Origin of the sequence: Martinezella lusitana, from assembly GCF_016901135.1 — a bacterium.
In the GTDB taxonomy this organism is placed as follows: Bacteria; Pseudomonadota; Alphaproteobacteria; order Rhizobiales; family Rhizobiaceae; genus Rhizobium; species Rhizobium lusitanum_D.
Genome location: NZ_JAFEVL010000048.1, coordinates 281,732 through 336,245 on the forward strand (window position 1 = coordinate 281,732; position 54,514 = coordinate 336,245).

The following is a 54,514-nucleotide window of genomic DNA, read 5'->3' on the forward strand; positions in this document are numbered from 1 at the left end:
CTTTATTTCTCTATCTAGTAAAGAAAAAGCGGCGCTAGCGGCCGATCATCTCGGCCAAGCCGCGCACTGTGTTCCAGTTTCGCATCGTTCCTATCCCAAGGCGCTTCGTCGTCAGGGCGGGCAATAGCTTCGTCTCGCTGGCCTTCAGGCCGAAATCAATCCAGAGATCGCCATTGACGATTGCCATGCGTTCCTGGCCTCTCCTATATTTGGCAAGCATATCAAGGATTTTAGGCTCCAGCGGTTGACGCATGACGCGAATGGCGACCTCGCTGCCAATACCGTCACCGAAGGGATTGCCCTCGGCAAGCGTCAGCCATGTCTCGGCGTCGCGCACGATGACGTCGACATGCTTCCCGAACGCTTTGATGAAACCAGCTTCGAGTTGCGCCTCGATGGAAGCAATCGACTGCGTTTCGCTCTCGAAAATCAGATTGCCGGTTGCGACGAGCGTTCTAGCATTGCGAAAGCCAAGCTCCTCCGCCATCGCTTTCAGATCTGCCATGACCACTCTGCGGCCGGCGCCCAGCACGATGCTATGCAGCAGCGCGACGTAAACCGCCATGCGGTCAGGCAGCCTTTTGCCCGAGGCGGAAATAACGCCAGGGCGCCCACCAATGGTAACGGCGTTCCAACTGGCCGGGCACCGGATCGAGCCCGCTCGTGCCTCCGGGGCCGCAGCGCGCCACGCGAAACAGCGTCATCCAGCCGCCGGGCCACAGGCCGTGGCGGGCAATCGCCTCATAGCCATATTCCGAGCAGGTCGGTATGTGGCGGCAGGAATTGCCGACAAAGCCGGAAAGGGTGAGTTGATACAGGCGAACGAAGCCCATGCCGAAGAGCCGGTCGGGTGTCTTGCGGAAAGGCCCGGAATAGTTGCGTGACTGTGCCTTTCGACCGGATGGCTCGGTCTCGCGTCGCGCGCTCCTCGGAGCTGCAGCACCGCCCTCGTCTTCATCATCGTCCTGCATGAGACAGAATTGACACATTGCTCGGCGCCTCGATCAGACGGCTTCGGCCGTTTTAGCATTTCCGCCCTGGCGCGCCGCCTCGATCTGCCCGATCGCATCCACGACGGCATCAAATGTCAGCATCGTCGATGCGTGGCGAGCCTTGTAATCCTTCACTGGCCTTAGATAGCGCATGTCCTCGAAGCGCCCGCTTGGCCCCTCGCCGTCAGCCTTGAGCATGGCTAGCATATCCTCGCGAGCCTGGCGCAGTTCTTCCGCCGAAGCTCCGACGACGTGGCGAGCCATGATCGAGGATGATGCCTGACCGAGCGCGCAGGCCTTGACGTCGTGGGCAAAATCGGTCACGACGTCGCCGTCCATTTTCAGCCAGATTTTTACGCGAGAACCGCACAGTCTGGAATGGGCCTGGGTAGTCGCGTCGGCGTCAGGAAGACTGCCGATACGGCCGATATTGCCGGCAAACTCCAGAATTTTGCTGTTGTAGATGTCGTCCATCACAGATTCTGCTCCGATGCACCTGTGTTGCGTTTCGTAATAAAAAACACAGCGTGTCCGTTTAGGACACTTTCACAGGGACAATGCCATACTATATGTATGTCGTTCGAAGACCATAGAAATGCAATGGTCTTCTGTAAGTTTGATGGGAAACCGTGCAGGACGGCAGGCTTATCCGCCAGCCAGAACGCCCCGGAGCCCGCCAAAGGTACACAATCTCCGGCCTCGGGGAATGCCAGTGGCGAGTCCGACAAGATGATATCCGCGTAGCGGGTCAGGAGATCCACAGGTAATGGACGCCATTGTAAAGAACTTTCCGCAAGTCGTTGAATCCGAACGTCCGTCGCAGAAGGAAGCCGAAGACGCAGTCCGCGTCCTGCTTCGCTGGGCCGGCGATGATCCGCGGCGCGAGGGTCTCCTCGATACGCCGGAGCGCGTCGCCAAGGCCTATCGCGAGCTTTTCGCCGGCTACGACATGAACCCCGAGGATGTGCTCGGCCGCACCTTTGAAGAGGTTGCCGGCTATGACGACATCGTTCTCGTGCGCGACATTCCGTTCTTCTCGCATTGCGAACACCATATGGTGCCGATCATCGGCAAGGCGCATGTCGCCTATCTGCCGAACGGCCGCGTGCTCGGCCTGTCGAAAATCGCCCGTGTCGTCGAGATCTTCGGTCGCAGGCTGCAGACGCAGGAAGCCATGACCGCGCAGATCGCCAATGCCATCGATGAGACGCTGCGCCCACGCGGTGTTGCCGTCATGATCGATGCCGAACACATGTGCATGGCGATGCGCGGCGTGCAGAAACAGGGTTCGTCGACGCTGACCACGACCTTTACCGGCGCCTTCAAGGCTGATCCGGCCGAACAGGTCCGTTTCATGTCGATGGTCCGGGGACGCTAACCGCGCTTCAACGAAAGAGCCGGAGATGAATCTGATTTTCAATGCGCCTTCCGAAGACAAATCCGAGCTCGAAGACGCTGGTGACTTCACTCCCCGTTTCGACGATCGCGGCCTGATCACCGCGATCGTGACCGACGCGCATGACGGCGAACTCCTGATGGTCGCGCATATGAATGCCGAGGCACTCGCTCTGACGATCAAGACGGGAACGGCGCATTATTTCAGCCGCTCCCGCGGCAAAATCTGGGAAAAGGGCGAAACCTCCGGGAATCTGCAGGCTGTGAAGGAAATCCGTACCGATTGTGATCAGGATGCCATCTGGCTGAAAGTGGAGGTCGCCGGTCATGACGCAACGTGTCATACTGGGCGCCGTTCCTGCTTCTATCGGACGGTCGAACTCGAGGACGGGAAGCCGATGCTGAACGTGGTCGATGATCACCTGCATTTCGATCCGAGCGAAGTCTACAAACAGTAAGCCCAATCGATGGCACGTTGTTCCAATAAGCAACGGCCAGATACACGATTTGGAAACGAAAAAGGGACAGTATTTTAGCAAGAGGCATATAAGCCTCGGAGGAGGCTTTAAATGCTGAATTGGGGGTTGAATCGTCAGAACGGCGGACAGAACTGGATCGGTTCAGGCACTTCCCACGATACGTCCAATCCGCTTGTCGCTCCCGCTCCTCCCAAGAAGGTCAAGATTGCGCTCGCACTTGGTGGCGGCGCCGCGCGCGGCTGGGCGCATATCGGCGTGTTGCGCGCCCTGGACGAAGCGGGAATCGCAGTCGGCATGATCGCCGGCACGTCGATCGGCGCGCTGGTCGGCGGCTGTTATCTTGCCGGCAAGCTTGACGAACTGGAGGCTTTTGCCCGTTCGCTGACCATGCGTCGTATCGCAAGCCTTCTCGACCTGACCATTGGTGGTAGTGGCCTGTTCGGCGGCATGCGGCTGACCAAGCGCATGCAGGAACATCTCGAAGGCCTCTCGATCGAGGATTTGGATCGTCCTTTCGTCGCCGTCGCTTCGGAGCTCAACACCGGCCACGAAGTTTGGATTGCCAATGGCTCCCTCATTACTGCGCTGCGGGCGTCATACGCCCTGCCCGGCATTTTCGAGCCGGTGCGCTCCAACGGCCGTACCCTGGTCGACGGCGCGCTGGTCAATCCCGTGCCGGTTTCCGTATGCCGCACATATGAACAGCCGCTCGTGGTTGGGGTAAACCTGCACTACGATCTTTTTGGCCGCTCCGCCGTGGTCAAGCACAGTGTCGGTCCGCCGAATGGTGATCTGTTGCGACGCGAAGACACTCCTGCCATGAGACTCGGCATGACCGGCGTCATGGTGCAGGCTTTCAACATCATACAGGATAGAATTGCGCGTGCACGTCTTGCCGGCGATCCGCCCGATCTTGCGCTGCACCCCCGGCTTAGCGATATCGGCCTCTCCGAATTTCATCGTGCCGGCGAGGCGATAGAACGCGGCTACGAAGAAACATTGGCGAGATTGACGGAAATCCGGCGCATGCAGGAAGCCTATGCGCGGTAGGGCGTAAATTGGAAAAGGCGGACGTCTGGTTCGGAGCCTCTCTCGGCTAAGGGCGGAAGAGGGTTTTGTCGATGTCGCACGATCCGGCGCTTCGCTTTAGGCTCAGCGCGTTCGTCGCTGCAATCGACCCACTGGGTCGATTGCTTCGGCTGCGCCGAACCGCTCCTCACCCTCACCCAGCGATATAGGCCTTGATCTGCTCGGCCTCGAGCTCGATCTCGCGGATGCGCCATTTTACGACATCACCAATGGAGATGATGCCGGAAAGCTTACCCTTTTCTTCGACGGGGACATGGCGGAAACGACGCTGCGTCATCAGCTCCATCAGCTCGTCGGTCGTGGTGTCTTCCTTGCAGCGATGCACTTTCGCGGTCATCAGCGATGCGATCGGTTTGTCGAGGCATTCTGAGCCATGCTTGGCAACTGCATTGACGACATCACGCTCGGTAAAGATACCGGAAATCTTGCCGCCCATGCCGATGACGACGATTGCACCGATGCGATTCTCATTGAGAATCTTGGCGGCCTCGGCAAGCGTCGTATTACCCCCGGTGGTAACGACATCGCGGCCTTTGGCGTCAAGTATGGCCTTTACGGAAACAGACATTCGATCCTCCCATCTCGAAAGCATAGTGAACACTCAAGCGTCCGATATGTTCCGAAATCACCCCCGGATTTCAAAGCGGCGCTCTGCTCACCGGTAGAGAAGGTCTCCTCTACCTCTCCACCGATGAATAGGAATGGTGCGCCTGCGGAAGCAAGAAAGCAACAGCTTCATTCATCGAAGGGCGCGGGTTCCTGCACTTCAACAGATGGCTGCCGATCGAACAGTGAAAAGAGCAGAAACCCGAAGAGAAAGCCGCCGATATGGGCGTCCCAGGCCACCGGCTGCGAGCTGTCGCCGGCAAGCGTGATGCCGAAGGCGACGAGTGCGTTACCGGCGACCCACATGACGATATAGGCAACGACAGTGCGGCTGCGCAGCGAGCCGAGAATGGTGAGGCGCGGGTTCAGATGCGCCTCCCGCATGGGGAGGCGACGGCCATCCATGGCGGGAAATGCGAAGCGGCAAGCCGCTCCCATGAGTGCGGAGACGACCCCGGATGCCCCGATCAGCAGCGTCTGGTCGCCCCAGTAGAGAGCGGCATGCATGAAGGCGGAGGCGGCGGACGAGAGGATCCAGAAAATCACGTAGCGCGTGCCGCCGATGCGCCGCGCCACCGGCGCCGCGAACACCATCAGCCAAAGGCTGTTGAAGACGATGTGCTCTATGCCGCCGTGCAGCAGCGAATAGGTCACGGGCGTCCAGAGCCATTCCAGGCCCTGCTGCGACAGCGGAAACGCATAGCGGGCGGGAATGAAGCTGAACGTGAAGTAGAGCCAGTTCAGCGTGTCGTCGGACCACCATGGCAGGTTCATGACTGCAAAGACGATGATCAGGACGGCCAGACTTGCCAGAATGACCGGAGGCAGGTTGAAGGCCGGGACGCGCTGTTGCGGCCGCGGATCTTCAGGTTCTTGGCGCGGCGGCTGTTCATCGTCCATGTCTTGCTCTGCTTTTCTGTAGAGGAAGCCGACACATAGCACAGCGAAAATCAAAAAAAAGCCGTCCAGCGATGCTGGACGGCGTATCGGGCGTTTCTCTTCAGGATCGGCCCTGAAAGGGCCTGTCCCGCACCCAAGAAATTCGTGCTGAAGGTCACCTCGTGAAGTGATGAACAATTTCTTTCATTTGCCTCCATGAAAGGCAAATGAAACCAGTTGTTAACCCTAACGACCCGGATCTGGCATGAAATTCGCAACGCATGAGGTGAAGGCCATGAACGCCCGTGCATTCGAACCGAAATGGGACACCGACGCATTATGCGCCAGAAGACGAGCATCGAAATATTTACCTACTGGGAGCAGCTTCGCGGCGACGCGGATGCCCCCTTGCGCAATTTGATACAGCCACCGGCGGTTAGCCGTATCCTGCCCGAACTGTTCATCCTGGAGAACACTTCGGATGACAATCCGCGCTTCCGCCTGGCCGGCACTACAATTTGCAGCCTCATGGGGCGCGAGATCCGCGGCGAGAACTTTGCTGCTTTATGGGCAGGAAGCCAGCAAGATGATCCCGTCCGTATTGCCGCCGGCGTGATGACCCATGTCGTCCCCGCCTTGATCAACGCCACGGGCTACAGCGTCAGCGGCCGCAGCATGACGTTCGAGATGGTATTGATGCCGCTGCGCACATCCGGCGATATCTGCGACAGGTTGCTGGGATGCTTGACGCCGACCGCTCGTTCGACATGGCTCGGCAACGAGCATCTGGAGTTCCTGGCACTCGACCGCAGTCGCCTGCTTTACGAGCGCCCTGCCCGCCTCGTGGATGCGCCGTCCCATCCGGATCCGGTCGATCTTCTGCCGGTACAGGAAAGCAGCGGTCTCGGCGAATGGATACGTCGGAAGTTGAATCTCGCAATGAATGACGGCGAACAAGGCAAGATTGATCCACCACGAGACAGATTCGGTCGTGGTCTCTAAGCTACGCCTTAGGAAAGACAACCTTACCTTAAGAAGTTTCGGCTAGTAATTGCAGAAGGCGCAATCGGTTCGAGAAGCTTTTCCATGCATTCGTTCCAGCCGGTCCATGCGACACGGTCAAATCAGATGGCAGGCAATGCCCTTCGCAACGATCAGCGAACCTTCCAGCGGGTTCCGATCAATATGCAGGGTCGTCTGATGCTGGCCAATTACGAGGAATACGAATGCCTGGTGACGGAGATGTCACCCGGCGACATGTATGTCACCTGCCTCGGCCGCCCGCGCGCCACTGAGCGCGTCATCGCTTACATCGATCATCTCGGCCGTGTCGAGGGCAATGTTGTTGCGATCGACGGCCGCGGCTTCAGCATGTCGATCAATGCGACCGAGCGCAAGCGCGAGAAACTGGCGGCGCAGTTGACCTGGCTTGCCAACAAGCACGAGCTCGGCCTGCCGGAAGATCGTCGTCACGATCGACTGATGCCGCGCAATACGACCAGCGAACTGACACTGGATGATGGCACCGTCCATATCTGCCGCATCATGGATCTTTCGCTGTCGGGAGCTGCCGTGGACCTCGAAATCCGCCCGACCATCGGCATGCCGGTGCGCCTTGGCAATATGCGCGGCCGTGTCATCCGTCACTTCATGGAGGGCGTCGCGATCGAGTTCCTCTCCCTGCAATCGCGCGAGACCTTGCGCGAATTCCTCTGATACTGTCATTCTCCTGTCACGCAGCGCCCGGAAATAGCGGCGTCTATGTTTCACGCGCGACGGCACGAGATGCTCTATCCGGAAATAATCCCATATGATCAGGGCCTGCTTGATGTCGGCGACGGCCAGCGGATCTTCTGGATGCAATCCGGCAATCCGCAGGGCATGCCTGTCGTCATCCTGCATGGAGGACCCGGATCCGGTAGCTCCGCGGGAACGCGACGCTATTTCGATCCGCAATATTACAGGATCATTCAGTTCGACCAACGCGGCTGCGGCAATAGTCTCCCACATGCGTCCGAACCGGAGATCGATCTATCGGCCAATACGACATGGCATTCGGTTGCCGATATCGAGCGGTTGAGACTGCTGCTTGGCATAGAGCGCTGGATCGTATTCGGCAATTCCTGGGGGTGCACGCTCGCCCTCGTCTACGCCGAGACCCATCCGGATCGCGTAGAGTCCATGCTTGTGGTCGGCATCACCATGACGCGGCAATCCGAAATCGACTGGCTCTATCGTGGGCTCGGTCGCTTCTTTCCCGAGGAGTGGTCGCGCTTTCGTGCGGCGGTGCCGGAGGAAGCGCGCGACGGCGATCTGGTCGCTGCTTATTATCGCCTGCTGCTCGATCCGGATCCGGCCATTCACGCGAAAGCGGCGAGCGATTGGCACGAATGGGAGGCGGCCTCGATCCTGGTCGACCCCCGCGCGACCCTGTCCGCGCGCTGGTCCGACCCGCGCTATCTGACGGCGCGGGCGCGCATCATCACGCACTCCTTCCATCATCGGGCCTGGCTGGAGGATCGGCAGATCCTGCGTGACATCCATCGGCTTGCCGGCATCCCGTGCACGATGATCCAGGGACGACTGGATCTCGAGGCGCCTGTTACTACCGCGTGGGAATTGTCACAGGCTTGGCCCGCAGCAAAGCTGGTCATCGTTCCCAACTCCGCCCACTCACCCGCGACAGCAGAAATGGCGGCTGCCATTGTCGACGCGACCGCTAGGCTTCGTGCCCTCAGCTCAAAATAAAAGCTCAAAATTTTTTCGTGCCTGTTTTCCCAAAATGAGACAGTCCAAGGCGATTTCCCCTGTCATGGGCATTCCGTTGACGCCCCAGTGGAAGCTTTTCGTCTCGTCACGGCGCTATTTTTGACCGAACTGACGTCTGGCTGTTAAGAATCCAGCCGACCGGAAATCATTTCAAAACAGTTCGATACTGCGATTTTCCGAGCGCGAACCAATACCGAAAACACTCAAATTTTAATCGAATTCGCCGAAAACTTGATTCAAGTTTTCCGCTCGTTTTATGAAAATTTTCTCCAGATTTGAATAAACTAAGTCCTTAATTTGACTATGCAATTTTGCGTCGGATAAAAGCATGCGTGTCATTCTGGCCCCAATAAGAACAGGGACAGGGACATGAACTTTCAATTCGTACTTCGCGGCTGCGCCGCATTGGCACTCGCCACTCTCGGCTTCTTCGGCCTCGCTCAGGCCGCACCTGCCAATATGACGATCACCGGTGACGCTGCGCCCCCGATCGGTCACTACGAGTTCTGCAAGGAGAATCCGAAGGAGTGCGTCTATGCCGGCGGCGACGCTGGTCCGATCCTTCTCTCCCAGGACAGCTGGAAGACGATCCTGAAGGTCAACTACACCGTCAACACGACGATCAAGCCGATGACCGATATGGAACTCTACGGCGTCGAGGAAAAATGGGCGATCCCGACCACCGCCGGCGACTGCGAGGATTTCGCATTGCTGAAGCGCAAGCAGCTGATCGATGCGGGCTTTTCCCCTTCCGATCTGCTGATGACCGTCGTGCTGCAGCCCAACGGCGAAGGCCATGCCGTTCTGACCGTTCGCACCGACCGCGGCGATTTCATTCTCGACAATATGCGCAACAAGGTGAAGCTCTGGTCGGAGACCGAATACACCTTCCTGAAGCGCCAGTCGGCTGACGACCCGGCCCGCTGGGTCAAGATCCAGGACGGCCGCGCCGTCGCAGTCGGCAGCTTGAAGTAGGTCGTCATTTGACGCATCCCGATCGTCGGCGACCTAGCGCCGGTGATCACGATCAGAGGCCCGGTCTTGTCCCCTGATTTCTGTCCAGGCCGGTGCCTCTGAGCCGTTCCCACTGTCCCGGGAACGGCTCTTTTCGTCATTGACGCATCCCTTGCAAGGCGAAAGCGAATAATTTCAGCGAGCCGGCACGACAATAGATTGGTTGCCGATGTGTTTTTAATCCTTCATTAACCACTGTGGCGCCAAACATTTTTCTGACAAGACTCATCAAAGGTCAGGCGCCGCGCCGGTTTTGCCATCGACGATGGCTTCCGAGCGGAAGCAAATGAAGGCAAGAGCATGGCTTCTCCCCTGTCACACGCCTCCGCGGTTGACGAACAGCCGCTGATCTCGAGCGGTCTCGTCTATAGGCTTACATCAGGCGTTGCCCTCCTGGCCGCCCTCACCGTGGCCATATCCGTCGGCGGTCATTGGCTTGGCGAGAAAATCTCGCTGGCCGGCCATACGACCGAGACTAGGCCCATTGCCGTAACGATCGGCGAGGACACGCTGCACCTCGCAGCCAACACCATCCGTTTCCCGAGTGAGCGGGCGGACGGAGCAGCCGAGCGCGTCGATCTTTACCTCACATGGCCGCAGATGCAGGGATATAGCGAAGCCGATCGATTGCGCTTTGACGACATTTCCCAGTCGTCTTCACTGATTTTCCTGCAGCTCAGCCAGAGCACGATGTCGCGCGACATGTCGGGCCGGTTGGAGCCGATCTACTCGCATATTGTGGATGGTGCCGCTTACGCCGGTCCCTATGGGCTGGCGGCGCATCGACTGCGTGCCGACGCCGGCTACAACGGCGAAGTGCTTCTGACAGCGCCACGCGCGGGCGAGCCTGATTATGTCGTGCGCTGCATCCTGCCCTCTTCGCCTGCCCTGGCAACCAGTGGCGATTGTCAGAGGGACGTGAAGGTCGGCAAGGATCTGAGTGTTCTCTACCGTTTTTCCAGTAACCAGCTTGGGGACTGGTACAGCATGGATGCTGCCGTCCAAAGCTTCGTGAAGGCGCGTCTTGAGGATGTTGCGGGCGCCGGAACTCTATCCGTGGGCGGTCGCTAGAATGGCGCGAAAACCTGAAACCAACTGTTCATCATAAACCGATTGGTAACGCTAAGCCCCTAGTCTAAAACGCAACGGGCGTTTCTGGAGGCGGCGGCCGGATAATCGAGAATGTAAATGCAAGCAGAGAGTGATTTAGTGTCCAGATCAAACCTTCCCGCATCGTCGTCTCAGTCCGGTAAGATTCTGGCGAGAATGTTCCTTGGATTTGCGATCGCGACAGCAACGGTCACCGTGACCGTGGATGCCAACGCAGCCGGTGGCTCGAAATATGCGGGCATCGTCATCGATGCGAATACGGGCAATGTTCTTTACAGCGAAAATGCAGACACGCTTCACTACCCTGCCTCGCTGACCAAGATGATGACGGTCTATCTGACCTTTGAGGCGCTCGAGGCCGGACGGATCACGCTGGACACGCCGGTCGTCTTTTCGAGGAACGCCGCCGCTCAGGCTCCGACGAAGCTCGGCGTCGGCGCCGGCCGGTCGGTGACTGTCCGCGATGCGATCCTCGGCATCGTCACCAAATCAGCCAATGACGCCGCAATGGCGCTCGGCGAGATGCTTGGCGGCTCGGAGGAAGATTTTGCTCGCATGATGAATGACAAGGCGCGCGCGCTCGGCATGACGCGCACGACCTATCGCAATCCCAACGGCCTGCCGAACACGGCGCAGATGACGACGGCGCGCGATCAGGCGCGTCTTGGCATCGCCCTGCGTGAGCATTTTCCGCAATATTACGGTTTCTTTTCCGAGACGAGCTTTCGGCTCGGCAATCGCGTCATACCCGGCCATAACCATCTGATCGGCTCCGTTCGGGGTGTCGATGGCATCAAGACGGGCTATACGCGCGCCGCAGGCTACAACCTCGCGACATCGGTGAAGGTGGACGGACGCTCCATCGTCGGCGTCGTCCTGGGCGGCGCCTCGACGCCTGCCCGCGACAACCAGATGCGCAAGCTGATCGCCGAATATCTGCCGGAGGCATCGACAAGGCACATTGCTTCGAATGTCATCGCGCAGACGCCGGCTACGACACCGAATGTTCAGGCCGCAAGCGCCCGCATGGCGGACATCAATCGCGCAAAGATCAAGAACGATGAGACCGCGGAAGTCATCGATACTCAACAGTCATCCAGCGCGGCAGCTTTTGCGGCGATAGCGCCCAAATCCACCAATCCATTGCTCGCGGCCAAACCGGCCCAACGCCCCGCCTCCGACGAGGTTGCGTCCGTTACGCCTTCCGATGACGGCGACGAGGATGAGGTCGATACCGTCACGACGGCGTCGACCTCCAAGGACGATACGAGGATCGTCAAGCTGCAGCGAGCGGAAAAGGCCGAGAAGGTCGCAAAGGCCAGCAAGTTGGAACGCGAGCCGACCGGCTGGGTCGTCCAGATCGGCATTTCCTCCAGCAAGGATGGTGCCAGCGATCTCCTCGATACAGCCAGAGGCAAGGGCGGCAAGGCATTGCGCTCGGCGAAGCCCTATACGGTCGCCTTTGATGGCGGCTATCGTGCGCGCTTCGGTGGTTTCGATGATCAGAGCTCGGCAATCAACGCCTGCAAGGCTCTCAAGCGAGCTGGCGTAAAGTGCTGGGCGAGTATGGAATAGGAATGCGGCTTCAAGTTTTTGTGCCGCATTGTTTGAAGATCGGTCGGGTTTCTCTTGATGATGCCTGACCTTCTGGCCCCGGATGTGCATGGGGCCGGCCCTGAGTTTGTAACGTGTACGGGGACTTGAAATGGCAGTGAACGAGAACTTTCCCGGTTTCTCGCTCGATGGCGCGGGCAAGATGAAACCGAAGAGCTTTGCTCTTCATCCGTTGCATGAGGCGGCGATGCGTTTGGCGGACCTGGGTCTCAGCCGCTCGCGCAACAAGACGAAAGACCTGATCGGCATCCTGCTTTGCCATGGCGCGCGCGCCTGGCGCTATTCGCAGCCGGAAGCACATATCCACATACACATCACCGCGCCGAGCGGTCGATCACCGGTCATGATGCGGCTGCGTTAAGCAGCCGCCATACCTACAACAAACCGAGCTCGGAAAGTTCCCGTCGCAAGTCGGCAGGCAGCTCAGCGACGCCGCCGAGACTGTCCAGATCACGCGGCACATCCTCCTGCGGCAGGTAGCGCCAGCCCTGGAAGGGACGACGCGGCTGGCCAGTCGTTTCGATAACGCTCGGATCGAGGATAAGCCGGCAACGCTGTATGCCTTCGGCATCGGTGAAGGTCTCGATGCCGAGCAGCTTCTGTCGAGCCTGCACCTGCCCCTTGATCACCCAGTAAAGCGAGCCTCCATCCAGCAGGTCGTCCATGCGTTTCGGAACCATGCGCGTGGTATGCGTGGTGTGCGGCTCCAACCCGGCGGCAATGGCGTTCATCGCCCGCTCGGAAACCCATTCGCGCAGATCCTCGAGCGAATCCGCGCCCACGCATAATTTGATGAGATGCAAAGCCATAACGCCGTTGAAATCCTTTTGACCGGCAGCGTCAAGCCTCTAGATCAAGCATCCACACTCAGCACTCGACGACATTCACGGCAAGGCCGCCCATCGAGGTCTCCTTGTACTTCTCGCTCATGTCATAGCCGGTCTGACGCATGGTTTCGATACAGGCGTCCAGCGGCACGAAATGCTGGCCGTCGCCCTTCATGGCAAGCGAAGCTGCGGTGACTGCCTTGACGGCGCCGAGTGCGTTTCGCTCGATACATGGCACTTGGACGAGGCCGGCGATCGGATCGCAGGTCATGCCAAGATGATGCTCCAGCGCGATTTCCGCGGCATTTTCGATCTGCTCCGGCGTGGCACCCATGACGGCGGCAAGTCCCGCAGCCGCCATCGCGGCCGCCGAACCCACCTCGCCCTGACAGCCGACTTCGGCGCCGGAGATCGAGGCGTTGTGCTTGATGATGCCGCCGACAGCGGCAGCCGTCAGGAGGTAGTTATGGATACCGTCCCGGTCCCAATCCTCGTGGAAGTGCTGGTAGTAGCGGATCGTCGCCGGAATGACGCCGGCGGCGCCGTTGGTCGGCGCGGTGACGACGCGGCCGCCGGCTGCATTCTCCTCGTTGACGGCCATGGCATAGACGCTCAGCCAGTCGTTGGCGAGCAGCGGATTGATGCGGTTGCTGCGCCATTCCTCCTGCAGCTTGTCATGAATGGCGCGGGCCCGGCGGCGCACCTTCAGGCCACCCGGCATGATGCCGTCGACCTTCAAGCCGCGATCGATGCAGCTGCTCATCGCCGCCCAGATGCGGTCGAGCCCCGCATCCAGATCGTCGCTGCTCATGCGCGTTTCTTCATTGGCGCGCTTCATCTGCGCGATCGAAAGACCGGAGCGCTCAGCCATCTCGAGCATCTGCTTGGCGCTGGCGAAAGGAAACGGAATGCGCTCTCCGGCCGCGGCCGGCTTCTTCTTGTCGGCGCGCAACTGCTCCAGCTCCGTGTCGGTGACGACGAAGCCGCCGCCGACGGAATAGTAGATGCGTTTGACGAGCAGGCGATCGTCCTTGTCCAAAGCGGAAAAGCTCATGCCGTTGGCATGGCCCGGCAGCGGCACCTTCTTGTCGAAGATGAGATCGGTCTTTGGCTGGAATTGATAGGCCGGATGGCCAGGCGGCGTGATGCGCCCGCTGCGCTCGACCTCATCGATGATGGCATCCATATGGTCGGGATCGACATTATCAGGCCGCTGTCCCATCAGGCCGAGAATGACGGCCCTGCCCGTGCCGTGGCCGATGCCGGTATGGGCGAGCGAGCCATGCAGGCTGACCTTGATCGAGGCGACATGCACGTTCGACGACGGGCGCGGCCACTCGTTCGACAGCAGCAGGTCCAGGAAGCGATTCGCGGCGGACATTGGCCCCATCGTGTGCGAGCTGGACGGTCCCACACCGATCTTGAAGACGTCGAAAACGGAAAGAAACATGGACCCTTGGTGCCTCCTCGGCAAATCGATTACGGTCAAGGCTACGCTATCGGGGCAACCTTGCACGGCGATCGACCGACATCGGATTTCATGGCAGCGACATTACATATAGGCATCGAGCGAGGCAAACAGAAGGCCATTGCGCCCGGCCAGAGCTGAGCTACAGTCCAAATCGGATTGATCTGGAGAATCTACCTTTATGACGACTGCCGACTATGTCGCCCTCGCCCTCTTCGTCTTTCTCTGGATTGCGCTGAACTGGATCACCAGCAGCGCCAGCTTCTTCAATCGCATCAGCCTGACGCGGGCGATGAACGAGCGCCGGCGTGAGTGGATCTACAATTCGCTCCGCCGCGACCTGAAGATGATCGATACGCAAATCCTGTCCGGCCTGCAGAACGGCACCGGCTTTTTCGCCTCGACCTCGATCTTCGCCATCGGCAGCTGTTTCGCCCTGCTCGGCGCCACCGACAAGGTCAACGCGTTTTTCTCCGACCTGCCTTTCATCCTCAATGGCGGCCGCGCGGCCTTCGAGATCAAGGTGGCGGGGCTGGCCTGCCTGTTCGGCTATGCCTTCTTCAAATTCGGCTGGGCCTATCGGCTGTTCAATTACTGCACCATTCTCTTCGGTTCCCTGCCGATGAGAGAGGACGCCATTCTCGATCCCGTGCGCGCCGAACGCGCCGCCGAGCGTGTCGTCCGCATGAACATCATTGCCGCGCGCAGTTTCAATGCGGGGCTACGAGCCATCTTCCTGTCGATCGGATATCTCGGCTGGTTCCTCAGCCCCTATGTCTTCATGGCAACGACCGTCTTCATCATCGTCGTCCTCATTCGTCGGCAGTTTTTTTCCGACGCCCGTCTGGCCATCATGGATATCGATGTGCCATGACAAGGCCGCGTCCGCTCGAACCGGCGCACACGATTTTGAGTTCATGCCTGGAAGGACCCGCCAATGGTCGCTATCGCCGAGAGCGCCGATGCACCCGTAAAAACGCCCCGCATCGGCATCCTGGATACGGCGCGTGGCGTCGCCCTTCTGGCGATGGCTAGCTATCATTGCACCTGGGATTTCGAGTTTTTCGGCTATCTCGACGCCGGCACGGCGGAAACGGGCTGGCTGAAATTTTACGCCCGCGCCATCGCCAGCACCTTCCTGTTCCTGGCCGGGTTCAGCCTCGTGCTCGCCAATACGCCGGCGATTCGCTGCCGCTCCTACTGGCGGCGTCTCGGCATGATCGTGGCTGCTGCCGCGGCGATCTCCATTGTAACCTATTGGTTTATCGGCGCGGGATGGATCTATTTTGGAATCCTTCATTCGATTGCCGCTGCCAGCATCATCGGCTTGCTGTTCCTGCGCCTGCCGGCTTTCGCAACTCTGCTGATCGCCGCTTTGCTGGCGGCTGGCATTGTCGTCGACAACGTCATTGCGCCCTTTTCGCTGCATTCGGCCGCCTTCGATGCGCCGTGGCTCTGGTGGGTCGGCCTGTCGGAGACCCCTCAGCGATCGAACGACTATGTGCCGCTCTTCCCCTGGCTGACACCATTTCTGTTCGGTCTCGGCGTCGCGCAACTGGCAATGTCCTTCGGCTGGCTCGAGCGGCTGGCGACCTTCGGCCCGGGCCGCAATCTGATCGCTCGCGCCGGCCGTCACAGCCTGATCTTCTATCTCGTTCACCAGCCGCTGCTGTTCGGTCTTGTCTATCTTCTGTCGCAGGTCGCTCCGGCTCCACAGCAGGATCCGGCGGTCGGCTATATCAGGCAATGCGTGGCGTCCTGCACGCGCTCGGGCAGCGAAGCCATGTGCCGCAGCTTCTGCCAATGCACGCTCGACAAGTTGCAGGCGCAAAATCTCTTCACGCCCCTGAATTCCGGGGCGATCAAGGCAGATAGCGATGAACGCGTAAGCCGAATCGCGATACAATGCACGGAAGAAGCGCAATGACAGGGTTATTCGATGAATGCCTATCGTTCGAAGTCGCTGAGTTTTCCGTGGCCGCCGCTGCTCTATAGCCTTGCTGTCATCGCGGCGCTGTACCTCTATCGGGATTATCCCTTGCCCCTGCCATTCTTCTGGGCACTTGTCGCCTGGTGCATTGGCGCCATTCTGATCGCCATTGCGGTGACGCTGAACGTCTGGGCCGTCAAGACGCTGGTGGAGAGGCGGACGACCGTCTTGACGCAGCGCTGCAGCAGGCATCTGGTGACGACGGGGCCATTTCGCTTCACCCGCAATCCGACCTATCTCGGCTATACGCTGCTGACCGCCGGGCTCGGCCTGCTGATCGGCAATGTCTGGTTTCTAGCAATGTCCGCCGCAGCAGCCGCTTTGACCACGCTGCTCGTCATCCGCTGCGAGGAGATGCATCTTCTTTCGCGCTTCGGCTGCGAATTCGAGTTCTATTGCAAGCACACGCGTCGTTGGCTTTGATCTGAGAATTGCTAGTTCCGGCGTAATCAGGTGCCCACACCGATATCGGCCAGGCGTCCAAGACAGGCTTCCTCGACATTGTCGAGCTCGCTCAGCGTGTCATCGATATCCTTGCGCTTCTGGCGCAGTTCGTCGCGCTTCTCGTCGACGCGCTTCATCAGCAGCTTCAGCTGACCGATCTCGCCCGGCGGTTCCTTGTAGACCTGGATGATTTCCCGGATTTCGGCGATGGTGAAGCCTATGCGGCGGCCGCGCAGAATCTCCATGATAAGACGACGGTCGGCTGCGCGGAACAGCCGCGTGCGGCCCCTGCGCTCGGGGTGAATAAGGCCCTCGTCCTCATAGAACCGCAACGTCCGGGTCGAAACCCCGAATTCCCGAGTGAGCTCCGTTATGCTATAATATCCGTCGACCAAGAATCCGCCCCTATCTGCCAGGCGCCATAATATTGACTTTTACGTAATAGTCAATTTTTGCCGCGGGGCAGCGATTTTCGTATTTTTGCCTAGTGAAGCGCAAACCACCACGTCGCAAGGCCTAGAAAAGCGAGATATCCGGTACAATCCGTCACGGTGGTCACGAAGGCCGACGATGCGATCGCCGGATCGGCCCCGAATCGATGCAGCAGGAGAGGCAACAAAATACCACCGAGCGCGGCCGCCACAAGATTGATGACCATTGCCGCGCCGACGACGATACCGAGCTGGAAATCATGAAACCATAGCACCGCGATCGCCCCCATGATGATGGCGAACAGGATGCCGTTGAAAAGGCCGACGCTCGCCTCCCTGCGCACGACGCGGAAGGCATTGTAGATATCGAGGTCGCTGGTAGCGAGCGCCCTCACCGTGACGGTCATGGTCTGGGTGCCGGCATTGCCGCCCATCGAGGCAACGATCGGCATCAATACGGCAAGCGCCACCATCTTCTCGATCGCTCCGTCGAAAACATCGATGATGCTGGAAGCCAATATGGCCGTCATCAGATTGACGGCCAGCCAGACGAAGCGCGACCGTACCGTGGAGATGACATTGTCAGACAGCTCTTCGTCGCCGACGCCGCCGAGGTGCTTGATGTCCTCATCAGCTTCTTCCTGAATGACGTCGACCACGTCGTCGATCGTCAAGACGCCGACAAGGCGCTGGTTCTCGTCGACGACGGCGGCCGACAGCAGGTCATATTGCTCAAAGATCTGAGCCGCCTCCTCCTGGTCCATCTCGGCCGGGATCGGATACGATGTCTCGCGCATGATGCTCTCGACCTTGGCCTCAAGCTGCGCCCGCAGAATCCGATCGAGATCGACGCCGCCGAGCAGTTTGAAGCTCGGATCGATGATGAAGACCTGCGTGAAGGTTTCCGGCAGCTGCTCGCCTTCCCGCATGTAGTCGATCGTCTGGCCGACCGTCCAGAACGGCGGCACGGCGATGAACTCCGTCTGCATGCGACGGCCCGCGGATTGTTCCGGATATTCGAGAGCGCGGCGCAGGCGAACGCGTTCCGTAAAAGGCAGCTGCGACAGGATCTCGTCGCGGTCTTCCTGATCGAGGTCTTCCAGAATATAGACGGCGTCGTCCGAATCCAGCTCGCCGATGCCAGCGGCGATCTGGTCATTCGGCATCTGATCGACGATCTCCATGCGGATCGCCTCATCCACCTGCGTCAGCGCCGTCATGTCGAATTCGTTGCCGAGCAATCGCACGAGCGTCAGGCGCTTGGGCGGGGGCAACGCTTCCAGGAGGTCGCCGAGTTCGGATTCATGCAGTCCGACGACATGCCGCTCGATGAAGGAACGATCGCTGCGATCGAGCGCATCGCTGATTTCGGTCAGAAAATACGAGCGTACCGCGCCATGTTCGTCGTAAATATCGGCATCGCTGATGCGCTCGTCTTCATCGGTCGTCATCAGCCGCCCCCCATACCTTGCAATTCGTGATCGCTCCGCATCCGCCCTTCAGATTGAAGGGAAAAAACGCAATGTCAACAATAAGATAGGCGGAATTGCTGATATCTCGTCTTTGGAACGTCAAAGACGGTGGCATCGTCTCAGCCTTGCCCTTATTCTCACCCGGTCAACATCTCGTCCAGTCAACAGAGAGCGCCTTGCCGGTTCGTCCCATCATCCGCTTCCCCGATCCACTGCTGCGAACCGCCTGCCCGCCGGTCACCGTCTTTAACGACGACTTGCGTATGCTGGCGGCCGATCTTTTGGACACGATGCGCGCGGCGCCCGGCGTCGGCATCACCGGTCCGCATATCGGCATGCTCACGCGCGTGGTCGTGATCGAGCTCAGCCGCGAGGACGGCGTCCGCACCTATATCAATCCGGAAATCCTCTGGTCGTCGGAAGAAGCCATGCGGCATATGGAAGGCAGCGTTTCCATGCCCGGCATGACCGAAGAGATCGCCAGGCCGAAGGCCATTCGCTTACGTTATCAGGACATCGACGGCGCGGCCCACGAAGCAGCGGCCGAAGGTTTTCTGGCCATCTGCATCCAGCATGAGATCGACCAGCTCGACGGCATATTCTGGCTACAGCGGCTTTCAAAACTCAAGCGTGATCGCCTGGTAAAGAAATGGGAGAAGATACGGAGCTGAACGCGCCTCAAAATGAAACGGGCGCCATGAAGGCGCCCGCTCGATCGTCTGGCTAGTTCGGAAATCAGCCCTTGAGCTTGGAATTGCAGAGGCTGTAGTAGCCGCCGCCCTTCTCGATCCACTTCAGCCCGCCGAGCGCATTCTTGGCCTTGTTGGCATTGTAGGCGTCAACGCAGGTGTGGAAACGGCCCTTGCCGGGGGTTTCGCTTGCATACTTCGGATCAACGCTTGCCGGGAAGGCTACACCGGCCGGGGCAGCCACCGTCGGCTTTGCCGGCTCTTTAGCCGGCGGCTTGGTGGCGTCAGGCTCATTGGCGTCGACCTTGGCCGCAGCGGTCGTCGTCTTCGTGGTCTTCGGCGGCGTCGTCGCAGCAGGTGCGGTCGTTGCCGGCGCGGTCGTCGTGGTGGCGCTGGCGTCCGCACTGCACTGAGTAGCACGGAAGTCGTTCCACTTCTGGCCGTTCAAGGTACCAGCGGTCTTGGCTGCCTGATACTTGGCGCTGCACTCCTTCATCGTTAGCGCAGAAGCTGACGAAGCGAGGCCGATCGAGCCTACGACTGTGAGAGATGCAAGAGACATCAACAGGATGGCACGACTAGTCATTGGCATTTCCTCCGCTCTATGACGAATGTCGAAACTATTAATCGTATCGTCCCCATCGATTGTCAATCGACACGCGACTAGGAGGCGACGGATGACACCATATGCGGACGAAGATGAACGCAAACTGTACGAAAACAGCCATCGGGGAGAGCGGCTTGATCTCGCTCTCAACCGTTGATGGGAATTCATGTCGTCGTCTGATTCGCGGTGAAACATACCCGCGCACGGGTTCGACGGCTCGGCTATCTTCACTCACAGGTGAGCGACGCACTTGGATTGCAATAGCACTCATAGCGGGCGGCCGGGCATGTCGCCACCGCAAGGCTGAAGTCTCGGCAATTGCATTCAACGTGAAATCTTTGATCAGCGGTGGCCGAGGTGGCGCTGTATGTTGAGAAGCCGTTGCCGATATCAGCCGGACGAGATCCTACGCTGAAGGAATAGTTCGAACTGGTGCTCGAGGACGAGGAGCTGTCCTGTGCCATGGCCACAAACGGCAAGTGGATCGCAGCGCAAGCGACGATCAGGAACCTTACCGATGATTGAATCATTTACGCTTCCAACCTGTCTACTGGCACGTCAAATACGCATGCGGTACGCAGGTGCAAGCATAGGCCTGAGTGGGGCACGTCATATCTTGCAACGTGCGGTCGTCGCAGTTGCATGTAATGAAGTGGGGCGACCTATCCGGCAGCTTCAGGACGCTGGAGGTCGAATAACCGCTGCCAAGATCGGCCCGCCGGTAGCTGAAACTCGATGCCGCGTTGCCGGCAGTATCGGGTTTCACGTTTGCCGCCTGTGCCTGCGCTAGTACAGGCAGCGCGGCAATAGCCAACATCAACGATATCACACGCCATTTCCCTCGAAATCGGGGGGCACCGACAGCGACTCTCATTTTTTCCACTCCATCCAACAACTTTGGCCAAACCGGAATGAATCTTAGCTTCAGAATGTTTCTTCTGTTTCTCTGCTTTTTGCGAAACGTTTCCGCCTCCCCGATAGGGCCTCTTTTTGAATGGGCCGGAGTCCTATGGGTGTTTAGCCTTCGCCCAATATAGTCGTACGGACGGTCTGGAACCACTCAATAGCGAGAGTGATCGGTGGCACATATTGTCGCTGGACAATACCGCCTCCCGCCCGCCGCGGCGGTAACCGGCTCAGTCGAATTTCTATCGCAGGCGACTGATGATTATCGTCGCGATGAGGGCGAGGACTTTCACGCCGGCAGTTGTTTTCGTGGCAGCTTCCACGGAATTCCGGCAATTCGACCATTCACGAGACCGCGCCGAGGCCTCTGGACTTGAAGTGTGGACGCGCCGCCCTAACCTCTCTAGTGCAGTTCCCCTCTCTTGCCCTGGATGCTCTCCCTTCCAGGGCATTTTCTTTTGAGCTCGGTGCTTGTCAGCTCAGGCGCTAAGTGTGCCTTATCAATGATAACCATTCATTAATCACTATTGGCGTAACCGTTGGTGGCATTCAAAATTTTGGAGCTACAACATGCATAAATTTACCCTCGCTGCCATTTTTGCCGCTTCCACGATCATTGTATCGGGACAAGCCTATGCGGCTCCTCGCCATCATCACAAGCCGCTTTGCCATACCGAGCACCATAAGGTGAAGGTGCACGGAAAGTGGATCGTCAAGAACGTCAAGATTTGCAGGTAAAACCAAGGTGGCGGCCTAACCTGGGCCGCCACTTCTTGTTCAGGCACAGCCGTCCGGCCGAAAGGCAAAAGGCGCCGTGCAAAATGGCAACAATTCCGAAATGACTAGCCATAAGCCCTAAGGATGCGTAGGTATGGTCATCGCTGGTGACCGAACCCGCGGGCACCAGCTGCTGAGAGCGACGACGCACTCTCGCCTGCAGAGGTCAAGGAGCTACCGCATGACCTCGCATGACAATCGAGATAATATTCTCACCGACCAGAAGTTACACGATCTTCTTAAAGTGGAAGATGAAATGGATCGCCTGGCAGGATTGAAGCGCGACCTTCCGGTTAAACCCGGACTGCTTCGGGATGAAGACCCGCAAACGCCATTCTCGTAAAGACGATTGCCTGTCGTATCGACAGGCTCCGGAATCAAGCCGGATCTTTCATAATCATCGTCAGTCACGCTTCCCGCCGCTTTCCTAACCCGCGTTACTTTGGTGCCCGAAGCCAAAGCTGCAGGCTGGACGGTCGCGCGCACGAATCATTCAAAAGCCATTAGAGCCGAGAAGACAAACACGCTCTGTCGGCGCATTCTCGCCATGTCACGCCCCTTGTCACGCGACACTCTGGCTTTGCTCCTGTAAGCAGCCCTTCACCTTCTGGTTTGAGGCAAAGATCTTCGAGGAGCGAGATGATGTCGACTTCGATTTTGACCGCTTTAACGCTGTGCGCGGGCGCGATCACTGTAGCGCTTATGGTGGTGCAGTTCCTTCACTGATCTCAAGGGGGGCGGCTAGCTCGCCCTGTCGAGATACCTTCCCTATGCCGCTGGAACTCCCGACCGCACATCGCGTTACAACGTCAGGAGGACACTGCCATGAGCACGCACACGTCAACCATACCACCAGTCTCGGCTCCGGAACTTGGACTGCCTGACCCGATACAGCCTCTGCCGAACCAACCACGTGATTTGGAAGCTTCGGACGATACCGAAAAGGAAGCCTACGAGCGTGGGGCGGAGGCAGGCAAGCGGGAGGAAGAGAGCGAGAAGAATCCCTATCCGGAGGGAAGCGAACTCGCCAAGGCTTTTGAGCACGGCTATCTGGATGGACAAAAGGTGCGATCAAACGACAAGCCGCCGGAGCACTAGCGTACCGGCACGCCTCGAAGATGACTTCTGTCGCTGCCCCATGGGGATTGAGTCCTTCATTGGTCCTTGACTCCGACTCGGAATGAGAACATTTTGAGAACAAATCAAGGAAAACATCATGGCGATCGCCGAAAAATTCATTGTCCTGCCGTACAAGAAGAACCGCGGAAATCTTGTTCCGGCTGAGATGCGTCAGGCATCGAATGCGATGAGCGCCGAAAAGATCGCGACGGCGATGTCGTCACGCTTTGTCGGCGTGGCTGCCTACGCGGTCATGGTTGACGATGAGACCGGCGACATGACGTCCCCTCGCCTGCTGATTCAGCATGGTGAAATCGCGGATCTCAACGCCGCTTGAAATTGACTGACAATGTGATGATGCGAACCGCCGTTCTACGACGGAACGGAGATGTGCGTCCGATGAGTGCCGAATCTGCTCTGGTTCCTGAGGTATCCGATTTCGAAGCGATCGAAGCGATCCTTGCCGCCCATGATGGCGATGCACGGGCCGCGATCGGCGACCTCGTGGAACGCATCCAGCACCTTCGCTACCAGCTTTCACTCGCGGCCGCCGCGATGAGCAAGGGCATGACGCGCGGCTGGTCGCCAAGCTTGGATCAAACCTGACGGACCAAGACGATGACGAAGCAGTTTCGAACGGATCGGCGCACGCTTAACTGATTGAGTTCAAATGAAATAACGCCGCTCTGTTTTGACTGTTCGTTTGGTCGCGGCCGCAAAATACTGCCGGCAATAAATATGCCAGTTCGGAATAAATTAGAAAATAATAAATAATTCCAATAAATCTATGGTACACTGCGGGAGCTTAGAAAATAATCATAAAAAGGAGCGTTTCCGTGAAACAATTTTATTTCACACTCAATCGACGGCAATGCACTGTTTTCCTGATTGAAACGTCAGTTCTCACAGCTGGGCTTGTTGCTCTGTTCTCCGGCCTCTCGATACTGAAGTAGTATGTCGGCCACACCGGATACTTTGCGCCGGTCAGATTCTCCAAAAATCATTCAGGGATGACGGCAATGATCAGACATCGACCAGTTCGCAGACGATTCAAATGTCCAATCAGCGAAAAGACCGGAACCGTCTTCACGGACATCAGCTCCGGCAACATCCGGGTGCGGATGGAGAGGGCCGCACTTCTCAAAGCTCTCCGAATTGAGCGTGATCGGCCAATGCGACCGCAGCGCGCGGGCTAGTTCAAGCGCACAAATGACAAAGGCAGCGATAGTCTTCGCTGCGAGTACATTGCGCACGGTTCAAATGTTGGTGTCGGGATGCCGGCATAGGTCATCCATCCGCCCAGAGCGTGCACAAGGCACTCGCCGAACTCAGGCGCAGCCAATACTAACAAAATCTATACTGGGAAAGTTGAGGCCAAACTCTTGCGCAAGAAGCGCTAGAAGAGGCCGAGGTGTCCCAGACGTTTTTTTCGGATGGGACACCTCGAATGAAGAACAACGACAGCGTCGTTGTCTTTGGTGCGGTCGAGAAGACTCGAACTTCCACGGGTTGCCCCACAGCGACCTCAACGCTGCGCGTCTACCAATTCCGCCACGACCGCATCGTGGTAGGGCCGGATTGCTCCGGCGCGGCTGCATGTAGCAAAAGCATCCGGGGGGCACAAGAGCGATGTGTCAGTTTTTTTAAATTCCTTCACAGCTCCTCGGATCGCGGGTCCGGAATTGCCGGACAATTGCCGTAGATGTTTGAATTTCCGCCTGAATACCTCCATATGTGGACAACCCGTCGACGCGCCGGATTTCCACATGAGCGGTCTGCCGGACAGGCGCAAAGGACTGGCTCATGCTTCGCACTGAACTCTCACATCAAATGTTTCCCGTAGAAGGCACCCCGCCCGTACGCTGGCGTATCGCCGATGGCCTGGTGTCCTATGACGAGGCGGTGGCGACCATGGAAGCGGAAGTCGCTGCGATTGCCGATGGGCGTGCGCCGGAACTCGTCTGGTTGGTGGAACATCCGCCGCTCTATACGGCCGGCACCAGCGCCAATGCCGCCGATCTCATCGAGCCGGATCGTTTCCCGGTTTTCGCCACGGGACGTGGCGGCGAATATACCTATCACGGGCCGGGCCAGCGAGTGGCCTATGTCATGCTGGACCTGAAGTGTCGGCGGCAGGATATCCGCGCCTTTGTCGCCTCTCTCGAGGAAGTGATCATCCGCACCCTCGAATCAATGAATGTTCGTGGCGAGCGGCGGGAGGATCGTGTCGGCGTCTGGGTGAGGCGCCCGGAGAGGCCGGTGCTGCCGGATGGCACCATGGCCGAGGACAAGATCGCCGCCCTTGGCATTCGCGTGCGCAAATGGGTGACGTTTCACGGCCTTTCGCTCAACGTCGATCCCGATCTTGGGCATTTCACCGGCATCGTGCCCTGCGGGATCTCCGCCTATGGCGTTACGAGCCTGGTCGATCTCGGCCTACCGGTCATGATGGCGGATGTGGATATCCGTCTGCGCGCGGCTTTCGAGCAGGTATTCGGCGAGACCGTCAATGACGCTTAGTGCGCAATGTCCTTGCTGACGTTGCGCAGCCGGATCTGATGGTCGAGCCGTTCGATCTGGCGAGTGGTTGTGTCGATCAGCCGGCCGATTTCCTCATGGGCCGCCCGCAAACGGGAAAGCTCGTTCCTGACGGCTTCCAGCGCGCGTTCGTCACTATCCTCGCCGGGGCCGTCGCCTGTCCCGGTCATCAGCCAGGCGGGAGAAACGCCGAAGAGAGCCGACATCTTGACCAGAGCGGACGGCTTGGGTTCGGAGCGGTCGGATTCCCAGGCAAGCATCGTTTCTTCGCTGACGCCAAGCTGGCTTGCCAGCGTTTCCAAGCTGATGCCGGCGGCGTCGCGGGCCATCGAGAGCCGCCCGCCCAGGGTATCGTCGCCCTCATCCGAAAAAACGGTCGTCTCTTGTTCTGTCTTGAACATCGGTGCGATCCCTTTCTTGGCTGCGCCGGCGAAATTCTGTGCGGCGCGCTTATGTTTTAGCCGTTTCCGAAGGCTGAGATAGGTCTAAGGGCGTCATCTCGCCACCATGATCTGTCCCAATTGGCAAAGTTTGACCTTTGCGGCGGACGCGGTAAGCTTTCGCGGCGGCGCATCCGATCGCTTCTTGATTGCATGCCGTTCCTGTGTTTGATGGCAGCTCATGTCCATCGCTTCAGCCGCTCCCACCCAGCAAAACCCGCTTCAAGGCATGACGATCATGGCGAGCGCCATGATCATATTGCCGACGATGGATGCGATCGCCAAATACATGGCGAGTTTCGAAGGCATGTCGCCCGGCCAGGTGACGTTCTACCGCTTCTTCTTCCAGCTCGTCTGCATGCTGCCGCTGCTCGTGACCGTTTCCGGCCGGGCGGCTTTCTCAGCCAAGCGGCCCTGGCTGAACCTCTTGCGCGGCGCCTTGCATGGGGCCGCAAGCCTGCTCTTCTTCGCAGCCGTCAAATACATGCCGCTTGCCGATGTCTTCGCGATCTATTTCGTCGAGCCGTTCATGCTGACGGCGCTTTCAGCCCTGTTCCTCGGCGATAGGGTCGGCTCGCGGCGCTGGCTGGCGATCGTCGTCGGCTTCGGCGGCGCGATGATCGTCATCCAGCCGAGTTTCGAGATTTTCGGGTTGAAGGCCCTGCTGCCTGTGGCATGCGCGTTCCTCTTCGCGCTCTATCTGTTCATGAACCGTGCGGTCGGCGAAGCGGATTCGCCATTGACGATGCAGATCATGGCCGGTGTCGGCGGCACGCTGTTCATGGCTTTCGCTCTATTTGTGGGCACGTCGGCCGGCATTGCGGATTTCGAGCCTTCCCTGCCCGCCTCCGGGCTCGGTCTCGTGCTCCTGCTGATTCTCGGCTCGATTTCGGGCTATGCACACATGCTCGTCGTCAGAGCCTTCCGGCTGGCGCCATTGTCGCTGCTGGCGCCCTTCCAATATTTCGAGATCATCTCGGCCACCATCCTCGGCTATGCGATCTTCGGCGATTTTCCCAATCTTTCCAAATGGATCGGCATCGCCATCATCGTCGGTTCCGGTCTGTTCATCATCTGGCGGGAGCGCGTGCAGTCGCGATCGGCTAAATCCGCTTGAGCACACGCATCTTGCACATGGACCGACGGCGCAATTTGTGGCTAAAACACTGACACAGCAGATGTATTGGGCGGAGTTCGCATGTTCAAGAAAATCCTGATCGCCAACCGCGGCGAGATCGCTTGCCGCGTGATCAAGACGGCGCGCCGGATGGGCATCCTGACGGTTGCCGTCTATTCCGATGCCGATCGGGATGCCCTGCATGTCGAGATGGCCGACGAGGCCGTCCATATCGGCCCTGCTCCGGCCGCGGAAAGCTATCTCGTCGCTGAAAAGATCATAGCGGCCTGCAAGGAGACTGGAGCGGAAGCGGTTCATCCGGGCTACGGCTTTCTCTCCGAGCGCGCGTCCTTCTGCGCAGCGCTGGAGAAGGAGGGCATCGTCTTCATCGGCCCGAAGCCGAAGGCGATCGAAGCCATGGGCGACAAGATCGAATCGAAGAAATTCGCCAATGCCGCCAAGGTCTCCACCGTCCCGGGACATCTCGGCATCATCGATGATGCCGATCATGCCGAAAAGATTGCCGGCGAGATCGGCTATCCCGTGATGATCAAGGCATCCGCCGGCGGCGGCGGCAAGGGCATGCGCATCGCCTGGAGCAAGGATGAGGTGCGCGACGGCTTCGATCGTGCCCGTTCGGAAGCGAAAAGCTCCTTTGGCGACGACCGCGTCTTCATCGAGAAATTCGTCGTCGACCCACGCCACATCGAAATCCAGGTGCTGGCCGATGGCCACGGCAATGTCGTCTATCTCGGCGAGCGCGAATGTTCCATCCAGCGCCGGAATCAGAAGGTGGTCGAAGAGGCGCCCTCACCTTTTCTCGATAAAGCGACGCGGAAAGCCATGGGCGAGCAATCCGTGGCGCTCGCCAAGGCCGTGGATTATCAGAGCGCCGGCACGGTCGAGTTCATCGTCGACCGCGACAGAAATTTCTATTTCCTCGAAATGAACACCCGATTGCAGGTCGAGCATCCGGTGACGGAGCTCGTGACCGGCGTCGATCTTGTCGAGCAGATGATCCGTGTCGCCGCCGGCGGAAAGCTGCCTTTCAAGCAGGAAGACATCAAGCTGAACGGCTGGGCAGTCGAAAGCCGCCTCTATGCCGAGGATCCCTATCGCAATTTCCTGCCTTCGATCGGTCGTCTGACGCACTACCATCCGCCGCGCGAGGGCAAGCGCGGCAAATCCGTCGTCCGCAACGACACCGGCGTCTTCGAAGGCGCCGAAATTTCCATGTATTACGATCCGATGATCGCCAAGCTCTGCACATGGGCTCCATCTAGGCTGGAGGCGATCGAAGCAATGGGCGAAGCGCTGGACGGTTTCGTCGTTGACGGTATCGAACACAACATGCCGTTCCTGTCGGCGCTGATGAAGCATCCGCGTTGGCGTGAGGGGCGTCTTTCCACCGGCTTCATCGCCGAGGAATATCCGCACGGTTTTGCTCCGATGGCACCGGATGAGAGCCAGGCCGCCCAGCTTGCTGCAGTCGCTCTGTCCTGCAGCCTGATCGAATCCAACCGTCGCGAACGCTATGCCGACAGGCTGCGCCCCACGGCGGGACCGCTGCGGGAGAACTGGGTGGTCAAGCTCGGCGCCGATTACCTGTCCGTGGGGCTGCTGGATGGCGTGGTGACCATTCCATTCGAGATGGACATGCAGATAGGCGGAGAGACCGTGACTGTCGCGACCGATTGGCGTCCGGGTGACGCCGTATGGGTTGGCACAGTCGCCAAACATAGGATCACCGCCCAGATCCGCCCCGTGCTGAACGGCCTGCGCATTGACTGGCAAGGCATGTCCGTCAGGGTCAAAATATTCACGCCCCGCCAGGCGGAGCTCGACAAGCTGATGCCGGTAAAATTGCCGCCCGACACGTCGAAGCTGCTCCTTTGCCCGATGCCCGGCCTTGTCGTCGCCATTGCCGTCGCCGAGGGCCAGGAAGTCAAGGCCGGCGAGACTCTCGCCATTGTCGAGGCGATGAAGATGGAGAACGTCCTGCGCGCCGAACGTGACCTGACCGTCGGCAAGATCAACGCCAAGCCCGGTGAAAGCCTCGCCGTCGATGCTGTCATCATGGAATTCGCCTGATCAAAATACGGCATTAATTTCGCTTGAGCCGTCCCGCGCGCCCATGCCAATGTCCGCGCGAACCAAAACATTGCAGGAAGGGATGAAACGATGGATGTACGTGCTGCGGTAGCAGTTCAGGCCGGCAAGCCGCTTGAGGTGATGACGGTTCAGCTGGAAGGGCCGAAGGCGGGCGAAGTGCTGATCGAGGTGAAGGCGACGGGCATCTGCCACACCGACGACTTTACGCTGTCGGGCGCCGACCCAGAAGGCTTGTTTCCCGCCATCCTCGGCCATGAGGGCGCCGGCATCGTCGTTGACGTCGGTCCGGGCGTGACCTCGGTGAAGAAGGGCGATCACGTCATTCCGCTTTACACGCCGGAGTGCCGCGAATGCTATTCCTGCCTGTCGCGAAAGACCAACCTCTGCACCTCGATCCGCGCCACCCAGGGCCAGGGCCTGATGCCCGATGGCACGTCGCGCTTCTCGATCGGCAAAGACAAGATCCATCACTACATGGGCTGCTCGACCTTCGCCAACTTCACCGTCCTGCCGGAGATCGCGCTTGCCAAGGTCAATCCCGACGCGCCCTTTGATAAGATCTGCTATATTGGCTGCGGCGTCACCACAGGCATCGGCGCCGTCATCAACACCGCCAAGGTCGAAATCGGCTCGACCGCTATCGTCTTCGGTCTCGGCGGCATCGGTCTCAACGTGCTTCAAGGCCTGCGCCTTGCCGGCGCCGACTTAATCATCGGCGTCGATATCAACAATGATCGCAAGGCCTGGGGCGAAAAGTTCGGTATGACGCATTTCGTCAACCCGAAGGAGGTCGGTGACGACATCGTGCCCTACCTCGTCAACCTGACGAAGCGCAACGGCGACCTGATCGGCGGTGCCGACTATACGTTCGACTGCACGGGTAACACCAAGGTCATGCGTCAGGCGTTGGAAGCCTCGCACCGCGGCTGGGGCAAGTCCGTTATCATCGGCGTCGCCGGTGCCGGCCAGGAAATCTCCACCCGTCCATTCCAGCTGGTCACCGGTCGCAACTGGATGGGCACCGCCTTCGGGGGCGCGCGCGGCCGCACCGATGTGCCGAAGATCGTCGACTGGTACATGGAAGGCAAGATCCAGATCGATCCGATGATCACCCACACCATGCCGCTCGAAGACATCAACAAGGGCTTTGAGCTGATGCATTCCGGTGAAAGCATCCGAGGCGTGGTGGTTTACTAATAGTCGCCAACAAAACTGCATGCGGTGCTTGAGTTAATCACCGCATGCTATTCGAATTATTGAAGTATCCCATGATCTATGTCGATGCAGACGCCTGTCCGGTCAAACCGGAAATTCTGAAGGTTGCCGAACGCCACGGCATCGAAGTGACACTTGTCGCCAATTCCGGATTGCGCCCGTCGCGGGATCCGATGGTGCGGAACGTCATCGTCTCCAATGCTTTCGACGCCGCCGACAACTGGATTGCCGAGCATGCCGGTCCCGGCGACATCGTCGTCACGGCCGATGTGCCGCTCGCCGGGCGCTGTGTCGCCACGGGCGCGCTGGTGACCGGGCCAACCGGCCGGGTGTTCGACGTTGCCAATATCGGCATGGCAACCGCGATGCGCGATCTCGGCGCTCATCTTCGCGAAACGGGCGAGAGCAAGGGATACAACGCCGCCTTTTCGCCACGCGATCGCTCGACCTTCCTCGAAACCTTCGACCGGCTCTGCCGGCGCGCAAAAGCCCATCAATCGCCTGGAGACCAGTCTTGAACATCATTTCCCAGAACACCGCCTTCGGCGGCATGCAGGGCGTCTTTTCGCACGAGTCGGAAGCCTGCAAATGCGAGATGACTTTCGCAGTCTTCGTGCCGCCGCAGGCAATCAAGGAACCCCGTCCCGTCCTCTGGTATCTCTCCGGCCTCACCTGCACCCACGCCAATGTCATGGAAAAAGGCGAGTATCGCCGCATGGCCGCCGAGCTCGGCCTGATTATCGTCTGCCCGGACACCAGCCCGCGCGGCAATGACGTGCCGGATGAGTTGACCAACTGGCAGATGGGCAAAGGCGCCGGCTTCTATCTCGACGCCGCCGAGACGCCCTGGGCTGAGAACTACCGGATGTACACCTACGTGACGGAGGAATTGCCTGATCTCATCGCCAAGCAGTTCCGCGCGGACATGAGCCGGCAAGGGATTTTCGGCCATTCCATGGGTGGCCACGGCGCGATGACCATCGCGCTGAAGAATCCGGATCGCTTCAAGAGCTGCTCCGCCTTCGCGCCGATCGTCCAACCCTCGACGGCGGACTGGTCTGCGCCGGCATTCGAGAAATATCTCGGCGCCGACAAATCAGTCTGGAGACAATACGACGCCTGCTCCCTCGTCGAGGACGGCGCTCGCTTCCCGGAGTTCCTGATCGATCAGGGCAAGGCCGACAGCTTCCTCGAAAACGGCCTACGTCCCTGGCTGTTCGAAGAGGCTGTCAAAGGCACCGGCATCGGTCTGACGCTGCGCATGCACGAGCGCTACGACCACTCCTATTACTTTATCTCCAGCTTCATGGACGATCACCTGAAATGGCACGCCGAACGGCTGGCATGAAACGGGTGGCATGGCAGCCATGCGCTCAATAGCTTGAAAAGCTCTGGTAGCAGAGGCATATAGTAACCCGCGCAGACGGCTGCGGCGGCCGGCATTCTTATGCCAACCGTAACATCCGCGGGGACGGCCTCGCTCTTGATAATGGAGCGTAAAATGGCTTGGTTCCTGCTTTTCCTTGCAGGCTTGTTTGAAATCGGCTGGGCAGTCGGCCTGAAATATACCGACGGCTTTACACGGCCGATGCCGACAATTCTCACCATCATATCCATGGTCATCAGCATCGCGCTGCTTGGCCTTGCAGTGAAGACCCTGCCCATGGGCACGGCCTATGCCGTTTGGACCGGCATCGGTACGGTCGGCACCGTACTGTTGGGTATATGGCTGCTCGGCGATCCCGCAACCTTCGTTCGCCTGGCCTGCATCGGCCTGATCGTCGCGGGCATTGCCGGCTTGAAGCTCGTCGCCTGACGAGCCACGGTCACTGGCGCTGGCGATTGTCCAGCGCCCAATCCCCGGGACCGGCAAACACCAGGAACAGGAAGACGAAGCAGAAGAGCACTGCACCATCTCCCTGATTGTTGGCCGGGAAGAAGTTGATCTGCATATGCACCATAAAATAGGCAATCGCCATTTCGCCGCTAAGGAGAAAGGCAATGGGGCGGGTGAACAGCCCGAACAGGATGAGGACGCCGCCCACGAGCTCGATCACCCCCGCCACGAAGAACAATGTCGTGATCGCAAAGGGCGCGGGCGGAAAGCCGAAGAGCTTTTGCGTACCGTGCTCGATGAACAATAGGGCTGTAATGATACGCAGGACCGCGAGGGCGGCGGGCTGATACGGCGACAAGCGCTCGGAAAGTGACATAAGGATCTCCGTTCGAAGGGGGATGCGAACGAGATCCTGTCAAAAAATGCTCTCGTTCCACTGACTAGAGAGTCAACACGCGAGAGACAGATTTATTCGCCGGGCTCAGCCATGAGCCGAGCCCGGCATAAATGTGCTTATTTCTTATTGTTGTCGATCGCCAGAAGGCCTGGGCCTGCGAAGATCAGGAACAGGAAGATGAAGCAGTAGAGGATCGCTGCGTCACCGCCATTGTTGGCCGGAAAGAAATTCTTCGGCATGTGCGCCATGAAATAGGCGACCGCCATGTTGCCGCAGAGAATGAATGCGACGGGGCGGGTAAAGAAGCCGACAATCGTTGCCAAGCCGCCGACGACCTCGATAATACCCTGCACCAGAAGCAGGGTCGGCAGTGGGCTTGGGAATTGACCGCCCGGCGGGAAGCCGAGAAGCTTCTGCAAGCCATGTTCGATGAACAGCACGCCAGTGACAATACGCAGTACAGTAAGAGCATAGGGCTGATATTGATTCAGCCGATCGGAAAGCGCCATTTTAAACTCCAGTTTTAAATCCCCTGGAACCAAGCATTAGAGCGGACGCCCGTGAACGTGAAAACACGGATTCTGACGTCCAATCAATTTTCCGTGTGAAATCCGTGACTTGTTGTCACATATTCACAGCGGAATATTGTCGTGCTTCTTCCAGGGATTGGTCAGGTCCTTGTTGCGCAGCATCCGCAAGCCCTGTGCCAGCCGGCGCCGGGTCGAACGCGGCATGATCACTTCGTCGATATAACCGCGCTCGGCGGCGACGAAAGGTGACAGGAAGCGGTCCTCATACATCTTCGTATGGGCTGCGATCTTCTCCGGATCGGAAATGTCCTTGCGGAAGATGATCTCGACCGCACCCTTTGCACCCATGACGGCGATCTGCGCCGTCGGCCATGCATAGTTGAGATCGCCGCGCAGGTGCTTGGACGCCATGACGTCATAGGCGCCGCCGAAGGCCTTGCGGGTGATGACGGTGAGCTTCGGCACAGTCGCCTCGGCATAGGCGAAGAGCAACTTGGCGCCATGCTTGATCAGCCCGCCATATTCCTGCGCCGTTCCCGGTAGGAAACCCGGCACATCGACAAAGGTGACGATCGGGATATTGAAGCAATCGCAGAAGCGCACGAAGCGCGCCGCCTTGCGCGATGCATCGCTGTCGAGCACGCCGGCGAGCACCATCGGCTGATTGGCGACGAAACCAACCGTCGCCCCCTCGATCCTGCCGAAGCCGCAGACGATGTTCTTGGCGAAGCTCTCCTGAATCTCGAAGAAATCGCCCTCGTCCGCCACCTTGAGGATCAGTTCCTTGATGTCGTAGGGCTTGTTGGCATTGGCCGGGATCAGCGTATCGAGCGAGGTATCGGGCTCGGTGACGGATTGATAGCACTCGATCTCCGGCAGCGCAGAGGTATTCGATTGCGGCAGAAAGTCGATAAGGCGGCGCACCTGCAACAGCGTATCGACATCATTGTCAAAGGCGGCATCGGCGATCGAGGATTTCGTTGTGTGGACGGAGGCGCCGCCGAGCTGCTCGGAGGTAACGGTCTCGTTGGTGACGGTCTTCACCACATCTGGTCCGGTGACGAACATGTAGGACGTATCGCGCACCATGAAGATGAAATCGGTCATGGCGGGCGAGTAGACATCGCCGCCCGCACAGGGTCCCATGATGACGGAAATCTGCGGGATGACGCCGGATGCAAGCACGTTGCGCTGGAACACTTCGGCATAGCCGCCAAGTGCGGCCACGCCTTCCTGAATGCGGGCGCCGCCGGCGTCATAGATGCCGATGATGGGCGCCCGGTTCTTCAGCGCCATATCCTGTACTTTGGTGATCTTTTCCGCATGTGCTTGTGAAAGAGACCCGCCGAAGACGGTGAAATCCTTGGCAAAAATGAAAACGGTGCGCCCGTTGACCGTACCCCAGCCGGTCACGACGCCGTCGCCGGCGATCTTACTCTTGTCCATGCCGAAATCGGTCGAACGATGCTCGACGAACATGTCGAACTCCTCGAAGGAGCCCTCGTCGAGGAAGATGTCGATGCGCTCGCGGGCCGTCAGCTTGCCGCGCGCATGCTGGGCATCGATTCGCACCTGCCCGCCGCCGAGCCTAGCAACCTCACGACGACGCTCCAGTTCCTGCAGGATTTCCTTCATGAGGCCCTCTCTCCTTCGTTGCCCGGGCTTAGCACGGCGCGAGCGCGGTTTGAAGCTATCGGCTCAGTTCGCCAGCCGCGGCATGTTCAGCGAGAAAATGGAGCGGACGCGAGCGGCGATGTCCTCCGCCATCAGTTCATCGGCCGAGGCGGGATCAGGGGCGACGGTTTTTGTCTCGAAGGAGGCCATGGCGATGACGGCGCCACCGTCCACTGCCGCTGCGTCGATATTGATCTTGGCGCTGTTGCGATCTCGGTTGAAACCGCGCGCCTTGCGAACGTCTGTCAGGCGGATGGTAAGCGCGACCGGCGGCAGCGTCGCGCCGTGGGCCGTTGCGGCGATCGAGGCGTTCACACGATCATTGATAGCAGCAACCAGCACCGGCGATACCGGCGGCAAGGCCTGATCGGCCACGACGGTCGCGCTGCGAACGTCATAGGTTGGAGGAGGAGGATCAACGGACCAGCTCGAGCACGCAGTCAGCGCCAAACTTCCCGCGAGTGCCAATACGGCACCCGGCCTCGACAACAACATGATCCCTGTCCCGACTTCCAAATCCGCAAGATACGAAGGCTGTTATAAAGGACTGGAAATCAACAATATTCAACTGCGCAGTGCGGAAAAAACGTCGGTTGCCGCCTGAAATTCCTCGAAGCGTTGCGCGCGGCGGTGCTCCGCCTCCTCATCGCTGCCCCAATGTTCGATCGTCCAGTCTTCATCGAGATGCGCGAGCGACCAGACGTCGGCAAGCGGCAGCCAGCCTTCGGCAAAGGCTAGCGCCAGGATCGCGGAGCCGGTCATGGTCGTGATCGTATGCAGGCTCGCAAGCTCCATGGGCGTGTCGTATTTGCGCAGTACCACGGCGAAGGCGGAAATGGCCTCGCGGGGCTGCTCCTGGTGAATGACGCCCTCGGCCAGAATGAAGCGAGCGCCGATCTCGCGTGCCGCCCACTCGATCACCGGGTTCCAACGCTCCGACTGCCGCGCGACCAGACGCTCCGGCTCATCGGCGCGATAGCAAAGGAGATCGCTGCCGGAAAAGCGCACGATTTCGTCGAACACGGCCTGGCTTTCGATCGCCACACCATCGATGGCGCTGTTGACCAGACGGGTGACCGGCATTGTTGCTGGATCGATGAGGTCGACTTGTCTCGCCCATTCGGCTGCCACCAGCTTGGCAAGCGCTTCCGTCGGCAGCGCGAGAGAATGCCGCGCCGGCGTCTTGACTACCTTGCCGTCGAGCGCAATGGCATGGCCATCCTTGTCCGGGCTGATCGTCACGTCCTTGTAGAAGCGTTTCGGCAAGGGCCTCTTCATCTGGATCTGCGCGCGGCGGATCGGATCGGGATGGCTCAGGCCCTCGGAAAGATCGTTCAACAGGTCGCGCATGGCGTTACCTCAGAGAATATGGCTCAACAGGTCGTTCGGATGGTGGGCAATCGCATCGGCGCCGGCTGCCAGCAATTCCTCCACCGAAGCGTAACCCCAGGATACGCCGATGGCGGTCGCACCGGCAGCCTTCGCCATCTGCATGTCGTAAACGGCATCCCCGATGACGATGGTATCGTGCGGATCCATGCCGGTTTCGTCGCAGCATTCCGACACCATGGCCGGATGCGGCTTTGAGGGGCAATCGTCGGCGGTACGCGACACCACGAAATAGGGCGTGAAGCCGTTGGCTTCGAGAATATGGATGAGACCACGACGGGACTTGCCTGTCACCGCACCGAGCAGCAATTCGTCGCGGGATGCGAGAGTCTCGATCAGCGGCTTGATGCCGTCGAAGAGCGGCGTCTGCATATCCGCCTCGTCGCGCACGTCGGGAAAGATTGACTTGTAGTGCGCCGTCATGGCAATCGCCTCATCATCGACATGCGGCTTGCCCTGCATGCGGGCAATCGCGATATCCAGGCTGAGGCCGATGATCGACTTGGTGGCGGAAACATCCGGGCGCTTGTAGCCAAAGGCAACGAACGTCCGCGCCATGACCTCGTGGATCAGCCGCACGCTATCGACAAGCGTGCCGTCGCAATCGAAAAGAACGAGTTTCATTCGTCGTCCGGCTCCCCTGCCGATGCCATGTCGAGACCGAGAAGGTTCCATGTCTGCACCATGTGCGGCGGCAGAGGTGCCGTAACGCGCAGGCGGCCGCCATTGGGATGCGGAATATCGATATGGCGTGCGTGCAGATGCAGACGCTTCTGGACACCGCCCGGGAAATCCCAGTTCGGATCGTCATCGAAATATTTGGGGTCGCCGATGATCGGATGACCTATATGCAGCGCATGGACGCGTAGCTGGTGCGTACGGCCGGTATAGGGCTCCATCTCCAGCCAGGCGAGGCTCTGCGCAGCCATTTCGAGCACGCGATAATAGGAGATGGCGTGATCCGCGCCCTCCTCCCCATGCTTGGCGATGCGCATGCGATCGCCATCGGGAGTTGCTTCCTTTACCAGCCAGGTCGAGATCTTGTCCTCATGCTTGCGCGGCACGCCCTTGACCAACGACCAATAGGTCTTCTTGGTGTCGCGCTCACGAAAGGCCGCCGTCAGCTTCTGCGCCGCGCCGCGGGTACGAGCAACGACGAGGACGCCGGATGTGTCGCGGTCGAGACGGTGCACCAGGCGTGGCTTTTCGCCCTTCTTGCTCGTCCATGCCTCCAGCATCTTGTCAAGATGACGGACAAGGCCGGAACCGCCCTGCACCGCGAGGCCGGCCGGCTTGTTCAGCACAAAGACCTTCTCGTCTTCATGCAGCAGCATGCGCGCAAGAAGCTCGCCGTCGCCGGCGTGTTTGAGGTCGTTGCTGGCGATGGGGCCGCTCTTCAGGGCCTTGGCATCGACATCGAGAGGCGGCACGCGCACCGTCTGCCCTGGCTGCACGCGCGCATCCGTCTTGACACGGCCGCCATCGACACGCACCTGGCCGGAACGCAATAACTTTTGCAGCTGACCGAAGCCGAGCCCCGGAAAATGCACCTTGAACCAGCGGTCGAGGCGCATGCCGGCTTCGTCAGGCTCGACCTGTATATGTTCAATCCCGGCCATTGTTCTTCTTTCAAATGCCGCAGCATGTTCCGGAAAATGCCAAACGCTCGTTGGACGGGATCATGCCTATTCAAATAACGGGGCCAGTTGCCCCGCAGCCGGATATCCCGGCCTTTCGACGTGGCTTTAGAGCATTTCGAGCAAAAGTGGAAACTGGAATTATCCGGGCCGGATATTTTTCTGGCTCAGTTTCCCTTGGCCGACACGACAGGCAGATCGAGATCGATCATCCCGGCTTTCTCGAACATCAGCATCATAGGCACCGTGCCCCCCTTTTTGAAGGACGTCTTCACCTGCTTGAACATCATATGCATGGTGCTCGGCGCAAGCGTCACGGTAGCGCCGGCAGGAATGGCGATACCGCCCTTAATCTCGCGCATCTTCATGATCTCGCCGTCCATCTTCATCTCGTGCAGTTCCACCTTGCCCGCATCCGAGGATGTGACTGATGTCAGCTTATCGTCGGTCTTGCCGCCATTGTGGATCACGATATAGCCACCGCCGACCGGCTGACCGGGCAGCATGGCGCGGACATAACCGCCGCTGATATCGAGATCGCCGAGCTTACCGGTGGCTGAACCGGATGGCGCCGCCTGCGCATCCATATGCATCCCGGCCATGCCCTTCATGTCGCCGCTCTGCTGCGCCATTGCGCCGCCTGTCGAAAGCGAAAGTGCTGCTGCTGACATCAGCAATGCTGCGACGTGACAACGGTTCATCATTCTCTCCTGCCCGGCTCCTCTATCGACCCGAAGGGATAGCCTTTCGGAACCTCGTTGCAAAGCCCCACCTTTCGCCGCTCCTTGGCTGCTCGAATGGCGCGACAAAAATTTGTTCAACGGCGACATTTGCCCCTTGCCATCTCTCTCGACTACCAGATAATGACACTCGACCTTGTTGGGAGAATCCGGCGCAAGCCGGTGCCGAAGGAGCAACCGCCCCGGAAACTCTCAGGCCCAAAGGACCAGCAAGGGGCAGACGGAACTCTGGAGAGAAGCGCGCAAGCGTTCGCCGAAGGGATAACAATCTCAGGCAAACAGACAGAGGGGGCTCATCGTCAGGCGCAACCGTGCCGAAATTGTGAGCTCTGCGCTCGGATATGAGCGCAAAACCCGGAGGCGTCATTGGACGAGACCGCTGCCCTCAAGAAGACACCCCTTTACGACCTGCATGTATCGCTCGGCGCCCGCATGGTGCCGTTTGCCGGTTACGACATGCCCGTGCAATATGCCGCAGGCGTCATGAAGGAACACCTTTGGACCCGCGCTTCGGCCGGCCTGTTCGACGTGTCGCATATGGGTCAGGTGACGATCCGCGCCCGTTCCGGCAAATATGAGGACGCGGCTCTCGCGCTGGAAAGCCTCGTGCCGGTCGATATCCTCGGCCTCGCGGAAGATCGCCAGCGCTATGGCTTCTTTACCGACGACAACGGCGGCATCCTCGACGATCTGATGATCACCCATATGGATGACTACCTCTTCGTCGTCGTGAACGCCGCCTGCAAGGAGCAGGATCTCAAGCATCTTCAAGATCATATCAGTGATAGCTGCGAAGTTACCTTGCTTGATCGCGCGCTGATTGCCCTGCAGGGGCCGCGCGCCGTTTCCGTGCTTGCAGAGCTTTGGGCCGACATCGCCTACATGAAGTTCATGGATGTGCGCCATTGTCGCCTGCACGACGTTTCCTGCCTCGTGTCGCGCTCCGGCTACAGCGGCGAGGACGGCTTCGAGATTTCCGTACCGGCCGACAAGGCCGAGGATATCGCCAAGCGGCTGCTCGAGCACCCGGATGTGCAGCCGATCGGCCTCGGCGCCCGCGACTCGCTGCGCCTCGAAGCCGGGCTCTGCCTCTATGGCAATGACATCGACCAGACCACGACGCCGGTGGAAGCCGCGCTCGAATGGGCGATGCAGAAGGCCCGCAAGACCGGCGGCGCGCGCGCCGGCGGCTTTCCCGGCGCGTCCCGCATTCTCGCCGAACTCGATGGTGGCGCCCCGCGGCGCCGCGTCGGCCTGAAGCCGGAAGGCAAGGCGCCCGTGCGCGGTCATGCCAAGCTCTATGCCGATGCCGAGGGCAAGACTGAGATCGGCGAGGTTACCTCGGGCAGCTTCGGTCCGAGCGTCGAGTCCCCCGTCGCCATGGGCTATGTGCCCACGAGATTCTCCTCGCCCGGCACGACCGTCTACGCCGAGGTGCGCGGCAAATACCTGCCCGTCGCCGTCAGCGCCCTGCCTTTCGTCAAGCCCACCTACAAACGCTGAACGTCTTTTCCAGAGAGGATTATCCATGCTGAAATTCACCGAAGAACATGAATGGCTGAACATCGATGGCGATGTCGCGACGGTCGGCATCACGGCGCACGCCGCCGAACAGCTCGGCGATCTCGTTTTCGTGGAACTGCCCGAAGTCGGCGCCAGCTTCTCCAAGGGCGACGATGCGGCAACGGTCGAATCCGTCAAGGCAGCTTCCGAGGTCTATTGTCCACTTGACGGCGAAATCACCGCGGTCAACGAAGCCATCACCGCCGATCCGGCACTCGTCAACTCCGACCCCATGGGTGCGGGCTGGTTCTTCAAGCTGAAGCTGAAGAACGTGAGCGATGTTGATGGTCTGCTTGATGAATCCGGTTACAAGGAGCTGATCGGATAATGACGACGCCTACGGAATTCACATTCACCGATTACCAGCCCTACGATTTTGCCAATCGCCGCCATATCGGCCCGTCTCCCTCGGAGATGACCGATATGCTTGGCGTGATCGGCTACAAAAGTCTCGACGGCTTGATCGATGCGACGCTGCCGCCGGCCATCCGCCAGAAGGCGCCGCTTGCATGGGGCGCACCGATGACGGAACGCGAGGCGCTCGACAAGCTGCGCGAGACCGCAAACAAGAACAAGGTTCTCGTCTCGCTGATCGGCCAGGGCTATTACGGCACGATCACGCCGCCGGTCATCCAGCGCAATATCCTCGAAAATCCCGCCTGGTACACCGCATATACCCCTTACCAGCCGGAAATCAGCCAGGGCCGCCTCGAGGCGCTGCTGAACTATCAGACGATGATCAGTGACCTCACAGGTCTCGATGTCGCCAATGCCTCGCTGCTCGATGAAGCGACCGCCGCGGCCGAAGGCATGGCGATGGCGGAACGCGTCGCGAAATCGAAGGCCAAGGCCTTCTTCGTCGATGCCGATTGCCATCCACAGACCATCGCCCTGATCAGGACCCGAGCCGAGCCGCTTGGATGGACCGTCATCGTCGGCAATCCCTTCACCGACCTCGATCCGGTCGATGTCTTCGGTGCGATCTTCCAGTATCCAGGCACGCATGGTCACCTCAACGACTTCAGCGGGCTGATCTCCAGATTGCATCAGACGGGCGCCATCGCCGTCGTCGCAACTGATCTGCTGGCGCTGACGCTGTTGAAATCGCCCGGCGAAATGGGTGCTGATATCGCCATCGGCTCCTCCCAGCGCTTCGGCGTGCCTGTGGGATATGGCGGTCCGCACGCGGCCTTCATGGCGGTCAAGGACGCTTACAAGCGCTCCATGCCCGGCCGCCTTGTCGGCGTCTCGGTCGACGCGCGCGGCAATCGTGCCTATCGCCTGTCGCTTCAGACCCGCGAACAGCATATCCGCCGCGAAAAGGCGACGTCGAATATCTGCACGGCACAGGTGCTGCTCGCCGTCATGGCCTCGATGTATGCCGTGTTCCACGGTCCGCAGGGCCTCAAGGCCATCGCCCAGCAGGTCCACCAGAAGGCCGTCCTGATGGCCAAGGGGCTGGAAAAGCTCGGCTATGCCGTCGAGCCGGAAAACTTCTTCGACACGATCACGGTCGAGGTCGGCCATATGCAGGGTCTGATCCTGCGTGCTGCCGTCGCCGAGGGTGTGAACCTGCGCAAGGTCGGCGAGACGAAGATCGGCATGAGCCTCGACGAGCGCACGCGCCCGGCAACGCTGGAAGCCGTCTGGCGTGCCTTCGGCGGCGATTTCCGCATCGCCGATTTCGAGCCGTCCTACCGCCTGCCGAAGAGCCTGTTGCGCACCAGCGAATACCTGTCGCATCCGATCTTCCACATGAACCGCGCGGAAAGCGAGATGACCCGCTACATCCGGCGGCTTTCCGACCGCGATCTGGCGCTCGACCGTTCGATGATCCCGCTCGGCTCCTGCACGATGAAGCTCAACGCTACGGCCGAAATGCTGCCGATCACCTGGCCGGAATTCTCCGACATCCATCCTTTCGTTCCAGCCGATCAGGCACTCGGCTATCGCGAAATGATCGATGATCTGACGGAGAAGCTTTGTGCCGTGACCGGTTACGACGCATTCTCCATGCAGCCGAACTCCGGCGCGCAGGGCGAATATGCCGGCCTGCTCACCATCCGCAACTACCATATCGCCAATGGTGAGGGTCATCGCGATATCTGCCTGATCCCGACTTCGGCCCATGGCACCAACCCGGCCTCGGCGCAGATGGCGGGCATGAAGGTGGTGGTCGTCAAGGTCAGCGACGACGGCGATATCGACATGGCCGATTTCCGCGCCAAGACCGAGCAATATGCCGACAACCTCTCCTGCTGCATGATCACCTATCCTTCGACGCACGGCGTTTTTGAGGAGACGGTGAAGGAGATATGCGATCTCGTGCACAAGCACGGCGGCCAGGTCTATCTCGACGGCGCCAATATGAACGCCATGGTCGGCCTCTCCCGCCCCGGCGACATCGGCTCCGACGTCAGCCACCTCAACCTGCACAAGACCTTCTGCATCCCGCATGGCGGTGGCGGTCCCGGTATGGGCCCGATCGGCGTCAAGGCGCATCTGGCGTCTCACCTGCCCGGCCATCCGGAGACGGACGGGCGCAGCGGCGCGGTTTCGGCAGCAGCCTTCGGCTCGGCCTCCATCCTGCCGATCTCGTGGAGCTATTGCCTGATGATGGGCGGCGAAGGGCTGACGCAGGCGACCAAGGTGGCGATCCTCAACGCCAACTATATCGCCGCCAGGCTGAAGGGCGCCTACGACGTGCTCTACAAGTCGAAGACCGGACGCGTGGCGCATGAATGCATCATCGATACGCGTCCGCTGGTCGACAGCGCCGGCGTTACTGTCGATGACGTCGCCAAGCGCCTGATCGATTGCGGCTTCCACGCTCCGACCATGAGCTGGCCGGTTGCCGGAACGCTGATGATCGAGCCGACCGAATCGGAGACCAAGGCCGAACTCGACCGGTTCTGTGAGGCGATGCTGGCGATCCGCGAGGAAGCCCGCGCCATCGAAGAGGGCCGGATGGACAAGACCGACAATCCGCTGAAGAACGCGCCGCATACGGTGGAAGACCTCGTGGGCGAATGGAACCGGCCCTATTCCCGCGAACAGGCCTGCTTCCCGCCTGGCGCTTTCCGCGTCGACAAATACTGGTCGCCGGTCAATCGCGTCGACAATGTCTACGGCGACCGCAATCTGGTGTGCACCTGCCCGCCCGTAGAGTCCTACGCCGAGGCGGCTGAATAGGCCTTTTGCGAAAAAGCGAAGCGGTTCAGTCGCTTCGCTGACAACAGACATAAATCTATTGCGAAACTTGTCTATGAAAACGCCGCGCGTCCCAACGGATGCGCGGCGTTTTTTATGACGCGTCGATAGGCCCTGGAAGTCAGACACTATGCCGGAACAGCCGGATTTTCATTTCATCACTGGGCGAGCGGAGCATTCCTCAGCCCCGCTGCTTCTGCTGCATGGCAGCGGCAGCGATGAGGCCTCTTTCGTCCCGCTTGCGGATGCGATTGGCTCGCAGCGCCCGTATATGGCTCTGCGCGGTGCTATCGACTGGGAAGGAGGGTTCGCCTTCTTTCGCCGCAATCCTGACCGCGGCCTGGATCATGTCGATCTGGACAGGCAGACGGAGAGGCTCTGTCGTTTCATTAGAGCGGCGATAGAGCGAAAGCTGCTCGCCCAGCCGCCTGTTCTGCTCGGCTTCTCCAATGGCGCCATCATGGCAACATCGATCCTTCGGCGGCAGCCCGAGCTCGCATTAGCTGCTATTTTGATGCGACCTCTTTCGCCAGCGCCGGGTGCAGAGTTTGCGTCGATGCCGGCGCTACCGATCCTGATCACCGCAGGCGAGCACGATCAACGCCGGGAGCCCGGCGACGCGGATCTCGTCAAACAACAATTTGCAAACGCCGGCGCGGATGTCAGCGCTCTTGTGCTGCCAACCGATCATGGCCTCCATCAAGACGAGGCCGACATCATCCGCGACTGGCTTACACGGAAAGGCATATGAAATGAACGAGGAAAATCCCTTCGATACGGATAATCCCGACAGCTATATCGCAGCCGCCTTTGAGACCGACGATCCGTCCTCCATTGCCAGGGCTTTGGGCGAAGTGGCGCGTACGCGCAATATGAGCAAGCTTGCCAAGGATGTCGGCATGAACCGCTCGGCGCTCTATCGCGCCCTCAGCGGCGAGGGAAATCCCGAATTCGCGACGATCCTGAAAGTCGTCAAGGCACTCGGCCTCAAGCTGACGCCGGTGCCGGCCGCACATTGAGAATCCAACACGCTCTGAAGTGAAATAACGACAAAATCCGCTTTAAGCGGGCTGGACGGCCTGCCGTTGCGCCGCCAAGGCGGCAAGATCGGCGGGCTTCAGTTCGACGGACTCGCCACAGCCGCAAGCAGATGTCTGGTTCGGATTGGTGAACGTAAAGCCCGAACGCAAGGTCGTGGTCTCGAAGCCCATTTCGGTGCCAAGCAGATAAAGCACGGCCGACGGCTCGACCCAGACCCTGGCGCCGTCGTGCTCGATCAGGTCGTCCTTCAGGTTCGGCTCGGCCACCAGGTCGATGGTATATTCCATCCCTGCGCAGCCGCCCTTCTTGATGCCGACGCGAACGCCCTTGGCATCGGACCCGGAATTCTCGACGATCGCCTTTACGCGCGCAGCCGCGGTATCGGTCATAGTCATCACTGCAAAGCCCATGGGCTCATTCTCCTTCCGCGACCGGGGTCAAGATCCGGCGCTTCGAGTCTTAATGTAAAGCCGGCGGCCCAAAGCTTCAATACCAGCCGATGGCCACTTGCGCTTCTTCCGACATGCGGTCCGCGCTCCACGGCGGATCGAAGGTCATGCTGACGTCGACGCCGGAGACGCCTTCAACGGCGCCGACAGCGTTTTCGACCCAGCCCGGCATCTCGCCGGCAACCGGGCAACCGGGCGCGGTCAGCGTCATGACGATCTTCACCATGCGGTCGTCTTCGATATCGATCTTGTAGATCAGACCGAGTTCGAAGATATCGGCCGGAATTTCCGGATCGTAGACAGTCTTCAGCGCGGCGATGATGTCGTCGCTGAGGCGAGCCAGCTCACCCTCGGGAATGCTGGAATGCACGATCCCTTCGCGTACATCGATCTTCTGTTCGCTTTCGTCGAGTGACATTGCTTGCCTCCTTAGGCAAAGAACTTGCGCGCATATTCCAGCGCATCCGCCAAAGCATCCACTTCGGCGCGCGTATTGTACAGGCCGAACGATGCACGGCATGTGGAGGTAACGCCGAAGCGTTTCAAGAGCGGCTGGGCGCAATGCGTCCCCGCGCGCACCGCAACCCCCTGACGGTCGATTACCATCGACACGTCATGGGAGTGGATACCCGCGAGTTCGAAGGAGAAGATACCACCTTTTCCGGGTGCCGTGCCGAAAACTCGCAGCGAATTGATATCCCGCAGCCGCTCCGCCGCGTAGACAGCAAGATCGGCCTCATGTCGGGCGATCGCCTCTCGGCCGATGCTCTCCATGTAGTCGAGCGCGAAACCAAGCCCGATCGCCTGCACGATCGGCGGCGTGCCGGCTTCGAAGCGATGCGGCGGATCGTTATAGGTGACGTTTTCCTCGGTCACATCGAAGATCATCTCGCCGCCGCCCTGGAAAGGCCGCATCTCGGCGAGCCTCTCCTTCTTGCCGTAGAGAACGCCGATGCCGGAGGGACCATAGAGCTTGTGACCGGTCATGACGTACCAGTCGCAATCAATATCCTGCACGTCGACAGGCAGGTGCACGGCGCCCTGCGATCCGTCGATCAGCACCGGAATGCCGCGCTCATGCGCGATGCGGCAGACTTCCTTCACCGGAACGATGGTCCCGAGCGCATTCGACATATGGGTAATGGCGACGAGCTTGGTCCGTTCCGTCAGGCTTTTCTCGAAATCCTCGATATGGAAGGCGCCTTCGTCGTCAACAGGCACCCAGACGAGCTTTGCACCCTGTCTTTCACGAATGAAGTGCCAGGGAACGATGTTGGAGTGATGCTCCATAATGGAGACGACGATCTCGTCGCCTTCGCTCAGCTTCGGCATGCCCCAGCCATAGGCGACCGTGTTGATCGCCTCGGTCGAATTCTTCGTGAAGACGATATCGTCCACCGACGGCGCATTCAGGAAACGGCGCACCTTTTCGCGCGCTGCCTCATAGGCTTCGGTCGCGGCATTGGAGAGGAAATGCAGGCCGCGATGCACATTGGCATATTCGCTTGAATAGGCATGCGAGATCGCATCGATGACGACCTGCGGCTTCTGCGCCGATGCGCCATTGTCGAGATAAACAAGCGGCTTGCCATGCACCGTCTTCGCCAGGATCGGGAAATCCCGGCGAATAGCTTCGACGTCATAGGCCGTTGCAGGCATGATCTTGTCCACGAGCTTTGCCTCCAATCAGGCGTGCTTTTCCAGCCAGGCAGAGATAACGCCTTCCAGCGCCTCGACCAGGGCTTCGTCTTCCAGTTCCTCGACGATCTCGGCCACGAAGGCGTTGACCAGCATGGCGCGGGCCTTGTTCTCCGGAACGCCGCGGGCCATCAGATAGAAGAGATGGTTGCGGTCGATATCGGCGACAGTGGCGCCATGGCCGCACTGCACGTCGTCAGCGAAGATTTCGAGTTCCGGCTTGACCGAAAATTCTGCATCGTCGGACATCAACAGCGTGTTGCAGGCCATTTTGGCATCGGTCTTCTGCGCATCCGGTGCGACCCGGATCATGCCCTGGAAGACACCGCGCGCTCGGTCGAACACGACATTGCGGATGACTTCCGTCGATCCGGTGTTCGGAACGTCATGACCAAGCACCATCGTCACGTCAGTATGCGTATCGCCACCGAGCAGGTTAATGCCGCGCAGCGTCAGATCGGCGCCCTCGCCCGTCACTTTGATGTACAGTTCCTGGCGCACCAGCTTGCCGCCTGCATTGATAACGAACAGCCTCAGCTTGGCGTCCGTGCCCAGATCGATGCGGATCTGGCCGAGATGCGTATCCTCGCTGCCCTGCTCCTGCAGGATGATCCAGGTCACTTCGGCCCGCTCGCCGATCTTGACTTCGCTTACCGACGAGACGAGCGCGGCAGCACCTTCGACAGCCTGGTGACGCTCGATGACCGTCGCCTTGACATCAGCACCGAAGGACACCGGAAGGCGGCTGTGAATTTGTCCGCCAGCGTGAACGAACTGGATCTCCAGAGGTGCGTCGAGTTCGGTGCCATCGGGGAAATCGATGACATAGCCGTCGCGCACGAAACTGGCATTGATGCGGCCGATAGCATCGTCCTTGTCGAGTGCTTCCAGACCGGCGGCGGCCGTGCCGCTGATCAGGCTATCGGCATAGCGGCCGATCGTCAGCCCCTTGACGGCAGCCTTCTCGCTCGCCTTGCCCTGGAGAATGGCAAGGACCGGAGATCCTTCGACCGTCGGCGGCAAAGCTTCCGCAAGGCCCTTGCCGATGTCGCTCGGAACCAGACGCAGCAGGTTCTTGAAATCGGTGTAATGCCAGGCCTCGATGCGACGCGTCGGCAGGCCCGCCGTCTTGAGATCATCAAGCAGGCGATCGCGGACGGCGAAGACCTCGCCGTCACCCGGCAGGTCGCCAAGCTGGTCGTTGTACGCCTCGATCAACGCCGTCTCGGCTGATGTCAGGCGGTTCGTCGTCTGAATGTTCATCGACGTATCCTTTCCGCCCCGATCAGGCCGCAGCCCCGATGATGTCGGCATAGCCGTTGGCTTCGAGTTCATGCGCCAGCGTCTTGTCGCCGGACTTGATCACCTGGCCCTTGTAGAGGACGTGAACGGTGTCCGGAATAATGTAATCCAGCAGGCGCTGGTAGTGGGTGATGACAACAACGGCGCGATCCGGAGAGCGCAGCGCGTTGACGCCATCGGCGACGATCTTCAGCGCGTCGATGTCGAGGCCGGAGTCGGTTTCATCAAGCACGCAAAGCTGTGGCTGCAGCAGCGCCATCTGCAGGATTTCCGCGCGCTTCTTCTCGCCGCCGGAGAAGCCGACGTTAAGCGGGCGCTTCAACATGTCCATGTTGATCTGCAGCTTGCCGGCGGCGTCCTTGACGCGGCGTATGAAATCCGGCGTCGTCAGCTCGTCTTCGCCGCGCGCCTTGCGCTGCTCGTTCATCGCCACCTTCAGGAACTGCATGGTGGCAACGCCGGGGATTTCGACCGGATACTGGAAGGCAAGGAAAATACCCTTGGCGGCACGTTCTGCGGCGTCAAGCTCGAGAATGCTCTCGCCGTTGTAGAGGATGTCGCCCTCGGTGACTTCGTAGTCGCTACGGCCGGCGAGGATATAGGACAGCGTCGATTTGCCGGAGCCGTTCGGGCCCATAATGGCGGCGACTTCACCCGCCTTCACCGTAAGGTTCAGGCCATGGATGATCTCGGTGCCGTCTTCGGCGATACGGGCATGCAGGTTCTTGATTTCAAGCATTGTAGAATCCTAACGAAGGAATGGACGTACGGCGCGCCTGGCGCGCCAAAACTAGTTTTTTTATGCGAGCGTCAGCCGACGCTGCCTTCCAGCGAGATGCCGATCAGTTTCTGCGCTTCGACGGCGAATTCCATCGGCAGTTCCTGCAGGACTTCCTTGACGAAGCCGTTCACGATCAGAGCGATCGCTGCTTCGGTCGGGATGCCGCGCTGCAGGCAATAGAACAGCTGATCTTCGGAAATCTTCGACGTAGTGGCTTCATGCTCGAACTGCGCCGTCGAATTCTTGGCTTCGATGTAGGGCACTGTATGCGCGCCGCACTTGTCGCCGATGAGCAGCGAATCGCACTGCGTGAAGTTACGCGCGTTCGACGCCTTGCGGTGAGCCGAGACCTGGCCGCGATAGGTGTTCTGCGAGACGCCGGCAGCGATGCCCTTCGATACGATACGGCTCGACGTGTTCTTGCCGAGATGGATCATCTTGGTGCCGCTGTCGACCTGCTGATGGCCGTTGGACACGGCGATCGAGTAGAACTCACCACGGCTGTCGTCACCGCGCAGGATGCAGGACGGATATTTCCAGGTGATCGCCGAACCGGTCTCGACCTGCGTCCAGGAGATCTTGGAGCGATGGCCGCGGCAATCGCCACGCTTGGTGACGAAGTTGTAGATGCCACCCTTGCCGTTCTTGTCACCCGGATACCAGTTCTGGACCGTCGAATACTTGATCTCGGCATCATCAAGCGCGACGAGTTCGACGACAGCAGCGTGCAACTGGTTCTCATCGCGCTGCGGCGCCGTGCAGCCTTCGAGATAGGAGACATAAGCTCCCTCTTCGGCAATGATCAGCGTGCGCTCGAACTGTCCCGTATTCTTCTCGTTGATGCGGAAATAGGTGGACAATTCCATCGGGCAACGAACGCCCTTGGGCACGAAGACGAAGGAGCCGTCGGTGAAGACGGCCGAATTCAGCGTCGCGTAGAAATTGTCTGATGTCGGAACGACCGTTCCGAGATATTTGCGCACGAGATCGGGATGCTCGCGGACCGCTTCCGAGATCGACATGAAGATCACGCCGGCCTTCTTCAGCTCTTCCTTGAAGGTGGTGACGACCGAGACCGAATCGAACACCGCGTCGACGGCGATCCTCGACTGCTTGACGCCGGCAAGAATCTCCTGCTCACGCAAGGGAATGCCGAGCTTCTCATAGACCTTCAAGAGCTCCGGATCGACGTCCTCGATCGAGGTCGGGCCGGAGGTGCTCTTCGGCGCGGCGTAATAATAGATGTCGTTGAAATCGATCTTCGGATAGTCGACGCGGGCCCAGGTGGGCTCTTCCAGGGTCAGCCAGCGGCGATACGCCTCAAGACGCCATTCCAGCATCCATTCCGGCTCGCGCTTCTTGGCGGAAATAAAGCGGATAATATCCTCGGATAGGCCCTTGGGAGCCTTGTCCATTTCAATGGTAGTTTCAAAACCATACTTATACTGGTCCACGTCGATCTGGCGAACCTGATCGACCGTTTCTTGGACTGCAGGCATTTCGTTCTCCAATCTCGCCGGATCCAAGGTCCGGCAGCTTGTCAACGTTGCGGCAGACTTATGTCTACCCTCTATGTAGTCGGCCAAAGGGGACTTTTCAGCCCACTTGGCAAGCGGAAATTTCTGTTTCCGCAAAATTGTGGCCGTCAGGCCGCGGCACCCGCCAGTTTGCGGCGGCCCGCGATGCGGGCAAGAGCCGCGATGGCGCGATCTACGTCCGCTTCGGTCGTGGTGGGGCCGAGCGAAATCCGAAGCGCTCCGAGCTTCGGATCGCATCCCATGGCGACAAGCACATGGCTCTCGCCGACCTTGCCCGACGAGCAGGCGGACCCGGCGGAAATGGCGACGCCTTCGAGATCGAAGGCGATCTGCCCTGTCTCGGATTTCAATCCCGGCAGCGTGAAGAAGCTGGTGTTCGGCACGCGCGCTCCGCCCTCGCCGTGAATGATGATATCAGGCGCGGCAAGCCGCATGCCTGCTTCCAGCCGATCGCGCAACGCGCCGATCCTGGCATTGCGGCCATCGAAGTCCACAAGTGCTGCCTCGGCGGCGGCACCGAAGCCGATGATAGCAAGCGTGTTTTCCGTGCCGGACCGATGCCCCTTCTCTTGCCCGCCGCCATGGATCAACGGCTTCGGCATCAGCACTTCGCCGCGCGAGATCAGCGCGCCGGCCCCTTTGGGCCCACCGATCTTGTGCGACGACAGGATCAGAAAATCCGCGCCGATCGCCTCGATATCGATCGCCACCCTGCCGGCGGCCTGCACCGCATCGACGACGAATATGCCGCCTGCCGCCTGAACGAGCTTGGCCGCTTCGTCGACTGGCTGGAGAATCCCTGTCTCGTTGTTGGCGAGCATGATAGCGACCATCGGCAGCCCGCTCGCCTTGTCATGGGCAGAAAGCACCGCTTCAAGGGCCGCGAGATCGATCATGCCGGCCGATGTCACCGGTATCTCGCTGATTCCATCCTTCGGAAACCGGCCACCCTCGCGCACGGCGGGATGTTCGACAGCCGATATATAGAGATGGCTAACAACAAGCGGCGTCCGCCCCATGCGAAACTGCGGCGTCAACACCATATTGGCCGCCTCGGTGGCCCCGCTGGTGAAAACGACATAGGCCGGCGCAGCACCCGTCAGGCTTGCAACCTGCCGGCGCGCGGCCTCGACGGCAGCACGCGCCGCCCTACCTTCCCCATGCACGGAATTGGGGTTGCCCTGAATATCCATCGCACGTAGCATCGCATCCCGCGCGGCCTGATGAAGCGGCGCGGTGGCATTCCAGTCGAGATAAAGGCGCGTTGCCGCCATGATCTTCTTCCTGCCTGACGTTGCTTTGCTGCGTCCGGCTCATTTTCCTTGAAATTTCAGCCGGGCATGCCTTATGACACGTTCCATAAATCGTTGAACACACAACGCGCGGAACACCGCATCAAGTTTCGAATTGTTCTAAACTGCGTTCTAGAAAAGATGAGCGCATTCGTCAAGTCAACTTGCTGCGTGCCGTTGGGTTTGAACGCAGAAAAAGAAGAGCCGGAGTATCAATGCCCGAAGTTATTTTCAACGGCCCCGCAGGCCGCCTTGAAGGCCGCTATCAGCCCTCTAAGGAAAAAAGCGCCCCGATCGCAATTATTCTCCATCCGCACCCGCAGTTCGGCGGCACGATGAACAATCAGGTGGTCTACCAGCTCTTCTATATGTTCCAGAAGCGCGGTTTTACGACCCTCCGATTCAACTTCCGCGGCATAGGCCGCAGCCAGGGCGAGTTCGATCACGGCGCAGGCGAGCTTTCCGATGCCGCATCGGCGCTCGACTGGGTCCAGAGCCTCCATCCCGATTCCAAAAGCTGCTGGGTTGCCGGCTATTCCTTCGGCGCCTGGATCGGCATGCAGCTGCTGATGCGCCGTCCTGAGATCGAAGGCTTCATGTCGATCGCGCCGCAGCCGAATATCTATGATTTCTCCTTCCTCGCCCCCTGCCCTTCATCAGGCCTGATCATCAACGGCGATGCGGACAAGGTCGCTCCGGAGAAGGACGTCAACGGCCTCGTCGAGAAGCTGAAGACACAGAAGGGCATCCTGATCACGCACAAGATCGTGCCGGGCGCCAACCACTTCTTCAACGGCCAGGTCGACACGCTTCTGGGCGAATGCGAAGATTATCTCGATCGTCGCCTGAACGGCGAACTGGTGCCGGAGCCGGCCGCCAAGCGCATCCGGTAAGAGAGACGCCCCTTACCGAGCCATTCTGAACGTTGGGCATGAGATCCCGTCGATGACCATCGGCGGGTGATCCTGCATGCCGATCTTTCGCAGAACGCGCTGCGACGCCGCGTTCTCCGGGTGAGTGAAGGCGATGAATTGCCTGGCCAGGCCACGCTTGAAGAACCACTGCGCCAGCGCATCGGCGATCTCAGTCGCGTAACCATTGCCCCAGGCGTCTTTCCGAATCGAATAGCCGAGCTCGAATTCACCGCGACCGTTTTCCTGGTGAAATCGCGAAAAACCAGCGCGACCGATGAAGCGGCCGTCGTCCCGCCTCAGCATCTTGTATTTGGTCACCCCGTCGCGCGCGTGTTCGCCGAACCAGCTTTTCAGCCGCTCCTCAGCCTTCTCCAAGGTCCATGGCGCCGCTCCCGAGAGATAGCGGGTCGTCTCGATCGTCGAATGCAGCTGCCTGATCAGCTCGGCATCGCCTTTGTTCCACATCGTCAAAACAAGGCGAGGCGTTTCGAGTATGATTGCGTCGCTCATCTGTGTGCCTGTTTTCCCGATCCTGCTGAAACTGCGCTCATGTTCAACCATGGCAGTCACCAGCGGGCAAGCCACGCCGGCTGAAACTCGGCATCCGCACCCAACCAAAATGGTGACGCGCTCACAAATCAATGCTAAACGCGCCGCGACGTTCAACAACAGCGATTGTGCCGCATGCTCCATTTGTGCGGCTTCGAGAGACCAAGATCATGGCTGAGTTCAAATCCGACTTCCTGCGCACCCTGAAAGAGCGCGGCTTCATTCATCAGATTTCCGATGAAGCCGGCCTCGACGACCTTTTCGCCAAGGAAACGGTGACCGCCTATATCGGCTTCGATCCAACCGCGTCGAGCTTGCATGCGGGCTCGCTGATCCAGATCATGATGCTGCACTGGATGCAGGCGACAGGCCATCGCGCCATCTCGCTGATGGGCGGCGGTACCGGCATGGTCGGCGACCCCTCCTTCAAGGAGGAGTCCCGCCAGTTGATGACGGTCGACACGATCGAAAGCAACATCGCCTCGATCAAACGCTGCTTCTCGAATTACCTCACCTACGGCGACGGCCCGAAGGAGGCGTTGATGATCAACAACGCCGAGTGGCTGCGCTCGCTGAACTATCTCGAATTCCTGCGCGATGTCGGCCGGCATTTCTCGGTCAACCGCATGCTGTCCTTCGACAGCGTCAAGACGCGCCTGGACCGCGAGCAGTCGCTGTCCTTCCTCGAGTTCAACTACATGATCCTGCAGGCCTACGACTTCGTCGAACTGGCCAAGCGTTATGATTGCCGCCTGCAGATGGGTGGCTCGGATCAATGGGGCAACATCGTCAACGGCATCGACCTTGGTCACCGCATGGGGACAAAGCAGCTCTTCGCGCTGACCTCGCCGCTACTGACGACCTCGTCGGGCGCAAAGATGGGCAAGTCGGCGACCGGTGCGGTCTGGCTGAATGCCGACCTGCTCTCGGCCTACGACTTCTGGCAGTACTGGCGCAACACCGAGGACGCCGACGTCTCGCGCTTCCTGAAGCTCTACACCACGCTGCCGATGGACGAGATCGCGCGCCTTTCGACCCTTGCCGGCTCGGAGATCAACGAAGTCAAGAAGATCCTTGCGACCGAGGTCACCGCAATCCTGCACGGCCGGGCGGCAGCAGAACAGGCAGCCGAGACGGCACGCAAGACCTTCGAGGAAGGCGGCTTGTCCGAAAACCTGCCGTCCGTCGATATCCCCGCTGCGGAGATCGATGCGGGCATCGGCCTTCTGTCGCTGATCGTTCGCGCCGGCTTGGCCGCCTCGAACGGCGAAGCCCGCCGCCATGTTCAGGGCGGCGCGGTACGCATCAACGATGAGGCCGTCAGCGACGAGCGCAAGGTCATCGGCGGCGGCGAAGTCACCGCCGATGGCGTCATCAAGCTGTCGCTCGGCAAGAAGAAGCACATCCTGATCCGCCCGGCGGCTTGAGCCGCTGCACAGCATATAAGCGAGCAAGGCCGGCATATTCTGCCGGCCTTTCTTGTTTCTGGCGGCAACCACCTTCCGCGCAAGGTGATAGGCTCAACGTGCCTGTCCTTGACCGCATTGCCCGCCTTCACTAGCCTCCGTTCGTATCTACAAAATCGCGATCGTTGAGGGTATCAGATGCTTGGAATGACGAAGGCATGCGGGCTGGGTTTTACGTGCTTTATTGCGGTGACCATCGCAAGTTTCGCTTCCGCGGCGGAGACCAAAATTTCCTTTGATGTCGACGGGCAGAAGGTCATCGGCACCCTATCGACCATCGACAACAACCCCAAAGCCCCGGTCGTCGTCATGTTCCACGGCTTCGGCGGCACGCGCGATGAGCTGGCGATCAAGGACACCAAGGACGGGGTATTTTCACGCAGCGCGCGGCTCTTTGCGGAAAGCGGC

Annotated in this window: 61 protein-coding genes, 1 tRNA gene and 2 riboswitches (1 of these 64 only partly in view); of the genes, 34 read left to right on the forward strand and 28 right to left on the reverse strand. The window is 59.6% G+C overall.

Annotation, left to right across the window (positions count from 1 at the left end; all coding sequences use genetic code 11):
* Positions 1-34: 34 nt before the first annotated feature.
* The 3 genes from JTP94_RS22175 to JTP94_RS22185 are packed head-to-tail and all read right to left on the reverse strand — an operon-like array spanning position 35 to position 1,466.
* A complete protein-coding gene (locus JTP94_RS22175; RefSeq protein WP_204852613.1) occupies positions 35-565 on the reverse strand; it encodes a DUF1697 domain-containing protein in 531 nt (176 codons plus the stop codon).
* A gap of 4 nt (positions 566-569) precedes the next feature.
* Entirely contained in the window at positions 570-989 is a 420-nt protein-coding gene (yidD, locus tag JTP94_RS22180; RefSeq protein WP_204852614.1) for a membrane protein insertion efficiency factor YidD, read from the reverse strand.
* Between the two features lie 15 nt (positions 990-1,004).
* Complete coding sequence (locus tag JTP94_RS22185; protein WP_204853072.1) at positions 1,005-1,466, reverse strand: iron-sulfur cluster assembly scaffold protein; 462 nt, start codon at positions 1,464-1,466, stop codon at positions 1,005-1,007.
* A gap of 292 nt (positions 1,467-1,758) precedes the next feature.
* On the opposite strand from JTP94_RS22185, the gene folE reads away from it, so the two are divergent.
* From folE to JTP94_RS22200, 3 genes are all read left to right on the forward strand, one after another.
* Positions 1,759-2,370 carry a GTP cyclohydrolase I FolE gene (gene folE, locus JTP94_RS22190; protein WP_037202236.1) on the forward strand — a complete coding sequence of 204 codons (612 nt, stop codon included), beginning with the start codon at positions 1,759-1,761 and terminating at the stop codon, positions 2,368-2,370.
* Positions 2,371-2,395: 25 nt separating this feature from the next.
* Positions 2,396-2,845, forward strand: coding sequence for a phosphoribosyl-AMP cyclohydrolase (gene hisI / locus JTP94_RS22195; protein ID WP_204852615.1), 450 nt, complete (start codon positions 2,396-2,398; stop codon positions 2,843-2,845).
* A gap of 111 nt (positions 2,846-2,956) precedes the next feature.
* A complete protein-coding gene (locus tag JTP94_RS22200) occupies positions 2,957-3,916 on the forward strand; it encodes a patatin-like phospholipase family protein (RefSeq protein ID WP_204852616.1) in 960 nt (319 codons plus the stop codon).
* A gap of 172 nt (positions 3,917-4,088) precedes the next feature.
* On the opposite strand, the gene JTP94_RS22205 is transcribed toward JTP94_RS22200, so the two are convergent.
* Complete coding sequence (locus JTP94_RS22205; RefSeq protein WP_204852617.1) at positions 4,089-4,523, reverse strand: CBS domain-containing protein; 435 nt, start codon at positions 4,521-4,523, stop codon at positions 4,089-4,091.
* 167 nt (positions 4,524-4,690) lie between these two features.
* Positions 4,691-5,461, reverse strand: coding sequence for a rhomboid family intramembrane serine protease (locus JTP94_RS22210; protein ID WP_204852618.1), 771 nt, complete (start codon positions 5,459-5,461; stop codon positions 4,691-4,693).
* Positions 5,462-5,779: 318 nt separating this feature from the next.
* On the opposite strand from JTP94_RS22210, the gene JTP94_RS22215 reads away from it, so the two are divergent.
* From JTP94_RS22215 to JTP94_RS22245, 7 genes are all read left to right on the forward strand, one after another.
* Positions 5,780-6,442 carry a PAS domain-containing protein gene (locus JTP94_RS22215; RefSeq protein ID WP_204852619.1) on the forward strand — a complete coding sequence of 221 codons (663 nt, stop codon included), beginning with the start codon at positions 5,780-5,782 and terminating at the stop codon, positions 6,440-6,442.
* 84 nt (positions 6,443-6,526) lie between these two features.
* The gene (locus JTP94_RS22220; RefSeq protein ID WP_204852620.1) at positions 6,527-7,156 is read left to right on the forward strand and encodes a PilZ domain-containing protein; all 630 of its coding nucleotides are present in this window, start codon (positions 6,527-6,529) and stop codon (positions 7,154-7,156) included.
* Positions 7,157-7,201: 45 nt separating this feature from the next.
* Positions 7,202-8,188 carry a prolyl aminopeptidase gene (gene pip, locus JTP94_RS22225; protein ID WP_246755183.1) on the forward strand — a complete coding sequence of 329 codons (987 nt, stop codon included), beginning with the start codon at positions 7,202-7,204 and terminating at the stop codon, positions 8,186-8,188.
* A gap of 390 nt (positions 8,189-8,578) precedes the next feature.
* A complete protein-coding gene (locus JTP94_RS22230) occupies positions 8,579-9,184 on the forward strand; it encodes a transglutaminase-like cysteine peptidase (RefSeq protein ID WP_204852621.1) in 606 nt (201 codons plus the stop codon).
* A 339-nt stretch (positions 9,185-9,523) separates the two neighbouring features.
* Positions 9,524-10,294, forward strand: coding sequence for a hypothetical protein (locus tag JTP94_RS22235; protein WP_204852622.1), 771 nt, complete (start codon positions 9,524-9,526; stop codon positions 10,292-10,294).
* A gap of 117 nt (positions 10,295-10,411) precedes the next feature.
* Positions 10,412-11,908, forward strand: coding sequence for a serine hydrolase (locus tag JTP94_RS22240; RefSeq protein WP_204852623.1), 1,497 nt, complete (start codon positions 10,412-10,414; stop codon positions 11,906-11,908).
* 130 nt (positions 11,909-12,038) lie between these two features.
* The gene (locus tag JTP94_RS22245) at positions 12,039-12,308 is read left to right on the forward strand and encodes a hypothetical protein (protein ID WP_204852624.1); all 270 of its coding nucleotides are present in this window, start codon (positions 12,039-12,041) and stop codon (positions 12,306-12,308) included.
* Between the two features lie 13 nt (positions 12,309-12,321).
* Here the strand turns inward: JTP94_RS22245 and JTP94_RS22250 are convergent, their stop codons facing one another.
* Together JTP94_RS22250 and JTP94_RS22255 are read right to left on the reverse strand one after the other, a co-directional pair.
* The gene (locus JTP94_RS22250; protein ID WP_204852625.1) at positions 12,322-12,756 is read right to left on the reverse strand and encodes a DUF1489 family protein; all 435 of its coding nucleotides are present in this window, start codon (positions 12,754-12,756) and stop codon (positions 12,322-12,324) included.
* 58 nt (positions 12,757-12,814) lie between these two features.
* The gene (locus tag JTP94_RS22255; protein WP_204852626.1) at positions 12,815-14,224 is read right to left on the reverse strand and encodes an L-serine ammonia-lyase; all 1,410 of its coding nucleotides are present in this window, start codon (positions 14,222-14,224) and stop codon (positions 12,815-12,817) included.
* A gap of 199 nt (positions 14,225-14,423) precedes the next feature.
* On the opposite strand from JTP94_RS22255, the gene JTP94_RS22260 reads away from it, so the two are divergent.
* The 3 genes from JTP94_RS22260 (at position 14,424) to JTP94_RS22270 (ending at position 16,655) form a co-directional block, all read left to right on the forward strand.
* Positions 14,424-15,116 (forward strand): DUF599 domain-containing protein, encoded by a 693-nt coding sequence (locus JTP94_RS22260; protein ID WP_204852627.1) that lies wholly within the window; start codon positions 14,424-14,426, stop codon positions 15,114-15,116.
* A 63-nt stretch (positions 15,117-15,179) separates the two neighbouring features.
* Positions 15,180-16,169 (forward strand): DUF1624 domain-containing protein, encoded by a 990-nt coding sequence (locus tag JTP94_RS22265; protein WP_204852628.1) that lies wholly within the window; start codon positions 15,180-15,182, stop codon positions 16,167-16,169.
* A 12-nt stretch (positions 16,170-16,181) separates the two neighbouring features.
* On the forward strand, positions 16,182-16,655 hold the full coding sequence (locus JTP94_RS22270; RefSeq protein WP_204852629.1) for an isoprenylcysteine carboxylmethyltransferase family protein: 474 nt from the start codon (positions 16,182-16,184) through the stop codon (positions 16,653-16,655).
* Positions 16,656-16,681: 26 nt separating this feature from the next.
* On the opposite strand, the gene JTP94_RS22275 is transcribed toward JTP94_RS22270, so the two are convergent.
* A complete protein-coding gene (locus JTP94_RS22275) occupies positions 16,682-17,071 on the reverse strand; it encodes a MerR family transcriptional regulator (RefSeq protein ID WP_034504922.1) in 390 nt (129 codons plus the stop codon).
* A gap of 89 nt (positions 17,072-17,160) precedes the next feature.
* A complete protein-coding gene (mgtE, locus tag JTP94_RS22280; protein ID WP_409456628.1) occupies positions 17,161-18,561 on the reverse strand; it encodes a magnesium transporter in 1,401 nt (466 codons plus the stop codon).
* A 194-nt stretch (positions 18,562-18,755) separates the two neighbouring features.
* On the opposite strand from mgtE, the gene JTP94_RS22285 reads away from it, so the two are divergent.
* Positions 18,756-19,250: a peptide deformylase gene (locus JTP94_RS22285; RefSeq protein WP_204852631.1), complete on the forward strand. Its 495-nt coding sequence runs from the start codon at positions 18,756-18,758 to the stop codon at positions 19,248-19,250.
* 64 nt (positions 19,251-19,314) lie between these two features.
* Here the strand turns inward: JTP94_RS22285 and JTP94_RS22290 are convergent, their stop codons facing one another.
* Positions 19,315-19,854 (reverse strand): hypothetical protein, encoded by a 540-nt coding sequence (locus JTP94_RS22290; protein ID WP_204852632.1) that lies wholly within the window; start codon positions 19,852-19,854, stop codon positions 19,315-19,317.
* A 1,497-nt stretch (positions 19,855-21,351) separates the two neighbouring features.
* Here JTP94_RS22290 and JTP94_RS22295 point away from each other — a divergent pair.
* The 5 genes from JTP94_RS22295 (at position 21,352) to JTP94_RS22315 (ending at position 23,283) form a co-directional block, all read left to right on the forward strand.
* Positions 21,352-21,519, forward strand: coding sequence for a hypothetical protein (locus JTP94_RS22295; protein ID WP_204852633.1), 168 nt, complete (start codon positions 21,352-21,354; stop codon positions 21,517-21,519).
* A 220-nt stretch (positions 21,520-21,739) separates the two neighbouring features.
* A complete protein-coding gene (locus JTP94_RS22300; protein ID WP_155294985.1) occupies positions 21,740-21,901 on the forward strand; it encodes a hypothetical protein in 162 nt (53 codons plus the stop codon).
* Between the two features lie 482 nt (positions 21,902-22,383).
* Positions 22,384-22,656 carry an Sf3a2-prov protein gene (locus tag JTP94_RS22305; protein WP_204852634.1) on the forward strand — a complete coding sequence of 91 codons (273 nt, stop codon included), beginning with the start codon at positions 22,384-22,386 and terminating at the stop codon, positions 22,654-22,656.
* A gap of 118 nt (positions 22,657-22,774) precedes the next feature.
* The gene (locus tag JTP94_RS22310) at positions 22,775-23,014 is read left to right on the forward strand and encodes a hypothetical protein (protein ID WP_037202280.1); all 240 of its coding nucleotides are present in this window, start codon (positions 22,775-22,777) and stop codon (positions 23,012-23,014) included.
* Positions 23,015-23,076: 62 nt separating this feature from the next.
* Positions 23,077-23,283 (forward strand): dehydrogenase, encoded by a 207-nt coding sequence (locus tag JTP94_RS22315; protein WP_204852635.1) that lies wholly within the window; start codon positions 23,077-23,079, stop codon positions 23,281-23,283.
* 870 nt (positions 23,284-24,153) lie between these two features.
* Here JTP94_RS22315 and JTP94_RS22320 read toward each other — a convergent pair.
* Positions 24,154-24,238, reverse strand: a tRNA-Leu gene (locus JTP94_RS22320).
* 242 nt (positions 24,239-24,480) lie between these two features.
* Here JTP94_RS22320 and lipB point away from each other — a divergent pair.
* Positions 24,481-25,197, forward strand: a complete 717-nt coding sequence (gene lipB / locus JTP94_RS22325) for a lipoyl(octanoyl) transferase LipB (protein ID WP_204852636.1) — start codon at positions 24,481-24,483, stop codon at positions 25,195-25,197.
* Here the strand turns inward: lipB and JTP94_RS22330 are convergent.
* Positions 25,194-25,616: a helix-turn-helix domain-containing protein gene (locus JTP94_RS22330; RefSeq protein ID WP_204852637.1), complete on the reverse strand. Its 423-nt coding sequence runs from the start codon at positions 25,614-25,616 to the stop codon at positions 25,194-25,196. The two genes, lipB and JTP94_RS22330, sit on opposite strands and share 4 nt — an antisense overlap.
* A 220-nt stretch (positions 25,617-25,836) precedes the next feature.
* On the opposite strand from JTP94_RS22330, the gene JTP94_RS22335 reads away from it, so the two are divergent.
* The 6 genes from JTP94_RS22335 to sugE all read left to right on the forward strand — a co-directional run bounded on the left by JTP94_RS22335 (position 25,837) and on the right by sugE (position 31,915).
* Positions 25,837-26,772, forward strand: coding sequence for a DMT family transporter (locus JTP94_RS22335; RefSeq protein WP_204852638.1), 936 nt, complete (start codon positions 25,837-25,839; stop codon positions 26,770-26,772).
* An 81-nt stretch (positions 26,773-26,853) separates the two neighbouring features.
* Positions 26,854-28,863, forward strand: coding sequence for an acetyl/propionyl/methylcrotonyl-CoA carboxylase subunit alpha (locus tag JTP94_RS22340; RefSeq protein WP_204852639.1), 2,010 nt, complete (start codon positions 26,854-26,856; stop codon positions 28,861-28,863).
* A 90-nt stretch (positions 28,864-28,953) separates the two neighbouring features.
* Positions 28,954-30,081, forward strand: coding sequence for an S-(hydroxymethyl)glutathione dehydrogenase/class III alcohol dehydrogenase (locus JTP94_RS22345; protein ID WP_204852640.1), 1,128 nt, complete (start codon positions 28,954-28,956; stop codon positions 30,079-30,081).
* Positions 30,082-30,152: 71 nt separating this feature from the next.
* On the forward strand, positions 30,153-30,617 hold the full coding sequence (locus tag JTP94_RS22350) for a YaiI/YqxD family protein (protein WP_204852641.1): 465 nt from the start codon (positions 30,153-30,155) through the stop codon (positions 30,615-30,617).
* A complete protein-coding gene (gene fghA / locus JTP94_RS22355; protein ID WP_204852642.1) occupies positions 30,614-31,447 on the forward strand; it encodes an S-formylglutathione hydrolase in 834 nt (277 codons plus the stop codon). Before JTP94_RS22350 ends, fghA begins: the two co-directional genes overlap by 4 nt.
* A gap of 153 nt (positions 31,448-31,600) precedes the next feature.
* Positions 31,601-31,915, forward strand: a complete 315-nt coding sequence (sugE, locus tag JTP94_RS22360) for a quaternary ammonium compound efflux SMR transporter SugE (RefSeq protein ID WP_204852643.1) — start codon at positions 31,601-31,603, stop codon at positions 31,913-31,915.
* A 10-nt stretch (positions 31,916-31,925) separates the two neighbouring features.
* On the opposite strand, the gene JTP94_RS22365 is transcribed toward sugE, so the two are convergent.
* The 8 genes from JTP94_RS22365 to JTP94_RS22400 all read right to left on the reverse strand — a co-directional run bounded on the left by JTP94_RS22365 (position 31,926) and on the right by JTP94_RS22400 (position 38,264).
* On the reverse strand, positions 31,926-32,312 hold the full coding sequence (locus JTP94_RS22365; protein ID WP_204852644.1) for a DoxX family protein: 387 nt from the start codon (positions 32,310-32,312) through the stop codon (positions 31,926-31,928).
* Between the two features lie 137 nt (positions 32,313-32,449).
* The gene (locus JTP94_RS22370; RefSeq protein ID WP_204852645.1) at positions 32,450-32,842 is read right to left on the reverse strand and encodes a DoxX family protein; all 393 of its coding nucleotides are present in this window, start codon (positions 32,840-32,842) and stop codon (positions 32,450-32,452) included.
* Positions 32,843-32,965: 123 nt separating this feature from the next.
* Positions 32,966-34,498, reverse strand: coding sequence for an acyl-CoA carboxylase subunit beta (locus tag JTP94_RS22375; RefSeq protein ID WP_204852646.1), 1,533 nt, complete (start codon positions 34,496-34,498; stop codon positions 32,966-32,968).
* Between the two features lie 63 nt (positions 34,499-34,561).
* On the reverse strand, positions 34,562-35,032 hold the full coding sequence (locus JTP94_RS22380) for a hypothetical protein (RefSeq protein WP_204852647.1): 471 nt from the start codon (positions 35,030-35,032) through the stop codon (positions 34,562-34,564).
* Positions 35,033-35,101: 69 nt separating this feature from the next.
* Positions 35,102-35,887, reverse strand: a complete 786-nt coding sequence (locus JTP94_RS22385; RefSeq protein ID WP_204852648.1) for an ATP12 family chaperone protein — start codon at positions 35,885-35,887, stop codon at positions 35,102-35,104.
* 9 nt (positions 35,888-35,896) lie between these two features.
* Positions 35,897-36,550, reverse strand: coding sequence for an HAD-IA family hydrolase (locus JTP94_RS22390; protein ID WP_204852649.1), 654 nt, complete (start codon positions 36,548-36,550; stop codon positions 35,897-35,899).
* Positions 36,547-37,545 (reverse strand): RluA family pseudouridine synthase, encoded by a 999-nt coding sequence (locus JTP94_RS22395; protein WP_204852650.1) that lies wholly within the window; start codon positions 37,543-37,545, stop codon positions 36,547-36,549. The genes JTP94_RS22390 and JTP94_RS22395 overlap by 4 nt, the downstream gene beginning before the upstream one ends.
* A 185-nt stretch (positions 37,546-37,730) precedes the next feature.
* Positions 37,731-38,264, reverse strand: a complete 534-nt coding sequence (locus JTP94_RS22400) for a copper chaperone PCu(A)C (RefSeq protein WP_204852651.1) — start codon at positions 38,262-38,264, stop codon at positions 37,731-37,733.
* 169 nt (positions 38,265-38,433) lie between these two features.
* A riboswitch (glycine riboswitch) is annotated at positions 38,434-38,518 on the forward strand.
* A gap of 3 nt (positions 38,519-38,521) precedes the next feature.
* Positions 38,522-38,599, forward strand: a riboswitch (glycine riboswitch).
* A 70-nt stretch (positions 38,600-38,669) separates the two neighbouring features.
* On the opposite strand from JTP94_RS22400, the gene gcvT reads away from it, so the two are divergent.
* The 5 genes from gcvT to JTP94_RS22425 all read left to right on the forward strand — a co-directional run bounded on the left by gcvT (position 38,670) and on the right by JTP94_RS22425 (position 44,095).
* On the forward strand, positions 38,670-39,806 hold the full coding sequence (gene gcvT / locus JTP94_RS22405; protein ID WP_204852652.1) for a glycine cleavage system aminomethyltransferase GcvT: 1,137 nt from the start codon (positions 38,670-38,672) through the stop codon (positions 39,804-39,806).
* 25 nt (positions 39,807-39,831) lie between these two features.
* A complete protein-coding gene (gcvH, locus tag JTP94_RS22410; protein WP_047556651.1) occupies positions 39,832-40,194 on the forward strand; it encodes a glycine cleavage system protein GcvH in 363 nt (120 codons plus the stop codon).
* Positions 40,194-43,058: an aminomethyl-transferring glycine dehydrogenase gene (gene gcvP / locus JTP94_RS22415; protein WP_204852653.1), complete on the forward strand. Its 2,865-nt coding sequence runs from the start codon at positions 40,194-40,196 to the stop codon at positions 43,056-43,058. Before gcvH ends, gcvP begins: the two co-directional genes overlap by 1 nt.
* Before the next feature lie 148 nt (positions 43,059-43,206).
* Positions 43,207-43,827 carry an alpha/beta hydrolase gene (locus JTP94_RS22420; protein WP_204852654.1) on the forward strand — a complete coding sequence of 207 codons (621 nt, stop codon included), beginning with the start codon at positions 43,207-43,209 and terminating at the stop codon, positions 43,825-43,827.
* Position 43,828: 1 nt separating this feature from the next.
* A complete protein-coding gene (locus tag JTP94_RS22425; RefSeq protein ID WP_037202314.1) occupies positions 43,829-44,095 on the forward strand; it encodes an addiction module antidote protein in 267 nt (88 codons plus the stop codon).
* A gap of 42 nt (positions 44,096-44,137) precedes the next feature.
* Here JTP94_RS22425 and sufA read toward each other — a convergent pair whose 3' ends face one another.
* The 7 genes from sufA to JTP94_RS22460 form a co-directional block, all read right to left on the reverse strand.
* On the reverse strand, positions 44,138-44,527 hold the full coding sequence (gene sufA, locus JTP94_RS22430; RefSeq protein ID WP_204852655.1) for a Fe-S cluster assembly scaffold SufA: 390 nt from the start codon (positions 44,525-44,527) through the stop codon (positions 44,138-44,140).
* Positions 44,528-44,603: 76 nt separating this feature from the next.
* On the reverse strand, positions 44,604-44,984 hold the full coding sequence (locus JTP94_RS22435) for an SUF system Fe-S cluster assembly protein (RefSeq protein WP_034504882.1): 381 nt from the start codon (positions 44,982-44,984) through the stop codon (positions 44,604-44,606).
* Between the two features lie 11 nt (positions 44,985-44,995).
* Positions 44,996-46,237: a cysteine desulfurase gene (locus JTP94_RS22440; protein ID WP_204852656.1), complete on the reverse strand. Its 1,242-nt coding sequence runs from the start codon at positions 46,235-46,237 to the stop codon at positions 44,996-44,998.
* A gap of 15 nt (positions 46,238-46,252) precedes the next feature.
* On the reverse strand, positions 46,253-47,527 hold the full coding sequence (gene sufD / locus JTP94_RS22445; protein WP_204852657.1) for a Fe-S cluster assembly protein SufD: 1,275 nt from the start codon (positions 47,525-47,527) through the stop codon (positions 46,253-46,255).
* Between the two features lie 22 nt (positions 47,528-47,549).
* Positions 47,550-48,305 carry a Fe-S cluster assembly ATPase SufC gene (sufC, locus tag JTP94_RS22450; RefSeq protein WP_204852658.1) on the reverse strand — a complete coding sequence of 252 codons (756 nt, stop codon included), beginning with the start codon at positions 48,303-48,305 and terminating at the stop codon, positions 47,550-47,552.
* Between the two features lie 71 nt (positions 48,306-48,376).
* On the reverse strand, positions 48,377-49,846 hold the full coding sequence (gene sufB / locus JTP94_RS22455; protein WP_204852659.1) for a Fe-S cluster assembly protein SufB: 1,470 nt from the start codon (positions 49,844-49,846) through the stop codon (positions 48,377-48,379).
* A gap of 146 nt (positions 49,847-49,992) precedes the next feature.
* Entirely contained in the window at positions 49,993-51,159 is a 1,167-nt protein-coding gene (locus JTP94_RS22460) for a cysteine desulfurase family protein (RefSeq protein WP_204852660.1), read from the reverse strand.
* Positions 51,160-51,392: 233 nt separating this feature from the next.
* On the opposite strand from JTP94_RS22460, the gene JTP94_RS22465 reads away from it, so the two are divergent.
* Positions 51,393-52,070, forward strand: a complete 678-nt coding sequence (locus JTP94_RS22465) for an alpha/beta hydrolase (protein ID WP_034504875.1) — start codon at positions 51,393-51,395, stop codon at positions 52,068-52,070.
* A 12-nt stretch (positions 52,071-52,082) separates the two neighbouring features.
* On the opposite strand, the gene JTP94_RS22470 is transcribed toward JTP94_RS22465, so the two are convergent.
* Positions 52,083-52,601 carry a GNAT family N-acetyltransferase gene (locus JTP94_RS22470; RefSeq protein WP_204853074.1) on the reverse strand — a complete coding sequence of 173 codons (519 nt, stop codon included), beginning with the start codon at positions 52,599-52,601 and terminating at the stop codon, positions 52,083-52,085.
* Between the two features lie 209 nt (positions 52,602-52,810).
* On the opposite strand from JTP94_RS22470, the gene tyrS reads away from it, so the two are divergent.
* Together tyrS and JTP94_RS22480 are read left to right on the forward strand one after the other, a co-directional pair.
* Positions 52,811-54,067: a tyrosine--tRNA ligase gene (gene tyrS, locus JTP94_RS22475; protein ID WP_204852661.1), complete on the forward strand. Its 1,257-nt coding sequence runs from the start codon at positions 52,811-52,813 to the stop codon at positions 54,065-54,067.
* Positions 54,068-54,253: 186 nt separating this feature from the next.
* Positions 54,254-54,514, forward strand: the beginning of a protein-coding gene (locus JTP94_RS22480; RefSeq protein ID WP_246755191.1) for a S9 family peptidase. It continues 630 nt past the right edge of the window; the window shows 261 of its 891 coding nt (coding positions 1-261); the start codon lies at positions 54,254-54,256; the stop codon falls past the right edge of the window.

Bases quoted from the DNA above. Each gene is read 5' to 3' on its own strand.
- sugE (WP_204852643.1), top strand. From the start codon at position 31,601: ATGGCTTGGTTCCTGCTTTTCCTTGCAGGCTTGTTTGAAATCGGCTGG.
- JTP94_RS22255 (WP_204852626.1), bottom strand. From the start codon at position 14,224: ATGTTTCTTTCCGTTTTCGACGTCTTCAAGATCGGTGTGGGACCGTCC.
- sufA (WP_204852655.1), bottom strand. From the start codon at position 44,527: ATGGGCTTTGCAGTGATGACTATGACCGATACCGCGGCTGCGCGCGTA.
- JTP94_RS22380 (WP_204852647.1), bottom strand. From the start codon at position 35,032: ATGTTGTTGTCGAGGCCGGGTGCCGTATTGGCACTCGCGGGAAGTTTG.
- JTP94_RS22300 (WP_155294985.1), top strand. From the start codon at position 21,740: ATGACCTCGCATGACAATCGAGATAATATTCTCACCGACCAGAAGTTA.
- JTP94_RS22370 (WP_204852645.1), bottom strand. From the start codon at position 32,842: ATGGCGCTTTCCGATCGGCTGAATCAATATCAGCCCTATGCTCTTACT.
- sufD (WP_204852657.1), bottom strand. From the start codon at position 47,527: ATGAACATTCAGACGACGAACCGCCTGACATCAGCCGAGACGGCGTTG.
- JTP94_RS22260 (WP_204852627.1), top strand. From the start codon at position 14,424: ATGACGACTGCCGACTATGTCGCCCTCGCCCTCTTCGTCTTTCTCTGG.
- JTP94_RS22435 (WP_034504882.1), bottom strand. From the start codon at position 44,984: ATGTCACTCGACGAAAGCGAACAGAAGATCGATGTACGCGAAGGGATC.
- JTP94_RS22400 (WP_204852651.1), bottom strand. From the start codon at position 38,264: ATGAACCGTTGTCACGTCGCAGCATTGCTGATGTCAGCAGCAGCACTT.
- JTP94_RS22460 (WP_204852660.1), bottom strand. From the start codon at position 51,159: ATGGCGGCAACGCGCCTTTATCTCGACTGGAATGCCACCGCGCCGCTT.
- JTP94_RS22185 (WP_204853072.1), bottom strand. From the start codon at position 1,466: ATGGACGACATCTACAACAGCAAAATTCTGGAGTTTGCCGGCAATATC.
- JTP94_RS22305 (WP_204852634.1), top strand. From the start codon at position 22,384: ATGAGCACGCACACGTCAACCATACCACCAGTCTCGGCTCCGGAACTT.
- sufC (WP_204852658.1), bottom strand. From the start codon at position 48,305: ATGCTTGAAATCAAGAACCTGCATGCCCGTATCGCCGAAGACGGCACC.
- JTP94_RS22330 (WP_204852637.1), bottom strand. From the start codon at position 25,616: ATGTTCAAGACAGAACAAGAGACGACCGTTTTTTCGGATGAGGGCGAC.
- pip (WP_246755183.1), top strand. From the start codon at position 7,202: ATGTTTCACGCGCGACGGCACGAGATGCTCTATCCGGAAATAATCCCA.
- JTP94_RS22205 (WP_204852617.1), bottom strand. From the start codon at position 4,523: ATGTCTGTTTCCGTAAAGGCCATACTTGACGCCAAAGGCCGCGATGTC.
- JTP94_RS22295 (WP_204852633.1), top strand. From the start codon at position 21,352: ATGCATAAATTTACCCTCGCTGCCATTTTTGCCGCTTCCACGATCATT.
- JTP94_RS22350 (WP_204852641.1), top strand. From the start codon at position 30,153: ATGATCTATGTCGATGCAGACGCCTGTCCGGTCAAACCGGAAATTCTG.
- JTP94_RS22250 (WP_204852625.1), bottom strand. From the start codon at position 12,756: ATGGCTTTGCATCTCATCAAATTATGCGTGGGCGCGGATTCGCTCGAG.
- gcvP (WP_204852653.1), top strand. From the start codon at position 40,194: ATGACGACGCCTACGGAATTCACATTCACCGATTACCAGCCCTACGAT.
- JTP94_RS22230 (WP_204852621.1), top strand. From the start codon at position 8,579: ATGAACTTTCAATTCGTACTTCGCGGCTGCGCCGCATTGGCACTCGCC.
- JTP94_RS22200 (WP_204852616.1), top strand. From the start codon at position 2,957: ATGCTGAATTGGGGGTTGAATCGTCAGAACGGCGGACAGAACTGGATC.
- gcvH (WP_047556651.1), top strand. From the start codon at position 39,832: ATGCTGAAATTCACCGAAGAACATGAATGGCTGAACATCGATGGCGAT.
- JTP94_RS22310 (WP_037202280.1), top strand. From the start codon at position 22,775: ATGGCGATCGCCGAAAAATTCATTGTCCTGCCGTACAAGAAGAACCGC.
- lipB (WP_204852636.1), top strand. From the start codon at position 24,481: ATGCTTCGCACTGAACTCTCACATCAAATGTTTCCCGTAGAAGGCACC.
- JTP94_RS22335 (WP_204852638.1), top strand. From the start codon at position 25,837: ATGTCCATCGCTTCAGCCGCTCCCACCCAGCAAAACCCGCTTCAAGGC.
- JTP94_RS22425 (WP_037202314.1), top strand. From the start codon at position 43,829: ATGAACGAGGAAAATCCCTTCGATACGGATAATCCCGACAGCTATATC.
- JTP94_RS22290 (WP_204852632.1), bottom strand. From the start codon at position 19,854: ATGACTAGTCGTGCCATCCTGTTGATGTCTCTTGCATCTCTCACAGTC.
- JTP94_RS22340 (WP_204852639.1), top strand. From the start codon at position 26,854: ATGTTCAAGAAAATCCTGATCGCCAACCGCGGCGAGATCGCTTGCCGC.
- yidD (WP_204852614.1), bottom strand. From the start codon at position 989: ATGTGTCAATTCTGTCTCATGCAGGACGATGATGAAGACGAGGGCGGT.
- hisI (WP_204852615.1), top strand. From the start codon at position 2,396: ATGAATCTGATTTTCAATGCGCCTTCCGAAGACAAATCCGAGCTCGAA.
- JTP94_RS22385 (WP_204852648.1), bottom strand. From the start codon at position 35,887: ATGCGCGACCTGTTGAACGATCTTTCCGAGGGCCTGAGCCATCCCGAT.
- JTP94_RS22375 (WP_204852646.1), bottom strand. From the start codon at position 34,498: ATGAAGGAAATCCTGCAGGAACTGGAGCGTCGTCGTGAGGTTGCTAGG.
- JTP94_RS22465 (WP_034504875.1), top strand. From the start codon at position 51,393: ATGCCCGAAGTTATTTTCAACGGCCCCGCAGGCCGCCTTGAAGGCCGC.
- JTP94_RS22215 (WP_204852619.1), top strand. From the start codon at position 5,780: ATGCGCCAGAAGACGAGCATCGAAATATTTACCTACTGGGAGCAGCTT.
- JTP94_RS22420 (WP_204852654.1), top strand. From the start codon at position 43,207: ATGCCGGAACAGCCGGATTTTCATTTCATCACTGGGCGAGCGGAGCAT.
- JTP94_RS22265 (WP_204852628.1), top strand. From the start codon at position 15,180: ATGGTCGCTATCGCCGAGAGCGCCGATGCACCCGTAAAAACGCCCCGC.
- JTP94_RS22240 (WP_204852623.1), top strand. From the start codon at position 10,412: ATGCAAGCAGAGAGTGATTTAGTGTCCAGATCAAACCTTCCCGCATCG.
- JTP94_RS22390 (WP_204852649.1), bottom strand. From the start codon at position 36,550: ATGAAACTCGTTCTTTTCGATTGCGACGGCACGCTTGTCGATAGCGTG.
- JTP94_RS22315 (WP_204852635.1), top strand. From the start codon at position 23,077: ATGAGTGCCGAATCTGCTCTGGTTCCTGAGGTATCCGATTTCGAAGCG.
- JTP94_RS22395 (WP_204852650.1), bottom strand. From the start codon at position 37,545: ATGGCCGGGATTGAACATATACAGGTCGAGCCTGACGAAGCCGGCATG.
- folE (WP_037202236.1), top strand. From the start codon at position 1,759: ATGGACGCCATTGTAAAGAACTTTCCGCAAGTCGTTGAATCCGAACGT.
- JTP94_RS22210 (WP_204852618.1), bottom strand. From the start codon at position 5,461: ATGGACGATGAACAGCCGCCGCGCCAAGAACCTGAAGATCCGCGGCCG.
- JTP94_RS22245 (WP_204852624.1), top strand. From the start codon at position 12,039: ATGGCAGTGAACGAGAACTTTCCCGGTTTCTCGCTCGATGGCGCGGGC.
- JTP94_RS22220 (WP_204852620.1), top strand. From the start codon at position 6,527: ATGCATTCGTTCCAGCCGGTCCATGCGACACGGTCAAATCAGATGGCA.
- JTP94_RS22235 (WP_204852622.1), top strand. From the start codon at position 9,524: ATGGCTTCTCCCCTGTCACACGCCTCCGCGGTTGACGAACAGCCGCTG.
- sufB (WP_204852659.1), bottom strand. From the start codon at position 49,846: ATGCCTGCAGTCCAAGAAACGGTCGATCAGGTTCGCCAGATCGACGTG.
- JTP94_RS22345 (WP_204852640.1), top strand. From the start codon at position 28,954: ATGGATGTACGTGCTGCGGTAGCAGTTCAGGCCGGCAAGCCGCTTGAG.
- JTP94_RS22365 (WP_204852644.1), bottom strand. From the start codon at position 32,312: ATGTCACTTTCCGAGCGCTTGTCGCCGTATCAGCCCGCCGCCCTCGCG.
- JTP94_RS22470 (WP_204853074.1), bottom strand. From the start codon at position 52,601: ATGAGCGACGCAATCATACTCGAAACGCCTCGCCTTGTTTTGACGATG.
- tyrS (WP_204852661.1), top strand. From the start codon at position 52,811: ATGGCTGAGTTCAAATCCGACTTCCTGCGCACCCTGAAAGAGCGCGGC.
- JTP94_RS22270 (WP_204852629.1), top strand. From the start codon at position 16,182: ATGAATGCCTATCGTTCGAAGTCGCTGAGTTTTCCGTGGCCGCCGCTG.
- JTP94_RS22175 (WP_204852613.1), bottom strand. From the start codon at position 565: ATGGCGGTTTACGTCGCGCTGCTGCATAGCATCGTGCTGGGCGCCGGC.